At 60.1% G+C, this 56,303-nt stretch carries 53 protein-coding genes and 3 pseudogenes (1 of these 56 running past the window's edge); 31 read left to right on the top strand and 25 right to left on the bottom strand.

The annotated features are described in order from the left end of the window. Together Q8M85_RS13225 and Q8M85_RS13220 are read right to left on the bottom strand one after the other, a co-directional pair. Window positions 1-472, bottom strand: partial view of an aldehyde dehydrogenase family protein gene (locus Q8M85_RS13225; protein ID WP_305545341.1) — the 5' end (the start) only. The gene continues 938 nt to the left of window position 1, outside the view; only the first 472 of its 1,410 coding nucleotides appear in the window; it begins with the start codon at window positions 470-472; its stop codon lies beyond the left edge, outside the window. Between the two features lie 136 nt (window positions 473-608). Continuing rightward, entirely contained in the window at window positions 609-2,012 is a 1,404-nt protein-coding gene (locus Q8M85_RS13220) for an aspartate aminotransferase family protein (protein ID WP_305545339.1), read from the bottom strand. Between the two features lie 125 nt (window positions 2,013-2,137). On the opposite strand from Q8M85_RS13220, the gene Q8M85_RS13215 reads away from it, so the two are divergent. Continuing rightward, entirely contained in the window at window positions 2,138-2,599 is a 462-nt protein-coding gene (locus Q8M85_RS13215; RefSeq protein ID WP_305545336.1) for an Lrp/AsnC family transcriptional regulator, read from the top strand. Here Q8M85_RS13215 and Q8M85_RS13210 read toward each other — a convergent pair. The 6 genes from Q8M85_RS13210 to ehuB form a co-directional block, all read right to left on the bottom strand. After that, window positions 2,596-3,582 carry a cyclodeaminase gene (locus Q8M85_RS13210; RefSeq protein WP_267635534.1) on the bottom strand — a complete coding sequence of 329 codons (987 nt, stop codon included), beginning with the start codon at window positions 3,580-3,582 and terminating at the stop codon, window positions 2,596-2,598. The two genes, Q8M85_RS13215 and Q8M85_RS13210, sit on opposite strands and share 4 nt — an antisense overlap. Further along, a complete protein-coding gene (gene eutB, locus Q8M85_RS13205; protein ID WP_267635535.1) occupies window positions 3,572-4,579 on the bottom strand; it encodes a hydroxyectoine utilization dehydratase EutB in 1,008 nt (335 codons plus the stop codon). Before eutB ends, Q8M85_RS13210 begins: the two co-directional genes overlap by 11 nt. Continuing rightward, window positions 4,569-5,381 (bottom strand): ectoine/hydroxyectoine ABC transporter ATP-binding protein EhuA, encoded by an 813-nt coding sequence (ehuA, locus tag Q8M85_RS13200; protein ID WP_305545331.1) that lies wholly within the window; start codon window positions 5,379-5,381, stop codon window positions 4,569-4,571. The genes eutB and ehuA overlap by 11 nt, the downstream gene beginning before the upstream one ends. Before the next feature lie 3 nt (window positions 5,382-5,384). After that, on the bottom strand, window positions 5,385-6,053 hold the full coding sequence (ehuD, locus tag Q8M85_RS13195; RefSeq protein WP_305545328.1) for an ectoine/hydroxyectoine ABC transporter permease subunit EhuD: 669 nt from the start codon (window positions 6,051-6,053) through the stop codon (window positions 5,385-5,387). Further along, window positions 6,050-6,709, bottom strand: a complete 660-nt coding sequence (gene ehuC, locus Q8M85_RS13190) for an ectoine/hydroxyectoine ABC transporter permease subunit EhuC (RefSeq protein WP_305545325.1) — start codon at window positions 6,707-6,709, stop codon at window positions 6,050-6,052. The genes ehuD and ehuC overlap by 4 nt, the downstream gene beginning before the upstream one ends. Before the next feature lie 66 nt (window positions 6,710-6,775). Next, window positions 6,776-7,621, bottom strand: coding sequence for an ectoine/hydroxyectoine ABC transporter substrate-binding protein EhuB (gene ehuB / locus Q8M85_RS13185; RefSeq protein WP_305545322.1), 846 nt, complete (start codon window positions 7,619-7,621; stop codon window positions 6,776-6,778). Window positions 7,622-7,806: 185 nt separating this feature from the next. Between ehuB and Q8M85_RS13180 the strand changes: the two genes are divergently transcribed. Genes Q8M85_RS13180 through Q8M85_RS13165 form a run of 4 tightly spaced genes read left to right on the top strand, consistent with a single transcriptional unit; the run spans window position 7,807 to window position 11,715 of the window. Continuing rightward, entirely contained in the window at window positions 7,807-8,991 is a 1,185-nt protein-coding gene (locus Q8M85_RS13180; protein ID WP_305545320.1) for a M24 family metallopeptidase, read from the top strand. 12 nt (window positions 8,992-9,003) lie between these two features. Continuing rightward, on the top strand, window positions 9,004-10,161 hold the full coding sequence (argE, locus tag Q8M85_RS13175) for an acetylornithine deacetylase (RefSeq protein WP_267635547.1): 1,158 nt from the start codon (window positions 9,004-9,006) through the stop codon (window positions 10,159-10,161). Beyond that, window positions 10,158-11,024, top strand: coding sequence for a DMT family transporter (locus tag Q8M85_RS13170; RefSeq protein WP_267635544.1), 867 nt, complete (start codon window positions 10,158-10,160; stop codon window positions 11,022-11,024). The genes argE and Q8M85_RS13170 overlap by 4 nt, the downstream gene beginning before the upstream one ends. 7 nt (window positions 11,025-11,031) lie before the next feature. Beyond that, window positions 11,032-11,715, top strand: a complete 684-nt coding sequence (locus Q8M85_RS13165) for a GntR family transcriptional regulator (protein ID WP_305545316.1) — start codon at window positions 11,032-11,034, stop codon at window positions 11,713-11,715. Window positions 11,716-11,798: 83 nt separating this feature from the next. Here Q8M85_RS13165 and Q8M85_RS13160 read toward each other — a convergent pair whose 3' ends face one another. Then, on the bottom strand, window positions 11,799-12,743 hold the full coding sequence (locus Q8M85_RS13160) for a helix-turn-helix domain-containing protein (RefSeq protein WP_305545313.1): 945 nt from the start codon (window positions 12,741-12,743) through the stop codon (window positions 11,799-11,801). 68 nt (window positions 12,744-12,811) lie between these two features. Here Q8M85_RS13160 and Q8M85_RS13155 point away from each other — a divergent pair, with 68 nt between their 5' ends. From Q8M85_RS13155 to Q8M85_RS13145, 3 genes are read left to right on the top strand one after another with little or no spacing between them, the layout of a single operon-like run. Beyond that, the gene (locus Q8M85_RS13155) at window positions 12,812-14,533 is read left to right on the top strand and encodes a transposase (RefSeq protein ID WP_305545311.1); all 1,722 of its coding nucleotides are present in this window, start codon (window positions 12,812-12,814) and stop codon (window positions 14,531-14,533) included. A gap of 1 nt (window position 14,534) precedes the next feature. Then, window positions 14,535-15,416: a TniB family NTP-binding protein gene (locus Q8M85_RS13150; RefSeq protein ID WP_305545309.1), complete on the top strand. Its 882-nt coding sequence runs from the start codon at window positions 14,535-14,537 to the stop codon at window positions 15,414-15,416. After that, window positions 15,413-16,456 (top strand): TniQ family protein, encoded by a 1,044-nt coding sequence (locus tag Q8M85_RS13145; protein WP_168775688.1) that lies wholly within the window; start codon window positions 15,413-15,415, stop codon window positions 16,454-16,456. Before Q8M85_RS13150 ends, Q8M85_RS13145 begins: the two co-directional genes overlap by 4 nt. On the opposite strand, the gene Q8M85_RS13140 is transcribed toward Q8M85_RS13145, so the two are convergent. Continuing rightward, window positions 16,453-17,061 (bottom strand): SMC-Scp complex subunit ScpB, encoded by a 609-nt coding sequence (locus Q8M85_RS13140; RefSeq protein WP_168775689.1) that lies wholly within the window; start codon window positions 17,059-17,061, stop codon window positions 16,453-16,455. The two genes, Q8M85_RS13145 and Q8M85_RS13140, sit on opposite strands and share 4 nt — an antisense overlap. A 2-nt stretch (window positions 17,062-17,063) precedes the next feature. Beyond that, window positions 17,064-17,951, bottom strand: coding sequence for a DUF1403 family protein (locus Q8M85_RS13135; RefSeq protein WP_168775690.1), 888 nt, complete (start codon window positions 17,949-17,951; stop codon window positions 17,064-17,066). Window positions 17,952-18,077: 126 nt separating this feature from the next. Here Q8M85_RS13135 and Q8M85_RS13130 point away from each other — a divergent pair, with 126 nt between their 5' ends. Then, window positions 18,078-19,175, top strand: coding sequence for a tyrosine-type recombinase/integrase (locus Q8M85_RS13130; protein WP_371135248.1), 1,098 nt, complete (start codon window positions 18,078-18,080; stop codon window positions 19,173-19,175). 47 nt (window positions 19,176-19,222) lie between these two features. Here the strand turns inward: Q8M85_RS13130 and Q8M85_RS13125 are convergent, their stop codons facing one another. After that, the gene (locus Q8M85_RS13125; protein ID WP_305545297.1) at window positions 19,223-20,311 is read right to left on the bottom strand and encodes a ParB/RepB/Spo0J family partition protein; all 1,089 of its coding nucleotides are present in this window, start codon (window positions 20,309-20,311) and stop codon (window positions 19,223-19,225) included. 2 nt (window positions 20,312-20,313) lie between these two features. After that, window positions 20,314-21,687: an AAA family ATPase gene (locus Q8M85_RS13120; RefSeq protein ID WP_305545294.1), complete on the bottom strand. Its 1,374-nt coding sequence runs from the start codon at window positions 21,685-21,687 to the stop codon at window positions 20,314-20,316. Between the two features lie 495 nt (window positions 21,688-22,182). Between Q8M85_RS13120 and Q8M85_RS13115 the strand changes: the two genes are divergently transcribed. Then, the gene (locus Q8M85_RS13115) at window positions 22,183-23,367 is read left to right on the top strand and encodes a replication initiation protein (protein WP_305545291.1); all 1,185 of its coding nucleotides are present in this window, start codon (window positions 22,183-22,185) and stop codon (window positions 23,365-23,367) included. 272 nt (window positions 23,368-23,639) lie between these two features. Here Q8M85_RS13115 and Q8M85_RS13110 read toward each other — a convergent pair whose 3' ends face one another. Next, the gene (locus Q8M85_RS13110; protein ID WP_305545289.1) at window positions 23,640-23,957 is read right to left on the bottom strand and encodes an H-NS histone family protein; all 318 of its coding nucleotides are present in this window, start codon (window positions 23,955-23,957) and stop codon (window positions 23,640-23,642) included. Window positions 23,958-24,554: 597 nt separating this feature from the next. Between Q8M85_RS13110 and Q8M85_RS13105 the strand changes: the two genes are divergently transcribed. The 5 genes from Q8M85_RS13105 to Q8M85_RS13085 all read left to right on the top strand — a co-directional run bounded on the left by Q8M85_RS13105 (window position 24,555) and on the right by Q8M85_RS13085 (window position 29,787). Then, on the top strand, window positions 24,555-25,568 hold the full coding sequence (locus Q8M85_RS13105; protein ID WP_305545286.1) for a polysaccharide biosynthesis/export family protein: 1,014 nt from the start codon (window positions 24,555-24,557) through the stop codon (window positions 25,566-25,568). Window positions 25,569-25,576: 8 nt separating this feature from the next. Further along, window positions 25,577-26,011, top strand: a complete 435-nt coding sequence (locus Q8M85_RS13100) for a hypothetical protein (RefSeq protein WP_305545283.1) — start codon at window positions 25,577-25,579, stop codon at window positions 26,009-26,011. Window positions 26,012-26,013: 2 nt separating this feature from the next. Further along, a complete protein-coding gene (locus Q8M85_RS13095) occupies window positions 26,014-28,212 on the top strand; it encodes a polysaccharide biosynthesis tyrosine autokinase (RefSeq protein ID WP_305545281.1) in 2,199 nt (732 codons plus the stop codon). A 310-nt stretch (window positions 28,213-28,522) separates the two neighbouring features. Further along, window positions 28,523-29,329, top strand: a complete 807-nt coding sequence (locus Q8M85_RS13090; protein ID WP_305545278.1) for a hypothetical protein — start codon at window positions 28,523-28,525, stop codon at window positions 29,327-29,329. A 14-nt stretch (window positions 29,330-29,343) separates the two neighbouring features. Beyond that, on the top strand, window positions 29,344-29,787 hold the full coding sequence (locus tag Q8M85_RS13085) for a hypothetical protein (protein WP_305545275.1): 444 nt from the start codon (window positions 29,344-29,346) through the stop codon (window positions 29,785-29,787). 258 nt (window positions 29,788-30,045) lie between these two features. On the opposite strand, the pseudogene tnpB reads toward Q8M85_RS13085, so the two are convergent. Both tnpB and Q8M85_RS13075 read right to left on the bottom strand, forming a co-directional pair. Continuing rightward, window positions 30,046-30,369: pseudogene (gene tnpB / locus Q8M85_RS13080) on the bottom strand (IS66 family insertion sequence element accessory protein TnpB). A gap of 115 nt (window positions 30,370-30,484) precedes the next feature. After that, window positions 30,485-30,691 carry a transposase gene (locus Q8M85_RS13075; protein ID WP_305545272.1) on the bottom strand — a complete coding sequence of 69 codons (207 nt, stop codon included), beginning with the start codon at window positions 30,689-30,691 and terminating at the stop codon, window positions 30,485-30,487. 1,017 nt (window positions 30,692-31,708) lie between these two features. On the opposite strand from Q8M85_RS13075, the gene Q8M85_RS13065 reads away from it, so the two are divergent. Then, window positions 31,709-32,860, top strand: a complete 1,152-nt coding sequence (locus Q8M85_RS13065) for an MraY family glycosyltransferase (protein ID WP_305545270.1) — start codon at window positions 31,709-31,711, stop codon at window positions 32,858-32,860. Between the two features lie 105 nt (window positions 32,861-32,965). Here Q8M85_RS13065 and Q8M85_RS13060 read toward each other — a convergent pair whose 3' ends face one another. Then, the gene (locus tag Q8M85_RS13060; RefSeq protein WP_305545423.1) at window positions 32,966-33,469 is read right to left on the bottom strand and encodes a transposase; all 504 of its coding nucleotides are present in this window, start codon (window positions 33,467-33,469) and stop codon (window positions 32,966-32,968) included. Between Q8M85_RS13060 and Q8M85_RS13055 the strand changes: the two are divergent. The 3 genes and pseudogenes from Q8M85_RS13055 to Q8M85_RS13045 all read left to right on the top strand — a co-directional run. Then, a pseudogene (locus Q8M85_RS13055) lies at window positions 33,432-33,822 on the top strand (IS66 family transposase); the annotation flags it as partial. The gene Q8M85_RS13060 and the pseudogene Q8M85_RS13055 sit on opposite strands and share 38 nt — an antisense overlap. A gap of 333 nt (window positions 33,823-34,155) precedes the next feature. After that, the gene (locus Q8M85_RS13050; RefSeq protein ID WP_305545267.1) at window positions 34,156-34,860 is read left to right on the top strand and encodes a response regulator transcription factor; all 705 of its coding nucleotides are present in this window, start codon (window positions 34,156-34,158) and stop codon (window positions 34,858-34,860) included. Between the two features lie 230 nt (window positions 34,861-35,090). Continuing rightward, window positions 35,091-35,764: pseudogene (locus tag Q8M85_RS13045) on the top strand (integrase core domain-containing protein); the annotation flags it as partial. A gap of 339 nt (window positions 35,765-36,103) precedes the next feature. Here Q8M85_RS13045 and Q8M85_RS13040 read toward each other — a convergent pair. The 4 genes from Q8M85_RS13040 to Q8M85_RS13025 all read right to left on the bottom strand — a co-directional run bounded on the left by Q8M85_RS13040 (window position 36,104) and on the right by Q8M85_RS13025 (window position 40,427). Next, window positions 36,104-36,610, bottom strand: coding sequence for a hypothetical protein (locus Q8M85_RS13040; RefSeq protein ID WP_305545264.1), 507 nt, complete (start codon window positions 36,608-36,610; stop codon window positions 36,104-36,106). A gap of 21 nt (window positions 36,611-36,631) precedes the next feature. Next, window positions 36,632-37,069, bottom strand: coding sequence for a hypothetical protein (locus Q8M85_RS13035; RefSeq protein WP_305545262.1), 438 nt, complete (start codon window positions 37,067-37,069; stop codon window positions 36,632-36,634). A gap of 244 nt (window positions 37,070-37,313) precedes the next feature. Then, a complete protein-coding gene (locus Q8M85_RS13030; RefSeq protein ID WP_305545259.1) occupies window positions 37,314-39,911 on the bottom strand; it encodes an ATP-binding protein in 2,598 nt (865 codons plus the stop codon). A gap of 9 nt (window positions 39,912-39,920) precedes the next feature. Then, the gene (locus Q8M85_RS13025) at window positions 39,921-40,427 is read right to left on the bottom strand and encodes an oxidoreductase (RefSeq protein WP_305545257.1); all 507 of its coding nucleotides are present in this window, start codon (window positions 40,425-40,427) and stop codon (window positions 39,921-39,923) included. A 240-nt stretch (window positions 40,428-40,667) separates the two neighbouring features. Between Q8M85_RS13025 and Q8M85_RS13020 the strand changes: the two genes are divergently transcribed. Both Q8M85_RS13020 and Q8M85_RS13015 read left to right on the top strand, forming a co-directional pair. Then, on the top strand, window positions 40,668-41,282 hold the full coding sequence (locus Q8M85_RS13020) for a response regulator transcription factor (protein ID WP_305545254.1): 615 nt from the start codon (window positions 40,668-40,670) through the stop codon (window positions 41,280-41,282). Window positions 41,283-41,725: 443 nt separating this feature from the next. Then, a complete protein-coding gene (locus tag Q8M85_RS13015; protein ID WP_371135250.1) occupies window positions 41,726-42,133 on the top strand; it encodes a transposase in 408 nt (135 codons plus the stop codon). Window positions 42,134-42,679: 546 nt separating this feature from the next. Here the strand turns inward: Q8M85_RS13015 and Q8M85_RS13010 are convergent. Further along, complete coding sequence (locus Q8M85_RS13010) at window positions 42,680-44,845, bottom strand: ATP-binding protein (protein WP_305545251.1); 2,166 nt, start codon at window positions 44,843-44,845, stop codon at window positions 42,680-42,682. Between the two features lie 131 nt (window positions 44,846-44,976). Here Q8M85_RS13010 and Q8M85_RS13005 point away from each other — a divergent pair, with 131 nt between their 5' ends. The 6 genes from Q8M85_RS13005 to Q8M85_RS12980 all read left to right on the top strand — a co-directional run bounded on the left by Q8M85_RS13005 (window position 44,977) and on the right by Q8M85_RS12980 (window position 51,185). Then, window positions 44,977-45,909 (top strand): IS5-like element ISPam2 family transposase, encoded by a 933-nt coding sequence (locus Q8M85_RS13005; protein ID WP_305545248.1) that lies wholly within the window; start codon window positions 44,977-44,979, stop codon window positions 45,907-45,909. 62 nt (window positions 45,910-45,971) lie between these two features. Then, window positions 45,972-47,048 (top strand): response regulator, encoded by a 1,077-nt coding sequence (locus Q8M85_RS13000; protein ID WP_305545245.1) that lies wholly within the window; start codon window positions 45,972-45,974, stop codon window positions 47,046-47,048. A 1,149-nt stretch (window positions 47,049-48,197) separates the two neighbouring features. After that, the gene (locus Q8M85_RS12995; protein WP_305545242.1) at window positions 48,198-48,530 is read left to right on the top strand and encodes a hypothetical protein; all 333 of its coding nucleotides are present in this window, start codon (window positions 48,198-48,200) and stop codon (window positions 48,528-48,530) included. A gap of 487 nt (window positions 48,531-49,017) precedes the next feature. Next, window positions 49,018-49,215 (top strand): hypothetical protein, encoded by a 198-nt coding sequence (locus Q8M85_RS12990; protein ID WP_305545240.1) that lies wholly within the window; start codon window positions 49,018-49,020, stop codon window positions 49,213-49,215. Between the two features lie 78 nt (window positions 49,216-49,293). Further along, window positions 49,294-50,444, top strand: a protein-coding gene (locus Q8M85_RS12985; RefSeq protein WP_371135247.1) for an IS3 family transposase whose coding sequence is annotated in 2 segments (ribosomal slippage) — window positions 49,294-49,561 and window positions 49,561-50,444 — 1,152 coding nt in all. Because the reading frame shifts where the segments join, the coding sequence is not laid out codon by codon here. A 42-nt stretch (window positions 50,445-50,486) separates the two neighbouring features. Then, window positions 50,487-51,185 carry a hypothetical protein gene (locus Q8M85_RS12980; RefSeq protein WP_305545234.1) on the top strand — a complete coding sequence of 233 codons (699 nt, stop codon included), beginning with the start codon at window positions 50,487-50,489 and terminating at the stop codon, window positions 51,183-51,185. Window positions 51,186-52,188: 1,003 nt separating this feature from the next. Here the strand turns inward: Q8M85_RS12980 and Q8M85_RS12975 are convergent. The 3 genes from Q8M85_RS12975 to Q8M85_RS12965 all read right to left on the bottom strand — a co-directional run bounded on the left by Q8M85_RS12975 (window position 52,189) and on the right by Q8M85_RS12965 (window position 54,385). After that, complete coding sequence (locus tag Q8M85_RS12975; RefSeq protein ID WP_305545232.1) at window positions 52,189-53,034, bottom strand: hypothetical protein; 846 nt, start codon at window positions 53,032-53,034, stop codon at window positions 52,189-52,191. 240 nt (window positions 53,035-53,274) lie between these two features. Continuing rightward, on the bottom strand, window positions 53,275-53,928 hold the full coding sequence (locus Q8M85_RS12970) for a hypothetical protein (RefSeq protein WP_305545229.1): 654 nt from the start codon (window positions 53,926-53,928) through the stop codon (window positions 53,275-53,277). Between the two features lie 178 nt (window positions 53,929-54,106). Beyond that, window positions 54,107-54,385, bottom strand: coding sequence for a hypothetical protein (locus Q8M85_RS12965; RefSeq protein WP_371135246.1), 279 nt, complete (start codon window positions 54,383-54,385; stop codon window positions 54,107-54,109). Between the two features lie 195 nt (window positions 54,386-54,580). Between Q8M85_RS12965 and Q8M85_RS12960 the strand changes: the two genes are divergently transcribed. From Q8M85_RS12960 to Q8M85_RS12945, 4 genes are read left to right on the top strand one after another with little or no spacing between them, the layout of a single operon-like run. Next, on the top strand, window positions 54,581-54,940 hold the full coding sequence (locus tag Q8M85_RS12960; RefSeq protein ID WP_305545227.1) for a hypothetical protein: 360 nt from the start codon (window positions 54,581-54,583) through the stop codon (window positions 54,938-54,940). Next, the gene (locus tag Q8M85_RS12955; RefSeq protein ID WP_371135249.1) at window positions 54,897-55,631 is read left to right on the top strand and encodes a lytic transglycosylase domain-containing protein; all 735 of its coding nucleotides are present in this window, start codon (window positions 54,897-54,899) and stop codon (window positions 55,629-55,631) included. The genes Q8M85_RS12960 and Q8M85_RS12955 overlap by 44 nt, the downstream gene beginning before the upstream one ends. 20 nt (window positions 55,632-55,651) lie before the next feature. Then, window positions 55,652-55,942 (top strand): TrbC/VirB2 family protein, encoded by a 291-nt coding sequence (locus Q8M85_RS12950; protein ID WP_305545414.1) that lies wholly within the window; start codon window positions 55,652-55,654, stop codon window positions 55,940-55,942. A 9-nt stretch (window positions 55,943-55,951) separates the two neighbouring features. Further along, window positions 55,952-56,230 (top strand): type IV secretion system protein VirB3, encoded by a 279-nt coding sequence (locus Q8M85_RS12945; RefSeq protein ID WP_305545224.1) that lies wholly within the window; start codon window positions 55,952-55,954, stop codon window positions 56,228-56,230. Window positions 56,231-56,303: the final 73 nt, after the last annotated feature.

The raw sequence follows: 56,303 nt of genomic DNA, 5'->3' as shown, positions 1-56,303 counted from the left end.
GCTTGTGCGCCACCAGATTGAGCGGATCATTGAACGGGGTAATGGCGAGGATGATCCCCAGGGGCTCGCGCGTGAACCAGCCCATCCGGTTTTCCGAACCGGCATAGGCATCGAAGGGAATGACTTCGCCGGCCCCGCGCTTTGCCTCTTCGGCCGAGAGTTTCAGCGTATTGATGCAGCGTGCGACCTCTTTTCGGGCCTGACGAATTGTCTTGCCGGCCTCGGCGGTGATCTGGCACGCGAAGTTTTCAGCCCTTGCCTGAACCAGGGCTGCGGCGGTTTCGAGGATATGAGCGCGACGGTGACGTGGCAGCGCGCGCGCGATAGACTGCCCTTGGGCAGCCCGGGCCATGATCTCCGGCAGGTCTTCCGGACGTGCCACGGTCACCTGTCCAGTGACCGTCCCGTCAAAAGGGTTCATGACTTGGCAGGTGGCGGCTTCGGCCGAATTTGTGCTTAGCAGCGCGATCATCTGAGGCTGTCCTGTCGTCTGTAAGTCTGCGCGGCACAGCGCTCCAGCTGCGGCGAGACCGGCATTATGGCGGAAGTGGGCCGCGACAGGATCGGGTCGCGGCGCCTTTTGGTGATCCAGCGCGTCGGTTGCGTGGTCAGGCCACGGCCTTCTCGCGGGTCAACTGGTCCATCACCTCGCGCACGGCCGCTTCGGCGATGTCGATGATGGCGTCCACATCCTCGCGGGTCGTGACAAGCGGCGGGGCAAAGCCCAGAATGTCACCATGCGGCATGGCGCGGGCAATGAGGCCGCGCGCCCGTGCAGCGGCCGAGACCTTGGCTCCGACTTTCAGGGCCGGATCGAAACGCTGCTTCTTGTCCCGGTCAGCAACGAATTCGAGGGCTGCCATCAACCCGACGCCGCGCACTTCGCCGACGATGGGAAGCTGCGCAAAGACCTGCCGCAGACGGTCCTGGAAATAGGCGCCGGTGGTGCGGGCATTACCGGGCAGATCTTCGCGCTCGACAATATCCAGCACCGCATTGGCGCAGGCGACCCCGATGGGGTGACCAGAGTATGTGTAGCCGTGGCTGAAAGCGCCGACTTTGTCAGCCCCCTCTTCAATTACCTTGTAGACCTTTTCACCGATGATGGCCGCCGACAGCGGTACATAGGCCGAGGTCAGGCCCTTGGCGACGGTAATGAGGTCAGGCTCGATGTCGTATTTGGTGCAACCAAACAGCACGCCGGTGCGGCCAAAGCCCGTCACCACTTCGTCAGCGATCAAAAGCACATCATATTTGCGCAGCACCGCCTGAATGGCCGCCCAGTAGCCTGCGGGCGGCGGGGTGATGCCACCGGTGCCCAGAACCGGCTCGCCGATGAAGGCCCCCACGGTGTCGGGGCCCTCGCGCAGGATCATTGCCTCCAACTCGGCCGCGCGGCGGGCCGAGAACTGCTCTTCGCTTTCGCCGGGTTCCGCGCCCCAGTAATGGTGCGGCGCGCCGGTATGGCGGATCAGGCCCATCGGCAGATCCATATGGTCATGGTAAAAGCTCATCCCGGTCATCGAACCCGATACAACCGAGCAGCCATGATAGCCGCGGTCGCGCGAGATGATCTTCTTCTTGCCAGGCTTGCCGCGCAGGTTGTTGTAATACCACACAAGTTTCGCCTGGGTTTCGTTGGCATCCGACCCCGACATGCCATAGAACACCTTGCTCATCTTGCCCGGCGCCATGCGGACAAGCCGGTCGGAGAGAATGGCAAGCTGGTCCGTCGTATGCGCGGCGTAAGAGTGGTAATAGGCCAGTTGATGCGCCTGCTTGGAGATGGCATCGGCCACCTCGTCACGGCCGTAGCCGATGTTGACGCAGTAAAGCCCGGCGAAAGCGTCGATATAGCTGTTGCCCTTGGCGTCCTGAATGCGGATGCCCTTGCCGCCGGTGACAATGGTCGGATCGCCCGCCTTGCCGCTGGCATAGTCTTTCGCCTGGGTGAAGGGATGCAGCACGCTGGCACGGTCCATCTCGGCGATCTGGGAAAGGCTGTGATCCATCTGCGGCTCCTGAGGCAAGGGGTGAGGCACAGAATACTTGCTTGAGCCTGCGGTTTACGTCGTATTTCTGGTATTCCGCGCAGGAATCCTGCAATATTTCGGCAAATGGTACAGGAAGGCTGTGCATGACCCTTGATGCAATTGATCTGAAGATTCTCCGCGCCCTGCAAGAGAACAACCGCCAATCCAGCGAGGTTCTGGGCGAGATGGTCGGCCTGTCGCCGACCGCCTGTCAGCGTCGGATGAAGCGGCTGCGCGAGGACAAGGTGATCGAGGCGGATCTGTCCATCGTCTCGCCAAAGGCCATCGGGCGCGAGTTGACGACGCTGGTGCATGTCACGCTGGAGCGCGAGCGTGCCGATATCATCGACCGCTTCAAGGCGTCGATCCGCGCCACGCCGGAAATCATGACGGGCTATTACGTCACAGGGGACGCCGATTTCGTGCTGGTCGTGACGGCGCGGGACATGGAAGACTTCGAGCAGTTCACCCGGCGGTTCTTTTATGGCAACCCCGATATCCGGGGGTTCAAGACCATGGTGGTGATCGACCGGGTGAAGGCGGGGTTCGCGCTGCCGATAGGCTAGGCCTGCAGGATCGTGCCGGCCTGCGGGTGGCGGGCGCGGACATGAGTGGCGATGGCGGTATCCTGCACGCCGGTGCCGGTCAGATCGCAGATCGTGACATCCTGCGGGCTGTGGCGGCCAGGCCTTGCGCCGGTGATGACCTCGCCCAGTTCGGCCGGGCGGCCCTTGGTCCACAGACCGGCGGCCAGCGCCGCCTCCATCTCGCCCGAGACTTCGCACTGGCTTACCCGGTCGCAGACATAGGCATCGGCGGCGGCAAGGGCACGCGGGTCGATTTCATTCTTGCCCGACTGGTCCGAGCCCATGGCGGTGATATGCAGCCCCGGATGCAGCCATTCGGCGCGGATCAGCGGCGCGCGGGCGGGCGTCGTTGTGACCACAAGTTGCGAAGCCCGGACAAGGGTTTCCGCGCTGTCGACCGCCTGCGCCTGAACGCCAAGACGGGCGGCCAGATCATCGGCGCAGGCGCGGGCCTTTACCGGATCGCGGCCATGAACCAACAGGCGCTGGAAGGGCCGTACCAGATGGGCCGCCTGCATCTGCAGCCGCGCCTGGACCCCGGTGCCGATGACACCAGCCGTTTCGACCATTTCGGGTGCCAGATGGCGGGCGGCCACCGCGCCGGCTGCGGCGGTGCGGATGTCGGTCAGATAGCCATTGTCCAGAAACAGCGATTGCACCAGCCCGGTCTTGGCCGAGAACAGGATCATCAGCCCGTTCAGGCTGGGCAGGCCCAAGGCTGGGTTGTTGAAAAAGCCGGGGCTGACCTTGATCGCAAAGCCGTCAAAGCCGGGGATATAGGCGGTTTTCACATCCACCTCGCCATGCGCTGCGGGCAGGTCCATCGACAGGATCGGTGGCATCACCACCCCGCCCGATGCCAGCGCGGCAAAGGCGGCCTCGATCACGTCTACCGTGGTCAGGTCAAGCGCGACGATCCGGCGCAGTTCGGCCTCGGTGACGATCTGGATGTCATGCGCCATAGGGTCTGCCCTTCAGGAAAATGTCGCCGATCTGCAGGTCGCGCCCCGCGACGATATCGGCAAAGCTGGTCATGTCGGTGTTGCGCCCGGTCAGGATGGTTGCCGCAGGCCCACCAAGCCGCACGGCCCCCGTCATCACCGCCGCCAGTCCCACGACCGCGCTGCCCTCGGCCACCATGCGGTCATGGAAGAACAGCGCCTGCATGGCGTCGCGGATTGCCACCTCGTCCACAAGCACAACCTCGTCCAGAAGATCGCGGCAGAGCGCCAAGGTCAGCCGGTTCTGCAACCCGATCCCACCGCCCAGACTGTCGGCCAGCGACGGGTATTCCGTCACCGCCACCGGATGACCCGCTGCAATGGACGCCTGCATCGCCGCGCCGCGTTCCATCGAGATGCCGATGACGCGCAGGCCGGGCTTGATCGCCTTGGCGGCCAGCGCCACCCCGGCGGCAAGGCCCCCGCCTGACAGCGGTAGAAGCAGCGTGGACAGGTCAGGCCGGGCGGCCAGAAGTTCCAGCCCGATGGTCCCCTGCCCGGCGATGACACGGGCATCGTCAAAGGGCGGGATTTCCACCAGCCCCTCGGTCGCCACAAGCGCCCGGCTTTCTTTGGCGGCATCGTCCTGTGACCGGCCGATGATCCGCACCTCGGCCCCAAGGGCGCGGATGCCCGCGACCTTGGCGGCAGGCACAAGCGCCGACATGCAGACCACGGCACGCAGGCCCATCTCGCGGGCGGCATAGGCGATGGCGCGACCGTGGTTGCCGGTGGAACAGCACACCACCCCCGGCGCGTCGGGCGGCAGGGCGGCCAGCGCAGTCAGCGCCCCTCGCAGCTTGAACGCGCCCATCGGTTGCGTGGTTTCAAGCTTGAGCAGCATCTCTTGCCCCAGGCCGGGGATTTGCGACGGCACCAGCGGTGTGCCGTCGGCCCGGCCCCGGATCACCTTGGCCGCAGCCAGCACATCGGCCAGCGTCAGCGGCTTAATCGGCATCCTTGACCGCCCGCAGGAATTGCTGCGTCCGTTCCCGCTGCGGGTTGGTGAAGAACTGCTCGGGTGCGGCCTGTTCCTCGATCCGACCCTTGTAGAAGAAACAGATCCGGTCCGAGATGTCGCGGGCAAAGCCCATCTGGTGTGTGACCATCAGCATGGTCAGATCATGTTCGGCCACCAGCTTGCGAATGACCTGCGTCACCTCGCCGATCACCTCGGGGTCAAGCGCCGAGGTCACCTCGTCAAACAGCATGATGCGCGGCCGCATCGCCAGTGCGCGGGCAATCGCCACGCGCTGCTGCTGACCCCCGGACAGGCGCGAGGGGTGCTGGTCCTTCTTGTCGATCATGCCGACCATCGCCAGAAGTTCCTCGGCCCGTGCCCGCGCCTCGGCCTTGGGCAGGCCCAGCACCTGCACCGGACCTTCCATGCAGTTCTGCAGCGCGGTCATGTGCGGAAACAGGTTGAAATGCTGGAAACACATGCCGATCGAGGCCCGCATCCGCCGCAGATGCGCCTCGTCTGCGGGGACCAGACGCCCGTTTCGGACCATGTGGGTCAGGGGCTTGCCATCGACATAGATCACGCCGTCATTGATCGTCTCCAGCGTCATCAGCATGCGCAGGACCGTGGTCTTGCCCGAACCCGACGGACCGATCACCGACACCATCTCGCCTCGCTGGATGTCCAGGTTCAGGCTGTCCAGCACGACCAGCGAGCCATAGCTTTTGGTCACGTTCATGAAGCGCACCATCGGGCGGTCGCTTTCGGGCAGTTCCAAGGGATAGGCGGACAGATCCATGACTCAAAGCCCCAGTTTGCGGCGCAGCCGACGTTCGCCCAGGCGGACAAGACCTGCCGTGGGCAGCGACAGCGCAAGAAAGATCAGACCGACCAGCGTGTAAGGCTCAAGAAAGCGGTAGGTTTCCGAGCCGATGGAATTGGCGGCCTGCATCAGTTCGGTCACCCCGATCACCGACAGCATCGGCGTGTCCTTGAAGATGCCGACCAGATAATTGCCCATGCCCGGCACGGCATGCGGCAAGGCCTGCGGCAGAATGATGCGCACATAGCTGTCGCGGGTGGTCAGGTTCAGGGCGCGGCAGGATTCCCACTGGCCGCGCGGCACGGCTTCGATTCCGGCGCGGTAAACCTCGGCCAGATAGGCCGAATAGTGCAGGCCGATGGCGATCATCCCGGCGACCCAGGGCGACAGCGTGATGCCGACCTGCGGGCCGACGTAGAAGATGAAGAAGATCTGCACGACCAGAGGGGTCGAACGGATGAACTCCAGCACCTCGCGCAACAGGGTGCGCGGCAGGCGACCGGAGCTGCGCAGCGCCAGCGCGAAGACCAGCCCCAGGATCATGGCGATCCCATAGCCCACCCCGGCCGCGATCAGGGTGTTGATCGTGGCCCGCAGCAGGCGCGGCAGGATTTCGATGGCGAATTCCCAGTTCCAGTCAAAGGTCATGCCCGGCCAAGCCTCCGCGCCATGGCCCGTTCCAGCCCGCGCATCGCGGGGGTGATCAGCACCCGGGCCAGAAGGTAGTAGATGACAAGCGCCGCGCCGAACGCCTCGGCCGACCGGAAGGTGGCGCCGTTGATCTGCTTGGCCACGAACATCAGGTCGGGCACGGCGATCAGCGCGACAAGGGCGGTGCCCTTCAAAAGCTCGATCATCAGGTTGCCCCAGGGCGGCAGCATCAGCACCAGCGCCTGCGGCAGGATGATCCGCCGCATCCGCTTGGCGGGCGACATCGACAGGGCATACCCCGCCTCCCACTGTCCGCGCGGGACGGCCTGGATCGCGCCGCGCACGATCTCGGCGCCATAGGCCCCGACGTTCAGGCCGACAGACAGGAACCCGGCCTCGAATTTTGGCAGGCTGATCCCGAACAGGGGCAGGACGAAGAAAATCCAGTACAGCTGGACCAGAAGCGACGTGCCCCGGAAAAGTTCGATGTAGACGACCGAAAGGCTGCGGACCGGCCACAGGGACGACAGGCGGCCAAGTCCTGCCGCAAGTGCCGCTACGCAGGCGACAAGGGCGGCAAGAATGAACTGGGCACAGGTGACCAGCGCGCCGTCAAGCAGCCTTGGGCCATAGGTTTGCAGGAACTCCCACATCGCCGGTCTACCCCTTGGTTATGCGAAAGGGCGGGGCCGGAACGTCCGACCCCGCATGTTGGGTGCCTAGCGGTTCGCGCAGACCCATTCCGTCGTCTTGTCGCCGGGCAGCATGGCTTCCGAGTAGCCGTACTCAGCCACCGCAGCCAGCATTTCGGGCGAGCCGAGATAGTCTTTCTGCGCCGCGTTGAACCGGTCAAGGAAGTCCTGGTCTTCCTTGCGGAAGCCCACGCCGGCCCAGTTGAACGACTCTTCCGGCATGGCGGACGGATCCACGATTTCGACTGCGCCGCCGGAGCTGTCGGCCAGCTGTTTCATCGTCGGATAGGTGCCGGTCCCGGCATCGGCCCGGCCAGCGGTGACGGCCGCAAGAATCTCGGTCGGGCCGGGGACGATCATGATCTGATCTTCGGTCACGCCCGCAGCCTTTGCGGCGTCGATGTTGGAATAGCCCGCCCCCGTCACCAGCATCACGGCCTTGTCCTTGACGTCGGTGTAGGTCTGGATGCCCTTGGGGTTGCCCGGAGCCACGATGAACCCGTCGCCGATCTTGGCCATCGGCTCGGAAAAGGCGATGTTCTCGCAGCGCGCAGCCAGGATGTTCATGCCCCCGGTGATGATGTCGAACTGGCCTGCGTTCAGGCCGGGGATCAGCCCGCCCCACTCGGTCTCGACGGTCTCGATGTTGGTATAGCCCATCTTGGCCAGCACGCCGATCACCGCGGCATTCACAAAGCCCTTGGGGGTGCCATCCTCGCCCGGATAGGCAAACGGGATTTCATTGGCAAAGCCGATGCGGATGGTGTCGCCCGCTGCGATGCGGTCTTCCAGCGGGCCTGCCAGGGCGGCAATGGCCGAAACGCCAAGCCAAAGACCGGCCAGCGCCGTCGTCGTCAGGGTAGACATCTTCATATCGGATCCTCCTGTTTGGCGGTGGGTTGTTCATGGATTTCTCCGCCTGTTGTATACAACACAAGAAATCTTCAAACTGTGTCAAGCGATTTTGCCGTAAAATGACGGGTAAGTGGATTATTGCTTGCAAAATTCCGAACTCTGTCCTTAGTCTTGTATACAACATGCCACCCCAGTGAGAAATCATGACCCCGCAGAATGCCCCTTTCAGCCAAGCTGAATATGACCGCCGAATCGCCCTGACCCGTGCCGCGATGGCCAAGGCGGGCCTGGACGCGATCTTTGTCACCGACCCGTCAAACCAGGCCTGGCTGACGGGCTATGATGGCTGGTCGTTCTACGTCCACCAGGGCGTTATCCTGACGATGGAAGGCGAGCCGCATTGGTGGGGTCGCCACATGGACAGCCTTGGTGCCTTGCGCACCTGCTGGATCGCCCCGCCTTCGATCCACGGCTATGCCGACAGCTATGTGCAGTCGACCGTGCGCCACCCGATGCAGGACCTTGCCCGCATCCTGCGCGACATGGGGCTGGAACAGGCCCGCGTCGGGGTGGAGATGGAGAATTACTACTACTCGGCCAAGGCGCATGCGGTGCTGGGTTCGGAGCTTTCAAAGGCAACGCTTGTCGATGCCACCGCTTTGGTGAACTGGCAGCGCCTGGTGAAATCGGCCGAAGAGATCGTCTTCATCCGCAAGGCCGCCGCGATTTCCGAAAAGATCGTGCGGACGGCCATCGACCTGTCGCGCCCGGGCCTGCGCAAGAACGAACTGGTGGCCGAGATCTCCCGCGCCGGGCTGATCGGCGTGGGCGAGGATTGGGGCGACTATCCCGCCATCGTGCCGCTGACGCCATCGGGCATGGACGCCACCGCCGCGCATCTGACCTGGAACGGCGCGCCGATGAAGGCGGGCGAGGCGACGTTCTTCGAACTGTCGGGCTGCTATCGTCGCTACCATGCTCCGCTCTGCCGGACCGTCTATCTGGGCCAGCCCCCCGCCGAGATGCGCCGCGCCGAAGAGGCGCAGATCGAAGGGATCGAGGCCGGCCTTGCCGCCGCCCGCGCGGGCAACCAGACCCGCGACATCGCCCAGGCCTTCATGGATGTGCTGAAGAAATACGGCATCCACCGCGAGGGCCGGATGGGCTATCCGATCGGCCTGTCCTATCCGCCCGATTGGGGCGAACGCACCGCCTCGATCCGCACCGAGGACGAGACGGTTCTGCAACCCGGCATGGTCTTTCACTTCATGCCCGCGCTCTGGATGGACAGCTGGGGGTTGGAGACCACCGAAACCATCCTGATCGGCGACACCGGCCCGGCCCAGGCGCTGTGCCAGGTCGAACGCAAACTGTTCGTCAAGGAGTAAGCCTTGGACCACATGACCCGCACCCGCGAGATTCTGGGCCAGCTGATTGCCTATCCCACGGTTTCGGCCGACAGCAATCTGGCGCTGATCGAGCATCTGGCAGGCCTGCTGGCCGACGCCGGGGCGCGGGTCGAGGTGTTCCGCGATCCCAGTGGCGGCAAGGCCAATCTCTTTGCCACCATTGGCCCCGACATCGACGGCGGCATCCTTCTGTCCGGCCATTCCGACGTGGTGCCGGTGGCCGATCAGGCCTGGACCTCTGACCCCTGGGCGATGGTGGAACGCGACGGGCGGCTTTACGGGCGCGGCACCTGTGACATGAAGGGCTTTATCGCTGCCGCCGTGGCGTTGGCGCCCGTCTATGCGCAAAAGGCCATCGCCCGGCCGATCCATTTCGCCGTTACCCATGACGAAGAGATCGGCTGTCTGGGTGCGCAAGCGCTGGCCCCGCTTCTGCAGGCGCGCGGGGTGAAGCCGCGCGTCGCCATCATTGGCGAGCCGACGCTGATGCGGGTGATCGAGGGGCACAAGGGCTGCTACGAATATTCGGTGCATTTCACCGGGCTTGAGGGTCACGGTTCGGCCCCCGAACGCGGGGTGAATGCGGTGGAATATGCGGTGCGCTATGTCGCCCGGCTGCTGGAGCTGCGCGAGGTTCTGAAGGCCCTCGCCCCCCCCGACAGCCGGTTCGAGCCGCCCTGGACCACGATCAACACCGGCGCGCTGGTCGGCGGTGTGGCCCATAACGTCATCGCCGGAAAGGCGCGGGTGGACTGGGAAATGCGCCCGGCCCAGCCCGGCGACGCCGATCTGGTCAAGGCCGACCTGCATGAATTCTGCACCCACCACCTGCTGCCGGGGATGCGCGCGGTGGCCCCCATGGCCGATATCATCACCGAAGTGATCGGCGAGGTGGATGGGCTGATTCCGACCAGCGAGAACGAGGCGCGCGAGATCGCGCTGGCGCTGACCGGGGCCAACGGCGCGGGCCTGGTGCCCTTTGGCACCGAGGCGGGGATCTTTCAGGCCATGGGCATGCAGGCGGTGATCTGCGGCCCCGGCTCGATCGAACAGGCCCACAAACCCGACGAATTCATCGCACTGGAGCAACTGGCCGAGGGCATCCGCTTTCTGGAACGCCTGGGAGACCGGCTTCAGGTCGCCCCATGACTGCCTTCTGGCGGGCCGCCCCCTTTGTCTTTCTGATCCTGTGGTCGGGGGGTTATGGCTTTGCCAAGCTGGGCCTGCAACATGCCGAACCGATGACCCTTCTGGCCCTGCGCTATGGGTTGGCGGTGGTGGTGCTGGTCCCCCTTGCCCTGCTGCTGCGACCGCAATGGCCGGTGGGCGCACGGCATTGGGCAGCGGTGGCGGTGACGGGGTTTCTTATTCAGGGCGTCTATTTCGGCCTGGCCTATCTGGCGATGAAGCAGGGGATGAACGCCGGGACCACCGCCATCATCATGGCGCTGCAGCCCGCCCTTGTCGCCGCCGCATCGCCACTGATCGGCGGCAAGCGCGGGGGACTTCTTCTGTGGTCGGGGCTGGGGATCGGCTTTTGTGGCGTCCTGCTGGCGGTCTGGTCCGAGGGGTCGCTGGGTCCAAGCCCGATTGGCGCGGCGCTTCTGGCACTTGGGGCTCTGGCCGGGATCAGCGGGGCCACGCTGTTCGAAAAGGCCCTGGGCCGCAAGACCGACCCGGTGGCCGGAGGGCTGGTTCAATATGCCGTGGGCTTCACGCTGGTTGCCCCGGTGGCCGTGGCCACTGAAAGCCTGTCGATCGACTGGCAGCCGGGCCTGATCGTCGCGCTGGTCTGGCTGGTCCTGGGCAATTCGCTGATCTCGATTTCGCTTTACATCGCCATGATCGCGCGCGGCGATGCCACGCGGATTTCGGCGCTGATGTATCTCGTGCCGCCGCTTGCGATGGCCCTTGCATGGGCGCTGCTGGACGAACCCCTGCGTCCCCTGGCGCTTGCCGGATTGGCCTTGTCAGCCGTTGGGGTCTATATCGTGACACGCCAGACGAGATGAGGGTGCCGTGAACTTTCCAGCCGAAAGCCTGCCCACCGCCCGCGACCGCTTTGACAGGATGCACAAGGTCCTGCGCAATCGCATCTGTGTTCTGGACTATACCCCCGGCACCCGGTTGTCAGAGGAGGATCTGGCAGCAGAGTTCGGGACCAGCCGCACACCCTTGCGTCGGGTTCTGGTCCGGCTGGAAGGCGAAGGCCTGTTGCAGTCGGTGCATGGTGTCGGGACCTTTGTCACCGATGTCGACATCGAGGCGCTGGAACAGACCTATCAGCTGCGAATGGAACTGGCCGAGCTTCTGGGGGTCCTTGGCCCGAACCCGCCCGACCCCGCCCTGTGGGACCGTTTGCAGCTGCTGTCGGCCGAGGTTCGCGCGTTGGCCAATGCGCCCGACGCCCGGCGCTTTGGGGAACTGAACATGGAGTTCTTCCACGAATTCCACGGCATCACCTCGAACCTTCCGCTGCGCGAGATCTGCGAGCGTCTGTTCCTGCAGACCGCCCGGATCTGGCTGAAATCCATGGCAGCCGCGCGCATTGACGTGGCTGCAGAAGTGCGGATCTTTGCAGACGAGATCGACGAAGTCCTGCGCGCCCTGGCGATTGGCGACGTCCGATCCGCCGCGCTGATCCATCGCACGCATATTTCAATGAGTTATACGAGGATGCGCATCGCGTCACGAAACCTCTAATAGGTTGTATTCTGTAGAGTGCCATCCAATTTGTTAAGTCAATCGCGAAGCAGGCCGAATAGGACGCGAGGAAGCGTCTCCGTTCAACTTGCGGCTTTCCACATTCGGTAGCGTCCTTGCCCGGTTACCTCGCGGACTAAGCCATGCGCTTCCATCCACGCAAGATTACGCTGGATCGCGGCGCGGCTAGCCCTCGTCAAGGCTGCCGCCATTGGGGCAGATACCAAAGGCCACTCCGCAAACAATGCGCTCAGTGCAGGTGGAGTTTTGCCCGAGAGCGGGGTCATCTCAGCTCTTGCGCGCTCGGCCCACGCCTCGATGGCGTCCAGGTGCCGCATCGCGGTCAGCGCTGCAGTCTCCATCCCCTCGAGCCATCGCGCTAGGCGTTCCGTTGGCGGGCCGCCGGCGCGCAGACCCCCTGCCCCGCCGATGGCCAGCGGTGCAAAAACTGCACCTTTGCAATCGCTGGCAGCGATTCGTGCGGCCGTAAGCGCGGCCTCCAGCTTGTCGCCATGTTGCGCAAGGCCGGCAAGGCTCCAGAGGTGAAAGCCCATGCAAGCGCGGGTGGTCGGGTGAAGATCAGTTGCCTGCGCCATCAGATCTAGCCAACTGCCAGCACGGTCCGCGAATGGTTCGGCCTCATCATCCAAGCGCTCGGGGTCGCGGCGGTCGAGGAAGGCAGAAAGATCCTGCTCTGGTCCCGGCCCACCCGTCAGCCGCCGCACCGCCCATCCGACACGCGCCAGCGCAGCCGTGTCGTCCTGAACGCTGGACAGGCGCATGGAGGTCCAGAGCGCGAGCCGATCCGGCCCGATGCGGTCACCCGCGAACCAACTCAGGTCGGCCGCTTCAATCATGGCGAGCCTGTGCCGCCAGCCCTCCGGGCCCCGCTTCAGCCGCTCGTCTAGCACACCGAGCCTGCCTGCAACGCGGGCGAGGCGCGCGGCATGGCCCGCCTCAGCCCTCCGCCAGTCAACGAGAACCTCTGTTTCCCGGGGTTCCGCCCCTGGCTCGGGCGGCTGTCGCATTTGCTTCACGATTTCACTGCGTCCTTTTCACATTATTTCCGCATGGTAGGGGGAAAACAGGGGCCAACTTGTGCTTTGCGATTTCAATTTCATCACTGATTTCAATAGCGAGGCGAGGGCACAGAGGGATGACAGCTTCCTTCGACGATCGACCGCTGAACAGCAACAGCCAGGCGGCGTCCGATGAGGCTTGGAACAAGGCCGTCCGGATCGCGCGAGAACTGGATCAGGCCCTCGATGGGGTCGTGCCGATGCGGGAGGCCGTCACACGTGCGGCAACAGAGCTGCGCCTTTCCACCCGTCAGGTCTACAATCATCTTGCCCGGTATCGCGGGGATCGTCGTGTCTCATCGCTATTGCCCAGGACGAACGGATCGCGGCGCACGCGGATCGCCTCCGAGGTCGAAACCATCATTGTTGCAACACTGCGGGAGATGTGGCTCCGGCCGGAACAACCCGATCTCGCGCCGATCGTCGACGAAATCCGCGCGCGCTGTGCCAGTGAAGGTTTAAAGCCCCCGGCCTATGTCACCGTGGCCAAAAGGATCCCGCGCGTGTTCTCCCCCGAAGAGATTGCGCGGCGACGGCTTTCCGGTGGCAAACACTTGCACCGCCTGAAGCCGCGTCCGGGGTACATCCGCGCGACCCATGCCCTTGACGTCGTCCAGATCGATCACACGCCGGCCGATATCCAGTTCGTCGAGGTGATCGACGACCACGGCGTTTTCGTGGGCAGACCCTATCTGACCATCGCCGCCGATGTCGCGACCAGTGCAATCATCGGCTTTTGCCTCACCCTCGAGCGCCCTTCCCGACTATCAGTCGCACTTTGCCTTGCGCACGCGATGTGCCGAAAGGATGACTGGCTGGCCGAACGCGGGATTGCGCACCCATGGACAATGTATGGCCGCCCGAAGCAGATCGTTGTCGACTCAGCCAAGGAATTCCAGAGCAGTACCTTCACGACGGGATGTGCCGACTTCGGCATCGCCGTCCGCACCCGGAACAAGGGGACGGTACATCGGGGTGGCATTGTCGAGCGGCTTCTGGGCAAGGTGAACACGGTGCTTCGCTCTCTTCCCGGCAAGACCGGGCGGTCCATCGCGGACCGCGGAGATTATTCGTCCGACAAGCGGGCAAGCCTGACCTTCGCGGCCCTTGAGCGCTGCATTGCCCTGGCAATCATCGATCACAACCAGACACAGAACGCACGCAAGCTGACCGTGCCTCGCCTCGAATGGGAACGGCGGCTTCCACCGATTGACCGACAGATCGACGATCCCACCGATGTCCTGCTCAACTTCCTGCCTCGCAAGACGCGCCGCATCTCTCCCCAAGGCGTCAGCCTGTTCGCCATCGACTACTTTGAACACTGGCTTGGGCCGCTCGTAGCCCGGCGTGACCGCCTTGCAGCTCTGGATCTGTGCTATGACCCCCGGGACATCAGCCAGATCTACATCGCCGATCCCGACACGCGTGTCTGGCGCCCGGTAAGGCGACGGGACGGGGTCACTATGTCGGTCACCCTCTGGCACCATGAAGCCGACCGAGCGCGCCAGCGCCAGAACCAGCAACGCCCCGTGCAGGACAAGACGCTCCTGCGCCGAGAAATCGCTGCAACGGTCGCGGGGGCCAAATCCGCAAAGGCTCAACTGAGAGAGATGACCCGAGCCCGACACGCCGCAGGCGCGACAAAACCATATCAAGCTGCAGGAGCCGTTTCAGAGGCGACGAATCCTGGACCGGCGCCTGACCGACCCCGTCGCGTCTTTCCTATCGAGACCTGGTGACGTGGCCGACCATCTCCTGCCATCAACCTCAGCGTTGCTGGATGCGGATGCTGCCGCCCGCATGGCGCATATTCGGGCGCCACGCTGGATCGGCCATCCCGGTGCCTCTAGGGCACATGATGCGATGCGGCAGCTGCTGGAACGCCCGCCATCACTCCGCCCTCGCGGATTGCTGCTCGCCGGCCCCTATCACAACGGCAAGACCATGATCGCCGAACGCTTCGCCGTCGAACATCTGCGCCGTGCCGACCGGCAAAGGGTCTGGATGATCCAGACTCGGGAGGGGGCTGGCCTGTCGCATTTCTACGCCAGCATCCTGTCCGGGCTGCGCGCCCCGCAGGCTGTCGGCTGGCGCAGCCTGTCCCGCGCCAGCGAACAGGTCGATCATCTTCTCGACAGCCTGAAGCCGCGCCTGCTCATCTTCGACGAATTCCACAGTGCGCTGCGCGGACGCCGACAGGATGTGAAGGCAATCTTCTCATTTCTGCGGCGGATCGCACGCGTGCATGACATCTCGCCCGTGCTTGTCGGCGAAATCGCCGTCTACGATGCGCTGCACGACACCGAAGAAATGGGCTCGCGGTTCGATACGGTCGCGGTGCCACGGTGGGGTTTCGACGAAGACTTCGCCACACTTCTCGACAGTCTTGAGGCCAGCATGCCACTTGCGGATGCCTCAAACCTCTCACGACCTCCCCTGGCCAAAATGATCCATGATCTGTCGGAAGGGCTGATTGGCGAGGTGGTCGACATCGTCACCCGGGCGGCTGTGGCAGCTGTTGAGAGCGGTGAGGAAAGGATCACGTCCAGCACCGTCATGGCGCTCGGATATGTGCCGCTGTCACGGCGGCGGAACTCAGCCTTGCGCCATTCAATGACATGACCAGCACTGTGCCGAGGATCACCGTCTCCCCGGCCCGCCGCTATAGTGTGGTGGCGGGACGTCGCTGGCCGGTGGAGGTCAGGCCCGCTCCCGGTGAGCTTTTGTCAAGCTGGCTGCATCGGGTTGCGCATGCCAACGGTGTGCCGCCGCGCTATTTCGGAGCGGTGCTCGGAGCTGCTGTCGAGACATGGTCGGCCCAACTCGACCGGCATCTGCCGGAGGCCGTTCGCCGCATCCTGCTCGACCATACGTCGATCTGCCCCGACGATATCGACGGACTTTGTCTGGCCCACAGTCCCTTCTCGAGCGTGCGCTTGCGGCTGCGGAGCCGGCCGCAACATGCAGGGACTTCGACTGCGCAGTCCTGTTGGCTGCAGTTCTGTCCCACCTGCCTGCGGGAAGACGAGGTGCCCTATTTCCGGCAGAGTTGGACTCTGGCAACCCGCGTGTCCTGCTTTCGCCATGGCTGCCGATTGCGCGACCGCTGCCCGTCTTGCGGTCAGGGCCTTGCTCCGTTCAGACAGGATCGCCTTGTTTCACAGCAATACTGCGCCTTCTGCGACGCTCCTCTCGCCAAACCGACGGACCCGGCAAACCCAGGCGCCCGGCGTCTCGAGCGGCTGATCGACGATCTGCTTCGTCTTGACACAGCTGGGCTCGCACTTGGCGTGGGCCGGGGGAAACGGAAAACCCTGCCAGAGAGGATTGCAATATGCCCGGTGCCCGTCGGTACGACGACATCAACGATACCGCAACTGTCGCATCGGCTTCGCCACGATTTCTTCCGGCGGCTGTCGGAAGGGCAGAGCGGAATAGTTGGCCACAAAGGTGGTGGCCCGCTGAACCTTTGGGTCCGGCTTGCCAATGCCGCTGGAAACCACAACGGATTGGTCAAGGAGCTCACGGATCAGCTTGCGGAAACTGCAGGGCTGCGGCGGGCCTCCTCCCCCAGAGCGACTGATCTGGCCGCCCTGCTGCGGGCAGCGACCCAGCTACATGAAGCCCGCCGATCTGCAGCCGAAGCTCAACCCGCTCCTTAAATGTCGTAAGCCTCCGACGGGCCCGCGAGGCCGGCATCTACGAGTTGCTCGGGATCGGGCAGGTCGCGCAAGGACGCCATCCCGAAGGTGGCAAGGAAGGTCTCGGTGGTGACAAAAGTGTAGGGCGCGCCGCGCCGGGGTTCGCGCGGGCCGGTGCCGATCAGGTCGCGCTCGGCCAACCTGCCGATCAGATCACGGCTGATCTCTTTGCCGAAGATGTCCTTCAGCCCGTCGCGGCTTACCGGCTGGTGGAATGCGATCGCCGCCAGCACGGCCAGATCGTATTCTGACAGATTCAGGGCCTGCTCCCCCACATCCGCCGCCGCGCGGATCGCCGGGGCATAGGCGGGCTTGGTCCGCAGCATCCATCCCGCGCCCACCTGCGCCACCTCATAGGGGCGGCCCACCATATCCACTGCCAGATCGTCAATCAGCAGGTCGACCGAGACCCCTGTGCCCACCACGCGCGCCAGATCCTCGCGCGCGACCGGCGAGGCGCTGGCAAACATCACCGCCTCGATCCGGCACATCCATTCCCGCCACCGCAGATCGGCTGGCAGGTCAGCCAGGTCCCGGTCAAGCCCCGCCTCCTCGCGCCGCGCCATGGTCAGACCCCGTAAAGGCGAAACGTGTCCCGCCCAGTCAGCTCACGGATGGCCCCCTGGCTGACCAGCCGGTCGCACAGCCGCCGCGCGGCCCGGTCCGACATGAAGTCAAGGGCCGAGGGTGCCAGCGCATCGCGCGACAGAAACAGATCGACGGCGCGCGTGGCCCCCTTGGCGCGCAGCTTGGGGGCCACCGCGCGCAATCGGACCGCCGCCCGGGAAAGTTCCGCCGCCAACGGCAGGGCCTGTCGCACCCCGACACCAACCGCCCTGTGACAGGCCAGCCGCAAGTCAGCCCCGCGCAGCTGCAGATCACGGGCCTTCAAGGCCAGCGACAATAGCGGCAGCACAAGATCCTGCCCCAGGGATTTCACCAGAACCGCATCGGCAAGGATCAAGGCCACGGTCTCGCCCCGCGGATTACCTTCCAACACGGCCTCGATGACCTGCGCCGCGCGGTCAACCGGGGTTGGTCCGGTGGCATCCAGACAAAGGGCAATCTGCTCTGGCGCAACCCCCTCCAGCGCGCGGCTCAGATTCGAGACTGAAATCGGCCGCGCAACCGCCCTCGACCATTGTCGAAAAACTCGTCCCGCCGGGCCGGGATCATCGCCTGCTTTTGTCAGGTGCAAGGAGTCACGCAACGCTCCGGCCCCTTCGCGCCGACCGGCAATTCCTGCGCAAAACTCCGCTGCCACCAGCGCCAGGCGGTCACGCCATAAGGCCTGGGGCAGGTCTGCGGCGGTTGTAGCAAAGGTCAGATGCGCCAGTGCTGCCCCGGACCGGAACGCCGCAGCCTCGAAGGTTTCCGCCGGCCCGGACATGATCCAGCCCGGGAGGGGAGGGAGCATCGGCAGGGCCACAGTGGTCTGGATGCGCGGTTTTCTCATGGCGAGAGCCTATTTCAACGCGGCGCTTAATACCAGCAATTATGCCTGCAACCGCCGCATCGTTGTCATCGTTGCAATGTCCAATAATGTTGCATTATCGGACGCAAAAAGAGTATGATTAGAAGCATGGCAGAAACGCACCAGAAATCACCCATCGACCCGCCAGAGCGATCCAATCCCAACGAGCAGGACGAGGACTTGGGGTGTGACGGTGATGCCCTCGCACTGCCCTCACACATCGCACGTTCAGGCGCGCTCGACAGACTGGCGGAAACCGCGCGCAACTATGCCCGCGCCGCTGCCTCTGAAAACACCCTCAAAGCCTATGCCAAGGACTGGGCCCACTTCGCACGTTGGTGCCGGATGCGCGGCGCGGACCCCCTGCCCCCGTCGCCCCAGCTGATCGGGCTTTACATCGCCGATCTGGCAGCGCCAGTCGGCCAGGCCCCAGCGCTCTCCGTCACGTCCATCGAGCGCCGCCTCTCGGGTCTGGCTTGGAAATTTGCGCAGCGCGGCCAGCGCATGGACCGCAAGGACCGCCACATCGCGACTGTGCTTGCCGGGATCCGGCGCAAGCATGGGCGGCCCCCCAGGCAGAAGGAGGCGATCCTGTCCGAGGACCTGCGTGACATGCTGGCAACCTTGCCCCACGACCTGCGTGGCCTGCGAGATCGCGCGATCCTACTGATCGGCTTTGCTGGCGGCCTGCGCCGTTCCGAAATCGTCAGCCTCGATCACGGCAAGGATGATACGCCAGACAGCTGCGGCTGGGTTGAGGTGCTGGAGGGCGGTGTCCTGATAACGCTGCGCGGCAAAACCGGCTGGCGCGAGGTGGAAATCTCACGCGGCTCCGCCGACGAGACTTGCCCAGTCCATGCCCTGACGCAGTGGCTCCACTACGCCAGGATTGACTTCGGCCCGATCTTCGTCGCCGTCAGCCGCAACGGGCTCAAGGCCACGAGCGAACGGCTGTCCGACAAGCACGTTGCCCGGCTCATCAAGATTTGTGCCTGCGAGGCGGGCCTGCGGCCCGACCTGCCGGAAGCCGAGCGGCTGCGCCTTTTCTCCGGGCACTCCTTGCGCGCCGGACTGGCCAGCAGTGCCGAGGCCGAAGAACGCTATGTCCAGAAACAGCTTGGCCACGCCTCGGCCGAGATGACGCGCCGCTACCAGCGGCGCAGGGACAGGTTCCGGGTCAACCTGACCAAGGCGGCGGGGCTGTGACCCTCGCTCTACCGTAAAGCCTGGAGCGATAGCGGGGACGGCAATAGTCAAGCTGGCCCGAGCCAGGCTTCCAACTGACGGAGAAGATCCTCTACCATCCTTGCGTCCACCCTGTTGCCCTCGATTCGAATGTACCATGCTTCGCCGTCCTGACCCGAGATCAGACGCACCCCGGTCGCCAGCTCAGATCTGCGGCCCTGCACCGGCTTAGTGGAAGGCCTGCCACCTCGGTCGGGACGCGGGACAGATGGCTCCAGTCGCGCAAGGACAGCCTCGATGCGATCCAGCTCTTCCGCATAAGTTTCCGGCGCGATGTCAGCAAGACCCTCACGTATGACCGACTGGTGACCGTCGCGCAGAGCAGCAGCCAAACGAAGGCCATCTTTTTCGCGGAGTGCTTGCGGGAAGATCAGCATGTCACCCAGGTCCTCGAAGATCGCGGCGAAGGACCGGATCTTGGATCGCTTGGCCTTGGACGCCTGTGCAAACAATGCGTCGACCGCCGCCTCGACATTGGTGAAGACCCCCTGCTGCGCGGCGATCACGGCGATCCTGCCGCGCTCGAAATGCGAGAGGTTGGACCGGATTTCGTTTTCCTCGACCATCGCGGCAAATGGGCCGCCGAGTGTGGAAGGGTCCCGTATAACGGCCTTGATTGTGGTATACTTCTCCTGCCCTGAAAGCTGACGCAGATTCTGCACAGCCCTCAGGCGGCGATAGCCCGACAGAAGACCGTAGCGGCACCCCCCCTGCCCCGGCTCGGCCAAGGCGAAGACTTCGACTGGCAGCCGCAATCCGTGCGACGCGATCGAGCTTTGAAGCTCTATCAACTCGTCGCTGGCCAGTGACATGCGGTCCCGGACCAGCGCATCGGCGTCGATCTGGTCCAGCGGAATTTCGTGGATCACCAGACCAGCGGCCTCGGCCTGGCGCAGACGTGCGGCATCGGCCCGGTCACGCGCCTCGGCAGCCCGGTCAGCCAGAGGTCGGGGATCGATCTGGCCCGCGGCCTCGGCAGCAACATGAGCGATGGGGGCCGCAAGCGGGGGGCGTGCGGAGGTTTCGCGGCGAAACTCATCCTCAAGCCGGGACAGATCCTCGGAAGAGGGAGCGACGAGTGTCTTGCGCTTGGCCATTGTCAGCCTTTCTCAGCCATTTTCTGGTCGCGCCACCAGGCGCCAAGAATGACCTGTTTTACCTCAGCCCAGGTCCGGTCAAAAGTTTCGCGGCCCCGGACGTAGGTGTCACGGTTGAAGTCGCGGTAATCCGTCTCGTAGATGCCGGACACCTGCTCACCGGCCTGACCGACCATTGCTGTCAGTTCCTGCCGATACGTGGTCATGAAGTCGCCGAAATAGGCCTGGATTACGTTGGCAAGGTCTGTCTGCTGGGCGGCATCGAAACGGGTAATCAGGGCACGCACCGCATCCCATTCGAAGCGCATCTCGGGCAGCCCCTGCGCACGCCGTGTTCGATTTTCACCCTCCTCAATCGAGGCGAAGGTGGAGTAGATCATGTCGAAGAACCGCCCCGTGGAGTCGAATTCGAGGAATGATGCTCCGAGCGGGACGAGCAGGATGTCGGCTGCCGAGAGCGCATTGATCGTGAGGTAGCCAAGCGCCGGCGGCGTATCCAGCAGGATGATGTCATAGTCGTTCACGATGCCGGTTTCGGTCAACGCACTGCCCAAGGCATCCCACAGTGCCCAGTTGCGCATCTGCATTCGCCAGACCGGTACCTGAAATTCTGCCCAGTACAGATTCAACTGCGCTCCGATCAGGTCGATGTTCGGCCAGTGCGTCGACTGTATAAGGTTTCGCGGCGAAACCTCCAATGCTTCGGTCAGTGTTTCGTCAAGCGGGAGCTCTGCCTGTCCAGCAGCGGTACGCACTGCGTTTTCTGACTGAACGTGGCGGGCGTAGTCGCAGGCGAGGAGGGGGAAAACTGTCTGCCATTCATCGGTCACCTTGCCGCCCATGATCGATGTCATCGACCCTTGACTGTCCAGGTCGATCACCAGAACGCGATAACCGTCAAGCGCGGCCGACATTGCAAGATGCGCGGCGGTCGAGGTCTTGCCAACTCCGCCCTTGAAGTTCGCCACAGCGACGATCTTCGCTGGAAGGCCCTCTGGCCGCCAAGCCTTGTACTCCCGCCAGCCGGCTCCCTCCACAGCGAAGTGTTCGCGAAGGGCCAAAACCTCTTCCAAAGTGAACCACTTTGCGCCGCTTTCACCAGTGCCTTGCGGCAGATCAGGATTCTGCTTCAGCACCCGACGGAGATGTGCGGAGTTGACGGGGATCAGGTACCGGCAAACCTCCCAAGTGGAAAACTTACGCAAGCGTTTTTTGCCATCCGGCGCGTAGCCACGTCGCGCCAGGTCGTCGCGTCCACGGGATGCGAAGGCAGCGGCTTTGGCGAATCGCGTGGTATCAATAGGCTCAGCCAGTCGGCTGGCGGCAACCTCGGGATCGATACCGAAGTATGGAGGCAGATCGGAGGAGCTTGTCATGCGGTGTCCTGGATGTGCGGGATTAAGCGTGATGTAAGTCAAACACTCGCACATCCGAAGCGGAAAGGGAATCTGCTTGGAAGATCATGTTTCCGATCAGAAGAATGAGAACACAACGGGCAATGTTTGAGAGTAATTGAGAGTCTTTATAGACTTTAGCTGACAGAAAAGGCCAACTTTATAGAGACTTAGCGCAAGTTAGGTACTGATCTACGGGACCACCGGCACCCGGATCCGGGATATTGGGTACCAGTTTACGGGATCAAGCGTACCGATTCGCAGGAAAGTGGGCCATGATTCGACGAAAACTCCTTGCATCGTGGTACTGGAGGGCTTGGAAGGGCAGGGGGGGTGGCCCAATGTCCTGTAAACGGGTACCTAATCTCTGGGGTACTGCGGATCAAGAAGGATCCCGGACCAACGTTGCTGTCGGGTACCTTTCAGGCTAAAGTGTCGCCAAGAGGTCATGAACGACCCAAGCGGGCAGGACGAGGCATGGACGACATTCCGAGGGATCAGCTGACGGGCGCCTTGCGACGCGGGGCGGTGAAGAAGCATGTGGCGGCGATCCATGTTTCGGGCAAGCTGACCCTCTTGCAGCGGCGTTTGTCGAACGTGCTGTTGCTGAACGCCTACGACACGCTGATGACCCGCGGCGTTCACAGGATCGACGCCCGAACGCTGTGCCTGATGATCGGCTACAACAGCAACGACATGGACACACTGAAAGCGTCGCTGCGGGGGTTGGCCGAGACGGTCGCGGAATGGGACATGCTGGATGAGGAGGGGCGGCAAGAGTGGGGCGTGTCCAGCTTGCTGGCTTATGCGAAGCTGAAGGGCGGGATCTGCGAATACGCGTACTCCCCTGCTCTGGCGCAGAAGCTGCACGACCCCAAAGTCTTTGCACTGATTAACATGAATATACAGCGCCGGTTCTCGAGTGGACATGCGCTGGCGCTGTATGAGAACTGCTACCGCTTCGTGCGCACGGGAAGCACGGGCTGGTGGCCCATTGATCTCTTCCGGCGGCTCATGGGGGTAGGGGACAGCGACTATTACGAGACCTTCAAGCATCTGAATGCCAAGATCATCAAACCGGCGGTCGAGGAAGTGAACCGGACGTCGAACATCGTTGTAACGCCGGAGACGCGGAAGATGGGGCGGTCGGTCACCGAAATCCGCTTTCTGATCCGCGAGAACCCACAGTTGGCAATCCTGGACCTGGACGACGGCGAGGGGGTTCGGAAATCGCCGGTTTACGAGCGTCTGATCCGCTTGGGCGCCTCGGATCGTCTGGCACGGCAATGGATCGTTGAGCATGGCGAGACGGTGCTGACCGGGAAGCTCGACTATGTTGAAGGGCAGGGGGAGGTACGCAACCCGGTGGGTTACCTGACAGCGGCTCTGAAGGGTGACTATAACGCGCCAAAGACGGTAGCGAGCCCTGCAACTTCGCCCGAAATACTTGTCCGAGCGGAGCGCCTTCGGCGGATACAGGACGTGGTCGCAAAGCGAACCCCAACGCAGCGCGATGCCGACCGTCGGTTGTTTCATTCTCGGCTGGAAGGGGCAGAGCGAAACGACTTCGAACGCTTCGGCTGGATGAGTCCGCTGAATGCTGAAGCGATCCGGACGTTCTGGGAAAAAATTCACCCTGGGCTTTTCGAAGAGGAGCAATGAGAGTCTTGCCCCGATGAGACAGGAAGGCGTCCGTTCGTTCCGCCTACAGTCCAGGTGCGAGTTGGGAACTGAAAACGGCATGGGACGAAGCCGCTGCAGAACTCATGTCATCATCAAACCTGGTGCTGCGAAGACTATCGCCAGGAACATCTCAAGACGAAACTGGAAGAGCTTCAGTCATCTTCGGCAAGTCAGGTGGAGGCAAGCCAGCACTCACCGTGGAAGATCAGGCCACTTACTGCAGAGTCCAATGTGCCGCGACAGCTCCAGCGTCACACAGCGAGATCCTTTGGTTCCTTTCCAGCGTTGACATATTCGGCAAACCATTGAGGCTTCCTACCCCTACCTGACCAGGTAATGGCTGGGTTTTCCGGATGACGATACTTCGCTGTCGCAGGCGCCCGAACTTTCTTCCCTCCGGGAGACAGCAGTTCGGAAAGAGAGTATCCCATTTCCTTTGCCATCGCTTCCAGCTTGGCGCGAGCCTCGGCCATGTGCCGGTCTTCGTACGTTGAAATAGCCTTGCCGACGTCCTTCTGCAATTGCTGCAGCTCCTTAAGTGTAAGCACGCCCAGATCAAGGTTTACCATGTGAGCTCCATGTCAAATGATGCTCTTTAGATTAGATTCTCTCTTTCGACAATGCAACTGTTTTGAGAACAGATTACCAGCGGAGGGCAGAGTTTCACTACCAGAGAGCAGCCGATGTTCCCAGTTTAGTCGAGCGAGGTTGGCTAGGGCTCGGTTCCCGGTTTGACCTAGCACAAGCAGCTCTCCGGCCCGGCTCCCTCAACGGTGGATGGTTCGGCGCACTTTAGAGATCTAAGGCTTCACGAAAGATCGTCATCTATCTCCTGCGTACTGTGAAGGGGCGGTGATCGGCTCTAACAGGGAATAGGTACAACCGAGTGGTTGAGAGATGCCGCAGCTAAACCTGCATACCGAGCTTGGATCAAGCGGCGGACAGCTCGCTTTTGTTTGGTCGGTGCCACTTGTACCGGTTCTCATTCGTGATGGCTGCTGGCGCTTAAAGTGTGAACCTCAACGGGAAGGGGCCGAGGTAGCCTCAGATTTCTCAAAACTGCCGCAGGGGCTCCAACGCCTTCACTGCACGTACACCCGATAAGAAAGCAGGCGATGCAGATTCAGTCAGTTTGTCGGCAGGCTTGCCGTGTAATGGGCCTCACGATGGTTGCCCTTCTGCTCGCAGCTTGCGCGGACGGTGAAGTTTGGGTTTCGCCGCAGAAATCAGCTCAGGGAACGGACTTCACGATCGTGGAGGTAACGACCGAGAATGTTCCCTCGCTGATTGATGAAGGCCGGTTGGTTGGGGCTACAACACTGCCCGCAGGGAAATCCGGAGAATACCGGATTGGCTCAGGCGATATCGTATCTGTTTTTGTCTTCGATCACCCGGAACTAACAGTCCCCCTTGCGGAGGGTGAGCGCACCGGCGGGTTCGCTGTTCAAAGCGACGGCACATTCAACTACCCGTTCATCGGTGCAGTGGAAGCGCGTGGACGGACGGTCGATGAAATCCGCAAAGAAATAGCGGCTCGGTTGGACAAGTTCATTCCGGAGCCTCAGGTTGATGTTCGGATTGCATCCTTCAACTCGCAACGAGTCGTGGTTGGTGGTGAGGTTGCATCCCCCACAACCCAGTCGATCACCAGCTGGCCATTGACTATTCTTGAAGCCATCAATGGGGCAGGGGGGTTGACTGAAAATGCGGATGCTTCAAGAATAGTGGTTCGCCGCAAGGGCGAAAGCTACTTAGTGAATCTTGATGGCTTCCTAAAAGCGAAATCTGGAAGCAGCAATCCAATCTTGTTCGGCGGCGATGTTGTGTCGGTGCCTCGCAAGCGCCGCGCGGAAGTCTACGTGTTGGGCGAGGTGGGCCAACCAGCAACGGTAGATGTTTCCGATGAGCAGGTCAGTCTGACTCAAGCACTCGCGCGGCAGGGTGGAATTGACGAAGTGCGCGCTAACGCAAGCGGCGTATTCGTGTTCCGGGGCGAGGGCAGTCAGACTACAATCTACCGCGTCGACCTTAGGTCACCAACTGGATTGGTGCTGGGTACTCGCTTCATCCTCGCGCCGAACGATGTCGTCTATGTTACCCGCTCTCCCATTCAACGCTGGAATGACACTATATCGCGCGTCCTTCCAACGGTGAGTGTTGCTCGGACTGTGACCCAGTAAGGCAGACAATGATCGTCGAAGTCATTTGCCACGCGAATATCTGCCGATCACCGGTTGCAGCGGCCTTACTTGAACAAACATCCGGTCTTCACGTGAAATCCAGTGGGCTCCACGCCGTGCCGAACCAGCCCGCAGACCGGCGCATGATCGAATTTCTCGGTGGCGAACTTTCGTCCTTGCTTGGGCATCGATCCAGCCGGTTCAGCGACCGCAAGCATCCTACCGCTGATTTGGTACTCGTGATGGAGCGGAGCCAGAAACGGCATGTTCTCGAGCTCGTCCCCCATCTAACGGGCAGAACCATGCTTTTTGGCCAATGGTTGGAGGGTGAGCCAGACATAGCTGACCCCTTCGGCAGGAGTGACGCGGACTATGAGTTCACCATCGGGCTGTTGCGCGTGGCAGCATCCACTTGGCTTGAACGTCTTTCTGGGATGGAATGATCTTGAGTACCGCAGACCGATCTGCCGGCCCCATCGCCACATCAACTGACGCTGAGATTGACCTGGTTGCTGTTGTTAGGGCCATTTGGGCGGCGCGGGCGCTTCTTGTCGTAAGCACACTGGGTGCGCTGGTTATTGGTGCACTTTATGCCAAGACGCGCCCGCCCACGTGGCGGGCGGATGGTCTGATTCAGATCGAGAGCAATTCAAGCCGGCTGGTCGTTCCCGAAGCGCTTTCCCAACTGGCGGTGGATTCCGCGCCATCCAGTCTGACCGAGATCGAAATACTCCGATCGCGTTCGGTTCTGAGCGATGCGGCTGCTGCGGTACACCTTGATTGGGATGTTTCCCCCAAGTTTGCACCGATCATCGGGCAAGCTCTCTACTATGGTAAGTTCCTGAATTATCTGGGCGGGTCCTTCGATCCCTATCCACGTCCTGGTGAGGGTTTGTCGATTGAGTATCTGCAGGTACCCTCGGAATGGATCAACCAGACCATTGAAGTGACCATCCAGACAGGTGGGGAATACGAGATCCTACTGCCCGATCAAGCCGTCCTAAAGGGCCAGGAGGGGGAGCTACTGACCGATAACGTGCGGGGGCTGGCGCTTGAACTCGGGCAGATCGAAGCACCGCCCGGCCGCCAGTTTGAAATACGGCAGATTCCTGAACATGCTTCAGTCGCGCGTTTAGCCGGTTCCCTCAGCGTGGCAGAGTTGGGACGCCAGACGGGCATACTCAAGGTTTCGGTCACAGCCGCAGACCCCGTGGCAGCGACCCGTTGGCTTGACGCGGTTCTTTCAGCCTACCAGAACAAGAGCATTACCAACAACGCAGCCGAAGCCTCACAAAGCCTAAGTTTTGTTGAGGAGCAAATCCCGATCGCCAAGGCCCAGGTCACCGATGCGGAAAGGGCACTCAACGACTACAGGACGAAGCAGCAGTCGATAGATATTCCTTTCGAAACGGGAAGGTTGCTGGATGAATCCGCGCAACTGGAAACGCAAATTCGAGAGGCCCTAGTCCAAGAGCGGGATCTGAGCCAAAGGTTCACTCCCAATCACCCGATCTTTCGCCAGGCGGTTGCCCGCCGCGAGAGCCTTGAGCGACGGCTTGTTGAAGTTCGAGCCAGTATCGACGAATTGCCAGAGACCCAGCGCGAAGTGGTAAATCTTACCCGAACTCTGGAAGTTGCACAGGCGGCCTATCTGCAGCTTCTGAATAGGGCTCAGGAGCTTCGCGTGTTGCAGGCGAGCGAGATCGGAAACGTACGTGTGATCGACAGTGCGCAAGCTGGACAGCGGCCTGTTGCACCGCGGACATCGCGAATTCTTGGTCTTGCGCTTTTGGTAGGGTTGTTTGCGGGTATCGGTGTTGCACTCTTGCGGAACTTCTTGCGCAAAGGCGTCGACTCCGCCCAAGAGATCGAGGCCATCGGCATTCCTGTACTGGGCGTGTCTGTCCTTGCCGCTAAGGTTTCCGGGGACGCCAAGAATAGCGTGCCCCTGGTTGTTCGAGACGAAACAGAGGGCGCGACTGCTGAAGCATTCAGGTCAATCCGTACAGCGCTGCGCTTCATGCAACCGGGAGCGAAGAGTGCCGCGCTTGTCTTGACAAGCCCGTTCCCCGGCGCAGGAAAGTCCTTCTGTTCGGCCAACCTTGGCGTCATCGCCGCCAATGGCGGACAGAGGGTGTGTATCGTCGACGCAGACCTGAGGCGAGGTGTGCTGGCGCGCAGCTTTAACCTTTCTCCGAAACTGCCGGGTCTCTCGGATTATCTGATCGGGCAGGCGACACTCGACGATGTCATCGCGTCAACCATGGTCGATCGGCTTGACGTCGTCACGACCGGGCGGCGCCCACCGAACCCATCGGAACTGTTGATGAGCGAGAGTTTCGACACATTCTTCAGGGACATGGCGGGTCGGTATGACCTGGTGATCTTCGATACGCCTCCGACGCTGCTGGTTACCGATGCCGCGCTTATTTCCCGCATGGCTGCAGTGACAATCGTGGTTGCGCGCCACGCCGAAACCGAACTGCAGGATATCATCGCTGTCCGGAGAGCGTTGGAACTGGGCGGCGGGAAGATTGATGGCGCGATCCTCAATGCCTTTGATCCGAAACGGGCCAAGCCTTCGTCTTATCAGTACGGGAGCTATGGGTATGGGTATAAGTATCGTTATTCCCGGCACGATTGAGGCAGCTCTTTGGTAGGTGGAGTGCGGTCGAGCTGTCAGTGTCAGACCGTTGATCATCAGATGAACCGAGTTGACGGTCGCTCCACTACCTTCAGATACGTGGCTGACCAACGCGAAAACCTATAACGAATACAAGCGAAAATATTTCAGATGCCCGGCGCAGCATGATGGAGCGGGCATGCGGTTGCGTGCGAATGTACAGGGTTCAACCGAAGACCTGAACGTGACTCGTGTACTGAATTTAAAACACTCCAGTGCACGGTACTTCGCAGCCTTCGCAGACACAACGGGAGACCTCAGGAGAATGCCCATGCATCACCAGATAACTAAATACTCAGCACCCATTCTGGTCGGTGCCGCATTGGTCTCTCTACCAACATCGACACAGGCCCAGGATGTGAGGGGCACAACACCTGAGGCGTTTCTGGAGATGCTGGAGGCTTTCTCTGACGCCACCCAGAAACCCCGCTTTGCCGTGATCCAGGGAGTTGCATCGGCGGCAACTTTACCAAACGGCACAGCCTTCGCATCGGTATCGGGGACGGATCGCCGGGACGGAACTGGAGGTATCGACGGCAGCCTCGCGTTTGGGGTCGGTTTTGGTGACGCCAGAAAAACAATCGGTGTGCAGATCGTTACAAGCATCACGTCTGCTGACCCCAATGACTTTGGTGACTCCGGCTCGTTCAGCGTGAAGTTTTCACGCGTCCTGCCCGATGCGCTTGGCTCAGGTACAGTTGGTATTACAATCGATAACCTTTCGCCTTGGGGAGATGTGGTTGGAGAGAAAGTGAAGACCAGTATCGCCTGGACAAGCGCGAGGCAGTTCACGCTTGCCAATGGAGGGCGACTGCCGGTGCTCTTCAATCTTGGCGTGGCGTCTGAAACCGACCGTCGCGACAGCTGGACCCCATTCGCGGCTGTGGGGCTTGGCGTCTCGGAAAACCTTTCCATTACCGTGGCCCACAACGGTGACTACGCCATAATCGGCGCAAGTGCGCGACTGCCTTGGGTGGAGAACTTGAGTGTCAGTGCAAGCTTGCTGGATGCTTTCGATCAGCGCGACGAACAGCGAATGACGCTCACCGTTTCGTACGCCTTCAATGACTTGTTCTGAGGATCGGCACAAACATGAATTCGAAACTTTTCAGTGCAGTAACCTTCACCTGTGCGGTACTGGCGGTTCCCGCGCTGGCAGGAACCGATCCAGTGGTTGCTCCACCATCGGCGCCGATCACGATCAGTCCTACCGTCGTCGACACAACGGCCATCATAGCGGTGATTTCGACAGTGACGGTTACCACGCCCGAAGCACAGCAGGCCGTGGCAGCACTTGAGGCGGCTCCACCTGGATCGGTTGAGGCGCTGACCGCGGTGAATTCACTGGCGGGAGTGGTCGCGGCCACCTTTGCGACGAGTGGAGCGTCGATCCCGGTGCTCACTCCATCAGAAGCGGCGCAGGCTATCACTTTAATTGATGGAATGATCGCCGCGCTAACGGAGGCCGGTCTGTCGACCTCAGGCTTGGCGGCGCTGAAGGCTGCGGTCCAAAACAGGACGGGTTCGGCGGGCTGAATGGGCCGCACGTCAAGGCGAAGTCGCTAAAAGCGTCGCTTTGACGTATTCTACGTCATCGGTTTGCTGCAAGTTACTAAAGCACTTGTCCAGATTGGACGAGTGCAGTACGCGGTGTCCCGGTCACATGGCGACGGTATCGTTCCAGGGGAGCAGGCCGTCGATCTGGCTTTGCCTATGGCTTTGGACGACGGCGGATCCACCATCGGCTATGCCTCTATTAGCTGACTGAGTCATCCTGCCGCAGCCTTGCAGGGATCATGCCACGGCTTCCGGGGCCTTCACCGCGATGACCCGAAGCCGCTGCCAGTCCAGACCTGAAAACAGCGCCTCGAACTGCGCATGGTTCATCAGCATCAGCTGATCGTTCACTGCGGACCAGGTGAAGCTGTGCTCGTCCAGCCGCTTGTAGGCCATCACCAGACCGGTCCCGTCCTAGTAAAGCAGCTTCAGACAGTCCGCCTTTCTCGCTCGCAACACAAAGATCGTCCCGGTGAACGGGTCCATGCGCAACTCGTTCTTCACCATCGCGGCCAGGCCGTCGTGACCCTTGCGGCGGTCGATGGGCTTCGTGGCAACCATGATCCGAACCCGGTTCGACGGGAAGATCATGAGAAGGCCCGAACTGCCAGGGCCAGTTGAGCAACCCGGGCTGCTGGTGTGGCACCGTCCAGCCGCACCAGCACAGGGCCGATGATCAGATCAATAGAAAAAGTTGCAACAGGAATGTCCTCCGACTGCGCCGCCACCACCGGCGCGGAGAACTCTGCTCCCGAACTTCCGGCACAACCAGCTTGCCCTGCCGCGCCAGCGTCCGCCACCAAGACAAGTGGTTGCCCTTCAATCCATGCCGACGCGCCACCTCGTTCACCGTGACCCCGCGCACCAGCGTCTCCGCCACCATCCGGCCCTTCGCCTCGTGAGATCACCGCCGCTTGGCTGCCGGAGCCGCCAAAAGCTCCACAAACCCAGCGGCCTCCAAACTGCGCTCCCGACTGTCTCCCACTGACACCGCGCAAAGCTCAACACGGCTCGCATCGCAGTTTACCGATTCACGGGGAAGGCGGGGTTAGAAAAGCGCTTACCGAGTGCATCGCGACCAGGTGCCAATCAACGAACCGGTCTCCTATGTCGACGATCTGGTCCGCGCCATCCGCCTTCTGATCGACGACGCTTCCGAATGACCCGCCGATGGTATCGTGCAGGAAGGTGATAGCCTATCGCCCGCGTTACCGTTCCGCATCATCAACATTGGCAATTCGAACAAGGTCCGTTTGCTGGACTTTATCGATACGATCAAGGTCTGCCTCCGGAAGAAGGCAAACCTTGGGGCCACTGTCCGGGCTAGCGGCACATTGTTGCAACCTCGACTCTCCGCTCGGCCAACCGCCGAATGCATCCACAACGCCTATCCGATCTGAAAGTCTGAAATAATGAAATTGCGCTTTAGTGCCATATTTGGAAAAAAGCAGCACAAAGGCCAAACGGATGAATCTTTAGAGCGGAATGTTGTATCCACGGAACAGACAAGTATATCGGAAGCCACCGTTGCCAGCGCCCGCTTACAAGCGATACTCCGTGTTGGGGTTTTTGCAACAATAAGCAACCCACACATGAAAGCTAACAGAAGTGCGCGGATCTTATGATCGGTGCCCAGTTTTGCAATTTTTCTTATTGCACTCATTCTATCCGTAAAGTTGGAGACCGCTTGAGTAACACTGGAATGAGTATCGTCGTTTTGGAGATATCGTGCTGAGAGAGCAGGAAGCGGGTGAGGAAGCAATGGTCAAAGCCTCAATACACATACACCTAGAGCAATCCTCTGTAATGTGTTTACTCGAGTTTAGACCGAAGTTTCAGTCACACGCTGCAAGTTCAGCGAAGCACGTAACACCTCCCAAAGACGTGGATGTGCGCAATCATGCCTCTTAGTATATCGATTTCCGGTGATTGGAGGCTAATTGCTATTGCAATACTATCTGCCGCATTTACCGTTATGGTGGTGGCGATCTCTCCTCGAATGCCTAGGTTCTACGGCCACACCGCAATCAAATCCTCGATCCAGGCGATACATTTGCGACCAACACCACGCGTAGGCGGTGTGGCGATCTTTGGGGCGGTCGGAGTCAGTGCGACGCTACTGCAACAGGATCTCTGGGGAAGCTACTCAGGCATTATTATCGGCGGGGTCCTCCTGTTTGTAGTTGGTCTTCTTGAGGATCTCGGGTTCGGAGTATCGCCGACAAAACGATTGTTAGCAGCTATTGGATCGAGCCTGATCGTAATTCTACTAACGGGCCTTTGGCTACCCAGGCTCGGAATTCCTGGGGCCGACCATCTAGCGTCGTATGCCATGATAGGCGTACCTCTCACTCTAATCGTAACTGCGGGGGTGACCAATGGCTTCAACCTCATCGATGGCGTGAATGGAATGGCAGGCCTGACTGCTATTGGGGCGGCATTCTCACTGAGTGCAATCTCAGCAACTGGGGGAAACTCAGAACTTTGGGAGCTGAACCTGATATTTGTCGCGGCTGTCGCGGGCTTCTGCCTTCTTAACTTTCCATTTGGCTTGGTGTTTCTTGGTGATGCCGGCGCTTATACCTTGGGTTTCATGCTGGCATGGTTCGGTATCGCTATTCTAGCCGATGTCCCTGATGTTTCGCCTTGGGCGGTCCTTTTGTGTGTGTTTTGGCCGGTCGCCGATATGATGCTTGCTATCTTTCGCCGAAGGCTAAGGAAGGCGGAGGTCACTGTTCCCGACAGGCTGCACGTTCACCAGCTTGTAATGCGCAGTCTTGAAATCTGCTTACTTGGTCGATCGCATAGGAAATTTGCCAACCCACTGACGACCGTGGTGCTGGCGCCTTTTGTGCTTACCCCTCCTGCGGTTGGGGTGCTTCTGTGGAATGATAATGCCGAGGCGTTCATTGCTGTTGTCTTCTTTGCCTCGATATTTGTGATCAGCTACAACCGAATTCCCAATTTGGTTCGGAAGCTTCGTACAAGACCCTCAGGAATCAGAGCTTTCAAGGTGGAGCCTTCCGCAACTCGAGCCACACCAACATCCTAATCGCTTTGGCGCCCGGGCTACTGAGGGTAGGGCAAATATGTTTTGCGCTGGAATCCAAACTCTGGCAAAGTGTCAGCACTTTTAAGGTGTTTTGTACTAGAGATTTCAGTCGCAGGGGAGCAGTCGGAATTGCCTGAGATTGCCACGCGGGACAAACCCCAATGTAGTGGGCGTGCGATGCCATCGGCATCCCGACGATCTGTCTTGATGTGTATGGGCTTGTGGCCAGCTTCGCGGATCCACCACGGCAAGGCGCGCCGCAAGATGCGCTGGGTCCAGCGAAACAAGGAATGGCATGCGAAGCCCGTTCGCCAGCGTGATGTCGATCATCTCCATCGCCGCTGGCATTAAAGGCACTTTCGGCCGCGTCCGCGTGACGTTTTCCACCACGAGCGGCACGAAGTCCGCATCCGTCCCGTGCTCGTCAAAAGCACTAATCCGATACTCACGCCGCCAGATCGCGAGAAGCGAGCACGAAATCCCATACCGCCGAGCCGTCGCCGACCCCTGCTGATGCACTCGCAGGTTCTCCTCGACGATCCGCACCTTGTCCGCGTCAGGCAAATGCCGACGACGGCCCAAGCGCCCCACCACACCGCGTGCTGCCAATCTAGGATCTCTGCCCAAACACCTGCCATGTATCGAAGCGCCGACAGGCCTGATCTGTGCTTGAGGCGGCTGTCTGCATTGCAATGTTGAGGACGTCTCGGAACGGCTGGCCATCGTGTCAGCCCGTTCTGGTCATTGTCACCCGCCGAACCAAAGATATGCCTGGCGGTCGTGAACCGACGGCGTTGCTCAGGCCCCCGCACCTGCGCTGCCGATCCCGGCCGCCATGCGCACCGAGGCCAAAGTCGGCCATGTGCTGGTCAGCAAGTATGCCGACCATCTGCCGCTGACCCCGACATGCCCAGATCTATTGCCGTCAGGATGTCGACCATGACTGCTCCACCCTCGCCGATGTCAGCCACGCTGACCCCAATCGTTCAGGGTGACGAGCAGAGGCGGGGCGACGATCTTCCCTGGAATCGCGCCGTCACGGTGTGATCCGGACACCGCTTACTCGTACACAGGTCTGCCATGTCTTATAGGTTTGGATGCGAAATGTGCGCGAAAGATAGTGAAGATATCCTTGAGACTGTTGGTGCAGCCCGGTGGTCTGAACTACCTATCGACCGTGAATCGGTGGCATCCTGGTAGAGTCGACTCAAAATAGTCCGGTATCTTCAGTCGACTGAGCTTGGAAACCGCTGCGCGCAAGATAGATTTTTCCTAAGAGACCTGCAGGGACATCGATGACAGGATTGGGTGGTAAGGAGCGATCGGATACCGAGGCAAAGCCCTCAGGGGGGATAGGGGCTGTCGGCAAGCTCAAAATTCTCATCGCAGACGATCACTCGCTTGTTCGTGACGCCATTGCTGAAACTATCAGGAATAGTTCAAACCACGAAGTCCTCGTTGCTGGCTCGCTGAATGCGGCCTTGTCTGTTGTTCGCGATGATGGTCCGATCGATATTCTGATGCTCGACCTTAACATGCCAGACATGGAGGGCATCAAATCTATCGAGAAAGTGGTCACAACGCAGGGTGTGATGGCTGTCATTTTGTTTTCGGGCAACGCCCCACGGGATATTGTCCTGCAGGCGCTGGCAAAGGGAGCGAAGGGTTATATCCCGAAGAGCATGCGTTTGTCGGCCTTGCTAAGTGCTCTGAATTTCGTTGCAATGGGTGAGACCTATCTGCCGGCGTCTCTACTAAGTGGTGACGGATTAATCGTGCAAGAAGGCAATCGGGCGACCTCGCCCGCGTCCTCATTGAGTTCTGCCGAAGCGGAAGTACTGCGTCTCGTTGTTGATGGCCTGCCCAACAAGGAGATTGCGCGGAGGTGCGGCTCCACAGAGATCCGAGTTAAGATGCACATGCGGTCAATTTGTAAGAAACTCGGCGTCCCGAACCGCACAAGCGCCGCGCTTAGGGCGCGTGATCTCCATCTGATTTGACAGCAGGTTGCTAAGCTCACCAGGACTGGAACGCGTTCTCGATCCATAGCCAATTACCAGCTCGCCGGTGCCTCTTCTTTCAGACGAGTTGATCCCTGGACATCCGAAAATCTTAAATTGCAGTTCTTCGGTGCACTTTCCTGGCTGGGAGAGGAGCGGAGGTGGATGAAGGTGAGCATTTTTTCGGACCGGCTGAAGTGGCGAAGCAGATCCAGGAGATCCGTGAAACACGCATAAGGTATGGCTACCGCCGCCTGTACATCCTGCTCGAGCGGAAGGGCCGGTAAGTGAACTGGAAGAAGCTCTACCGCATCTACCGGGAAGAACGGCTGACAGTACGCAAGCGTGGTGGTCGCAAGCGGGCACTCGGGACCCGCAAACCATGCCGATCCTGCAGGGATCGAACCAGCGTTGGTCGCTGGACTTCGTCTCTGACAGCCTGACCCGGGGTCGGCGGTTCCGGGTCCTGTGCATCATCGACGACTTCAGCCGGGAGTGCCTGGCTGGCGTCGTCGACACATCGATCTCGGGTCGTGTGGCGCGGGAACTGGACCGGGTTGCCGAATTGCTGGGCTGGCCCTGCATGGTGGTCAGTGACAATGGCACGTAGCTGACCCCGAATGCGATCCTGAAGTGGCAGCAGGACCGGAAGGTCGCATGGCACTAAGTCCAGCCCGGCAAACCCATGTAGAACGGCTTCGTCGAGAGCTTCAACGGCCGCCTGCGGGACGAGTGCCTAAACGAGCACCTATTCTCCAGTCTGCGCCGTAACCGCCACTTGATCGCGGCATGGCGTCACGACTACAACCTTCCCGGCCCGCACACGAGCCTCCTCCGCCTCATGCGGCGGGAGTTCCTCAACCGGTCAGAAAAGGACCAAACCCTGTACAGAACTAACTTCTGAACGAGGACAAACCGGTGAGCAGATCAAAGGCCACACCGCGCGATCGGCAATATAGTCTCGATGATGCTGACGAAAATATGGGCGCTACCAGCTGGCGCCCAGAGCGATCCGGAAAACTCTGGCTGCGGACGGCCCAGAGTTCGGGGGCGAATGAGGTTTTGCCAGAGGCTGGCTCAAACTGGATAAGATGCATGGGCAAGGCGTGGGCAGGTCACTGCCGCCGCATATAGTTTGTCCTGGTCGTTCGGAATAGTCGCAAAAGAACCGCACTTGATCATTCGAATCCAGAGCAGTGATCACTGTCGTGTAGAGACCGCAAGCTGTATGCCAAGCAGGTGCTCAACCCTTGTTGTTTTGGTGGTTCAGTAAAGCAGCTTCAAGCGCTTCGGTCAGGCGCACAGCGGTCAGTGGAAGCCTCAAGGTGCTGTCACAAATCGCCCGACGATGGTGGTCGAAGTCATCCGACGCCACGTCCGCGGTTGCCAACACGACGAAGCAGGATGGGCACGCTCGGCGGAAGCGCATCATTCGGTCTACACCCATCTCCACATCTGCATAGCGGTCAATGTTTACGACAATGCCGTCGTATCGTAGGGCCCCGGGTTTGCCGAGGCCGAGGGGATAGACGTGCTCCGACCGAGCAACATTCCGAGCACCGAGATTGTGCATCGTTTCGCTTAGAAGGACACCGTCGTCCCGAGAAAACCCTAAGTGAAGTACCGCCAGACCTCTGAGCGAGCATGCTTCGCCTGTATGGCCATTCGGCATATTCGCCGCGGAACGAAATTCGGATCGGCGAAACAACGCCACCTCAGGTACTGGAGCTATGGAACGGGTGAGGGTCAACTTGGCTTTGCTCCTGCCGAATCAAGAAAGAAGTGGGATCAACTTCCCCGCAGCGTCGGCGGGATTGGAAATCGATATGACGGGAGCGGATGGCCAGGGCAGGCTCATCCTCTGTAGCTGCAGGCGGTTCTCTTTCTGGTCAAGGAAGTCGCCCAGCACAATGAACACTGGCATATCGTCGACACCAAGATGGCTAGCTCCGGCCAGCACGTCGAAACCCAGCGACTGCAGCACTGCGCGCATTTCCCTTGCTGAATCTGCGTCGCCTCCCAACACGATCGCAGGGCAGTCGTATGCATCGAACGTTGGGAATACTGCGTCACTGACGCACAAAAGCGTGCCCCCAAAGCAGTTGCGGCCGGCAATGTTGCTCTCTTGTCCACTCACCATAGTAGCCCCAAGGCGTAGAAGATTCCAATCCATCCAGCGAGGCCAAAGATAGCCGAAGGAATAATCCACCAGCCTCCTGGAAGCTCGTCGGTTTTCTTGGGTCTTTCCTTATCGGCCGGCTTGGAAAGTTGGTGCGGAGCGTGAAGAGGCAACATATCTTTCACCGAAAGCTAGTGAGAAAATCTACACTCTCTTTCTAAATGCGCCCGCAGGGTCGTGCGATCTATCTAATGGACAAAGCGAATGGTCAACACGTGTCGAGAGTTAAACAGGTGCTCCTAGGAGGCTAATGGGGCGCGGAGGCGCATCGCAATTATCTTTCGACATAAAAAGGCATAGCTTTCGAGTCCCTCTTCAGCAGCAACGCCCAGTCATGAGAGGTCTCGGAGATCGCCTGTAGAAAGGCCGTACGGAAGGTGGGCTTGAGTCTGTAATCTCTCTTCTTTGCAGCCGCCTCCCCTTCCAGGGAGAGGTCGCGGAGGCGTGCCGCTCCTAGCATGCTCGCCGAGCTAGCAACCTTATGAAACTTGCCCGACAAATCCGCATCCCTGCTGTAGGAGTCCAGACTTGCTACGAGGTCCTCGAGCTCGTCGAGAAAGGCCTTCAGAAGCGTCTCTAGGGTCGATAAAGGGAGCGTGTCCAGAAGGTCCTGAGCGACCGCTCGATCAATGCTAGTCGGTACACCACCTTGAGGCAAAGGTTGCTGGTGAAGGCCACCTGCAAGCCAGGTGCGCAGTTCATCAAACCGCAGAGGCTTGAGCAAAAAGCCATCAAAGCTCCCTTGTTTTTCGACCTCTTGCCGCGCAAGCACGTTCGCTGTCAGAGCGACGATCATTGCGCAGTTTGACGCGCCTTCGCGCCTGATCTTGGCAGCTGCTGTGTAACCATCCATGTGCGGCATGGACAGGTCCATGAGAATCAGGTCATAGCCAAACTCCCCAGCGCGACTCACCGCCTCGGTGCCGGATTCAGCCAGATCGGCATGTAGTCCAAGCATGGAGAACATTTGATGGATCAGGGAACGGTTCACATGCGAGTCATCTACCACCAGAACCCTAAGGTCCGATCGCAGGTGACCTAAACCAGTAAGATCATGGTGTTCGGCTGATTTTGGTAGTGTGGCGGACCGCGCCGGAAAGGTGAACCAGAAGGTGCTGCCCTTGCCTACAACGCTTTCTACTCCATACCGCCCGTCCATCGCCCGGACCGCCTTGACGAACAGACCCAGGCCAAGTCCGGCCCCCTTCCCTGTTGTTACGGTCACTGGATTGTGGGTGTAGTGGTCACGAAAGATTACGTCCAGCAGGTCTGGGGCGATGCCGGGACCGGTATCTGCGACCTCGACCCGAAGTGCATCTGCCCCGCGGGAAAGGCGCACGGTGATTTTGCCGTTCATGGTGAACTTGACAGCATTGCTAAGCAAATTTGCAGCTGCGTGCCAGTAGCAGGCACGCAGCCCGTGGATGGGCACGTCCGCTTCTGGTTCGATCTCAACGGCAAGTTTGGTGCCGGCGCTATGTGCGGCCGGACCGTTCATCTCGACAAGATTGGTAAGGATCTCGCTGGCCGAAAACACGCCCCGTTCGGCTACGTTCATTTCATGCTCGGCTCGACCGTTCTCCAACACCGCGTCGGCTTCACGGAGTACGATCCGCGCCGCATCCATTGCGATATCATGGAGATCCGCCAGCGCCGTAGCTCCTGGCCTTTGTCGCGCAAGGTCGAGAGAGGCCATGATCGCGTGAAGGGGAGAGCGTATTTCGTGGCTCATAGTAGCGAGAAAACGCTGGTAGCGCTCTGCCTCGCCTTCGGCAAGGCGTCGTTCCCGGCGGAGCGCCCGCAAGGCGCGCTGGGTTTCCGATATGTTCCGCACGAAGAGAGCGTTTGTATTCTTTCCGTTTTCTTCCATTAGCTGGACCCGGGTCACTTCGACCGCAACGAGTGCTCCGCCGGTCTGGCGCACGATGTCACGAAACGTGCTGGACTGATCACTGCGATCCAGGGGATGTGTTTTGCCTTGGTGGATCAGCCGCTGGATCCCTGGAAAAAAGAAGTCTAAGGGATGAGCTTGCGCCTCCTCGGTGAGGTCAACGTCCAGAAGTTCCGCTGCCGCCTTGTTCATCCAAAGGATGCGTCGGTTCGCGTCGGTGAGCAGGATCGCATCGGGTTTGGAATCGAAAACGCGGGATAGATTTTCGCTAACTCTGCGTTCCGCTGCAGCTCTGACACCAACCTGACGGAAAAGGATCAGAGCCAACATACAGATTACGGCCATCACGACGACCAATGTAACGCTTTGGATTAGAAGCGTTCTTTGCTTGCTGATGTAGAGCAACCGCCGTTCGGTTGCCTGGTCCGACAAGTTCGCCAAAGTTGTAACACTCAGTTCACGCACGTCCTCGGCGAAATCGGCCATATTCATCTCAAGTGCGTCCAGCCACAGCTTTCCACCCGGAGTTGCCGACCTGTCGAGGATTATGGCGAGCTGGTTCCTCCGGTAAATGACCCGATCCAGAATCCGAAGGCTCTTATTCCATTGGTGCGAAGACTCTGACCACGACCGGATCTTGCTGGCGACCGTTCCGACCCGCGAATAGAAGATATCGAAGCGATTCAGGATATTCGGCATCCGCTCCTGCAGATCGGCTTCCGAAATGGACCCTGCTCTCATGGACCGAAGTTCACCAATAGCCACGGCCAACTTGAGATACTCTACCTCAAGCTGCGCCACGGCCCACGTCTGGTCATCTGTTACCTCCAGGCGGGCTTCTTGCAACTCGTCGCTCAACTGGACCGCACGAATCAAGACCACGGGCAGCAAGATCAAGACAATGACGACTACTGCTGCCAGCAAAATGCGAGTGTGCGCCTCGTAGCGGTTCAACCCAGCCTGGCTGGAAAGTTCGTACATCTTGAAAGTTCAGTTGTTGACGTGTGCGAGGCTGACGAGTTGCCAGATGCTAGCCGCAAAAACTCTCTCTGATCGATATTCAGGCAACAGGTCATACGGGTAGATGACCCACAGGGGGCCGAGTTCGCGCTTGCCAAAGGGCTTGCCGTTGATTCTGAGGGCGATGATCGGATAAATGGGGCCGATGAGGTCGCGATCCATGATCACGCTGTAGTCATTCGCGGCAGTGGCCTCAACAGCTTGCTCTGAAAGGCCCGCAAGGGCCAGCACCTCGCTTAACCGTGGCCCGCTGTATCGTGCCGATCCTTCGGTCCATCCCGTCGTGGTCTCGAACTGGACCTGTGGCAGAGCCTCCAACTCCGCTCGTGTCAGTTCGAGATTGGCGCCTTCCTTCGGCACAAGCTCAAGAAGGACTTCCGAGGGGTCCTGCGCCCCGGCGATGGAAGGCGGAGTGGCGAAACAGACGACAGCGGCAAGGCCTAGCGCAAGACGCGGCAAAACAATCAATAGATGCATGAGGTTATCCTAAAGTTGCGTCCGCCCGGAAAGATACATCGACCATCTGGACTGAGCATGCTATCTTTAGATAATACCCGTAATGCATGGCGGGCTTAGTCATGCCCATCTTGGCTGGCGCACCTCTAAAAGTGCTCCGACCGCATGCAAAGTAGACTTACAGGGTTACCCCGTGTGGCGGAGCGTGCCTCATTGATCTCAAATGACAGGCTAGACGGCTAAGTGTATACTGAACCTGCGGTGATCACGGTTCTGCTGATCGACGATCACAGTCTGATAGTGGAACTGGTGAAGACTTTCCTCTCGGCGGATGGCGGTTTCGCCGTTACTGTGTCCAGCGATCTTGCGAGCGGAATCGCAAGGATCGAAGAGGCTCGTGGCTTCGACGTCGTTCTTCTTGATGTTGTCCTACCTGGACTCAACGGGATCGGCGACGTGGCAAAGGTAGTTCAGGCCAACAGTGACGGCGGAGTTGTGCTTTTCTCGGGATCTGTGTCGGCAGGCTTCGTCGAAAAGGCGGTTGAATTAGGCGCTCGTGGTTTCATTCCGAAGACGCTGCCTCTGCGTGCTTTGACAAGTGCGATTCGGCTTGTGGCTGCGGGCCAAACATTCATTCCCGGCATCCCCGCATTTGGGCAGGCCGACGCCACGCAAGCCCAGGAGCCAAGCTTGACTCAGATGGAATCGTCGGTCTTGCGCCATCTTGGCGAGGGCTTGGCCAACAAAGAGATTGCCTTCCGGCTGCAGCTGAGCGAGTCAACCGTGAAGATGCATGTCCGCGCCATCTGCCGGAAGTTGGGGGCGCGCAACCGGACGCATGCGGTCATCATGAGTAGGGCACGCGGACTGCTTTAGGTCGTTTGCAACGTACGCATTAATGTCGCTCCCGAACTTCCGAAAGGACTATGCGTTGCTTGGGATTTTGCGCGTATCTGCGCTGAGGTGTTCGACCTCGCGTAGTGGGGTGACCCTTGAATAACCACTTCTGACGGAAGAGCCGATTGGCTCGATGTCGCCGCGGCAGCGGGGCATGGTGTGAGCCCGAATCGGGCTGAAAAGTGGTGAGGAGATGCGAAGCCGACTGAGTCGGCGATGATGGCCTTGTCGAGCAGGGCAATGATCCTGCCCTTGTTGCCGTTCTCGGGCAGCTCGTCACCCGCATCATCGACCTGACCGCGCGCATCCGCCATGAGACAGCGTTCAGCGAGGATGGTCAGATCCTCACGAGCTTCCCGAGGGCAGGTCAACTCTTTGCCGGTCAGATCCTGGCTGAGTTGGGCGAGGATCGCGCCCGCTAGCTGACCCCCGATCAGCTTTCCGCCGATGCTGGCCTCGGGCCGGTCACTCGCCAGTCCGGCAAGTCCCGCGGGGTCTCTTTCCGATGGGCCTGCAACCGACGCTTGCGCACCGCACTGACCTGCTTCGCGGACAACTCGCGCCACGCCTGCGCATGGGCCGCGCGAATTTACTCCAGCGCGCGTGGCCGAGGATGTCGGCATCCCCACGCAATCCGCATCATCGGCCGCGCCTGGCTGCGGATTCTCTGGCGCTCCTGGCAGGACCGAAGGCCATACGATCCGGTCCTGCACGGCGCTGCCAGCCATAGGTTGACACAGGCTATCTCATGCCTCCGCAAAGTGACTGTTGCGCGAAGCCCTTGCAGATATCGCCAAATTACACGAGGCCCTTGGTCGCTTTGTGACTGATGCACCCGTCGCGATCGACGACAGCATCCGGCTGGCGGCGTCTCGAGCAAAAGACCGGCTGAGAAGTTTGGTTCTGCGACCGGCAGGCGCCTCGGCAAAAAGGGCCTGTCGAGAATTTCAGAAAGCGGGCGCGCTGGTATCTGCCGTGGGAAACCGCCGTGGCGGAGGTCTCAGATCCGTCGATGGTGGCCATCGGCGCGCTTCAGCAGTCCAGTCCTCATAGATGTCTCGAATGGCAGAAGCCTACCGAGGCCTTCCGGGCAGTGGACCGTGTCGCAACAACCCTTGCATTCACACGGACCTCTCATATGGCGAAGACGAGAGATGGTTCTGCGGAAAGGAGTCGACCCTTCAGGCCCGGCGAGGAAACACGCCGGGTTAGGTGGATATCGACCCATTGACGCCGGCCATGCAGAGCCGCGTCCGATCCTTCTCGATCATTGATATTCTTACCATTTACTCCGTGAGGGCAAAGCTAAATGGAAGGAAGCGTGCAACCTGCTATGCCCCTTAGCTAGCAGAGAGGCTAGGCAACCACATAGAGGATTAGGAAACAGCGCCTTGATGCGGGTCTTTGCCCCCGCTCTCCTGCTCTGCGATCAGGTGGTCGAGCTGAACCCCCGTCTTGGCCATAATGGCATCGATCCATTCCAGCGCCCCTTCCAGCGCCGCGATGTCGTCATCATGGATCAGGTCTTCAAACTTGCGCAGCTCGGCGGAGAGCGTCCGGGCGCCGACGACATCCCCTAAACCGACCAGCTTGTGAATCAGACGGCCGGCTTCGAGGGTGTCGCGCTTGGAGATCAATTCTGCCAGATCGGTCCGGGTCGTTTCGATCTCGGCCGCGAAGCCCTTGAGCGTCCGCGTCAGCAAGGCACCGCCGTCGGTCTTACGCAGCTGTTTCAGGTTGTCAGCATCAAAGTCCTCAAGGGACATTGCTGCGGTGGACGATGTCGCTATGTCCTGCATCAGGTTCGCCAGCTGGGCGAGGTCCAGCGGTTTACGCACACAAGCGTCAAACGCCAGATTCCTCAGCATCAAGGCAATTTCGGGGGATTGGTGCGCGGTCACGCAAAAGATTCGGGCACGTGCCGATGGCCCGTCGCCACCGCGAATGCGTGCCGCCGCCTGATCTCCGTCGAGGCGGGGCATTTGCAGGTCCATCAGGATCAGGTCGAATTTCTTGGCCTCGGCGAGTTCAACAGCGACAATACCATCTGCGGCCTCTGTAGGGAGCATGCCGGCGCGCGCCAGATTAGCACAGGTCAGCTGTCGGATTAGGTCATGATCTTCGGCCACCAATACCTTGAGGCCCGCCAGAACGGCCAAGGAGTTTTTCGTCCCATTGCGTGGGTCCAAAACCGCTTCCACCGCCTCGGGCAGTGTCACTCTCATCCAGAAACGGGACCCTTCCCCAAGGGTGCTCTCTACACCCACCTCGCCCCCCATCGCGGCGGCCAGTCTCCGGCAGATTGCAAGGCCCAGGCCGGTCCCGTCGGCACTTGGATCATCGCGTTCCAGCGTGCCGAAATCGCGAAAAAGCCGCGGTATATCGTTGGGGGCGATACCACAACCCGTGTCAGTGACTGCAAAAGTCACCGTATGACCATCCAAGCCGACGGCACCAAGAGTGGCAGAGAGGCGGACGCTGCCGCCGTGTGTTGCCTTCACCGCGTTCGTCGCGAAATTCAACAGAACACGCCGCAGGGACGCCACATCGCCCCGCAATATGGGAGAATCGTCGATCTGAACTACCACCTCGGTTCCATGGCGCGCCGCCGACGGCCGGATTAGGTCACCAACCTCTGTCAGCAGCGAGGTCAGCGCAAATGGCTCTGGTCGGAGACGCGCCTCCCCGGCGCCCAGCCGTGCCAGTTCCAGTACATCATCAATCAGGTTCAGCATTCTTTGGCCGTCAGCCTTCACCCGGCGCCAGGATATTCGTTCCTTCGCCGTGTGGTCCACAGTATCCCAAAACAGATCAAGGCTCCCCAGGATCGCTACCAGAGGTGTGCGCAGATCATGCGCAAGCACTGCCATCAATCGTGACTTGCGTGCATCCGCCGCGCGCACCTCTGTCAGTAGGGCCTCCCGCGCGGCAGCCTGAGCGTGCGACCGTCTGCGGTCCAGATACAGCCCCGCAAGGGCACTGCCCACCAGCAGGACCAATACCCCGGAAATAATCGGCCAAGGTGAGAGATAGGCCGCCGAGATCAGGCTTGGCTTTGGACGGGATATAGCCAAGGTCCAGGTTGGTGCAACGTCGAGGCGTTGCATCGCGAAGAGCCGCGGCGTGCCACCGTAAGCTGGCGGCCCAACAGCAATGCCGCTGTCACGCCCCTGCGAGAAGTCGATGTACCATTCTGGCAGTGCGAGAAGCTGGGAGCCCTCGTTGCTTTCTGAACGCGCGATAACACGCCGAGTTCCATCGGCGATGGCGGCGAATTCGCCTTCGTCCAGCACGGTTTCCTCCATCCACGCCGTGATGTCGCGCAGTGTCACCGAGAAGTACATGAACCCCGGCGCTAGGTTCGCTATCTCGACCGGTTTTACGATGGTGATAACCAGCTCACCAACGATCCGGCCTTTAAAAACGTCTGAAACAGCCGCCCTCCCTGTTCTCAAGCTTTCCGCTTCGGCACGGGCCACTTCAGGATAGGCCGTCCGCGACACAGGCGGAGGGATGCTACCGTCCGCGTTGGCGGTTGACATGAGGATTTCCATGACATCACCGGCGCGTGACAGAACGAACCACCCGCCAAACAAGGCGCCGACCGGCTTTGTTGCAGAAGTCCCCAGGGAGCAGGATTCACACGGGGAATCCATGGGGTTAATGGTCTGAGATGACGAGACCTGATCCTGCCCGCTATCGGACGAATAACTGGAAGAGTTACAACGAGGCCCTGAAGCGGCGCGGTTCCCTGCTGATCTGGTTGGACAAAGACATGACGTGGCTTGCGCCGAAGGCCGGTGGCAATGGCCGACCGCCGGTGTTCAGCGATGCATCTGTCCAGTTTTGTTTGATGGTGAAGGTTCTGTTCGGGCTCCCACTTCGCCAGACGACCGGGATGGTGGCAAGCATTCTGTCGATGGCCGGTCTGGACTGGCCGGTGCCTGACTTTTCGACCCTGAGCCGTCGGCAGAAGCGCATCACGGTGCAAATATCGACCCGCCGTGCGTCCGGTCCGCTCAACCTGCTTGTTGACAGCACCGGAATAAAGTTCCTCGGGGATGGGGAGTGGCTTGCGCGTAAGCACGGCACGCAGCGTCGGCGCCAATATCGCAAGGTTCATTTGGCGATGGATACGGCCACCGGCGACATCCGTGCAGTAGAGTTCACCTCGAGCGACAAGGGCGACAGCCCCGTTCTGCCCCACCTGCTGGACCAGATCCCTGCCGATGAACAGATCGGCACCGTGACCGGCGATGGCGCTTTTGACACAAGGCGATGCCATAGCGCGATCCTCGAGCGCGGTGGAACGGCGATCATACCCATCCGCAAGAACGGGCGGCGATGGCGGGAGAACTGTCCCGCCGCCAGGGCCCGCAACGAGATCCTCAAGGCGACACAACGCCTGGGGCGGGCAGTCTGGAAACGCTGGTCAGGATATCACGCCCGAAGCCGGATCGAGGCCAAGATGAGGTGTCTCAAGTCGTTCGGGGAACGCATTGCATCACGCGACCCGGATCGCCAAACCGCCGAGGTCCAGATCCGCGTAGCACTCATGAACCGCTTCAATGCACTCGGCACTGCCGAGATTGAACGCGTGGCCTGAACCCAACGGGGAAAGGGGCGCGTCTGGCCGCAGCCGGACTTCTGCAACAATGCCAAGGCAGTGTGTCCGTACGAATCCGGGCGATAGACATTCAGGACGGAATCCTTTTCCTTAACTTCATTGTCGAGGACACCGGGGTCGGCATCGCTGAAGAGGACGCCCAAAAAGTCTTCCGCGAGTTTGGCCGCCTTGATCGGATCAACGAACGTCGGGAATTTGGCTCTGGTCTTGGTCTTGCGATCAGTAAAAGGATCCTGAAAGCAATGGGGTCCGAACTGCTGGTGGAGAGCAATCTTGGAAACGGCACGAGCTTCTCGTTCGTCATTCGCTCTCCAGTGACCCAAGCTGAGCAGCCGGTCTTCGAAGCCAGACCGCTTTCCGGCATGACGATCTTGTATGCCGAGGATGAAGCCATCATCCGACACTTGACGGCTCGGCAATTGCGAGATGCCGGCGCAACCGTAATCGAAGCTGAGGACGGGGAGGTAGCGCTTGGCGAACTGAGGAAGAAGGCACCGGATCTTCTGCTAATCGACATAGAAATGCCGCGCCTGGATGGGGTGGAAACGTTACGCAGGTTGCGAACAAGCGACCCAGGCCATCGATATCCGATTTTTGCCCTGACGTCCCACATATCCGGGCTGAAGTGCGCCACAGCACGTTCTTTGGGTGCTGACGAGGTCTTCACTAAGCCCGTACAAATTCTTCCATTGGCAGCGGCATTTATGGCCCGACGTGGGCATAGTGGTGTTCACACTCCAAGTATAGGCGGCGAACTATGGCAGGCGGATCAAGGCACCCTGGTAAGCGAAAACTTCTTTGTGCTGCTTCGCTCAGACGCGACTGCTTTGGCTAAAAAGCATATCCCAGCATTTGAAGATCAAATGCGCAATGATTTGGAGCAGTTAGCTGTAGAAATGGCAGTGGAGAATTACGAAAATATTAAACAAATTGCGCACCGGTGTCTCGGAGTATGCCTTGTTTTAGGGGCGCAGGCAATTTCGAAGCGCTTGGAGGTTATCGAGAATGCGGCAGATTCGAAACAGAAAGACCAGATCGAAAATCGCGTTGCAGGTTTGATCGAACTTTTAGAACTCACCGTTCAAGAAATGCGAAAAGCTGTCCCTGCTCCGATCTAATCGCGAAGAAGGCAAGTTCTTTGGCAGTACAACTGGGCAAACCTCAGTAGCCGGGAGATTGTTTAATCGAGACGACCAACCGTGAGGCAGCACGTCTCGACCGGGCGTGATCTTCACCTACACCACTCATCGCGCCGTTCAGCATCAAGCGTGGGTATAGAAGGGCTTCGGCGGCAGTTTGCAGTTAAGCGGCCACGTCTGATACAACCGCTTGATTGCAGCGGACAGGATCGCTCCGGGCATCCGGTTGGAACATTGCGGGGCGCAAGGGCGCCGCAAGCTAATCGCGATCAATAGGACCAGGCCTGCGCCGATTGCCAAGGAGAAGGTGGTCCTCATCCGCGATCTAACTAATGCCCGGCAGACGGGTCCTGCTGGAGCATCGCTTCGGCCCGCCGCGCGAGCAGCGCAAGGTCCCCGCGCGTACCTGTGGCTCAGGCCGCGCGTCACACTGACGTGTCTGCGTGAGCCGGGATCAGTTCGTCAGCGGCAAATTAGGCGTGCCAGGGCTTCCGGATCAAACCTGCCGAGAAACCCGGCTATATAGAAGTGTGGTACGGACCGCGCAGCAGTGTGGAGGCAGATCGACCGCTTTTCCACATCCGTTTTGAGCCAAATCACCGGAGCGTGCACTATCAATGGGCGCCAGTATCCAGCTTAGCCAGTAGGAGGACGTTCAAAAGTCGTGGCTTAGCTCTGCCTGGGAATCCCGCATTTCTTTAGCCACTCAAGACCAAGACCGACGTAGACCCCATGCGACAAAGACAGAGAGAACCCGTTTCTGAAAAAAAGCCCCGCATGTGCGGGGCTTTGAGAGTCAGGCGGGCGGCCGAAGATCGGGCCGCCACGAGCATTTACACGCAACTGACGGATCTCCAATGACGCATCAGTGCTTATCTTGCAATCTTTGGTGCTAAGATGCTCGATAGATTGTTCTTCACGTATCTGAATTCGTGTAATTCGCAGTACGACCTTCCGATGCTTAATACACACGAAAGATAACTTGTCGGCTTCTTGGTTCAGCGGAAATATAGCTTTGGTTATTCCTTGACCATGCGGATCAGGCGGTTGTCCATGGGTGCTCTATGCAAAGATAGCACACGCCGCAGGAGGTACTCTATCTCACGTCTCGGAGCTTGGCAGGTCAAAATGGTAACCCGGAAATCTGCAGACCTCGTGGATTTTCACGCGCCAGATACTAATGCACATTCATTTGAAGTATTCTTGGATGCCTGGGAGGAAGCACTGAAAGCCTATGAGCGTCTTTTGCCATGTGGTGTGCAAATGGATGACGTTTCTCTTGCTCGGGACCCAAACTATGCTCGTCTGCTGCGGGCTGGGAGAGCTATTCGCTGGGTTGGTGGAGAGGCAGCGGCTCTTAGAGTTGCTCGCGTTCTCGCTCAGCAGACGCCGGACGGTGAGTTTCACCATTTTAAACGCCTTTGGCGTGGTCTTATCCCCGACGCTTTGCCGGTCAATTGACCTGGATCGAAGATGTTTGTTCCCTACTAGCGGGTTAAGGTGCGGCGGTCGTCTCACAGGCAGTTTTGGCTGTTCGTGGTGGGGTCGGAGGGCAGAAGATTTACAGCCCCCTGAATGGGATCGGATTTACTTCGACATTTTTGCGGTTGCCAGAGAAGAATTTCTATTCCCTTGCAAGTTGTAACTGCTGAGCTGCATACAGCCATGGCAGAATAGGCATACTGATTACCAAGTGAGTTGCCGGCGTTGTGAAACATGACCAGCGTGAACAAATATCTCTTTTTTTCAACGGCATAGTTCGGTCGTGAATGTCTGCAAGTACTCTCGGTTACGCCGGCAATCGATATATCCCGAACCGGAACAGGATCTAAGTCGAAGCCCAGGACCTTATATCGACAAAAATCGTAAGAGAGAAGTGCATCTATGGATAAATTGACTAAAATGGTCCCCATTGCGAAGGCTTCTCGCTGCAGCGCTAGGCCACAAAATGACGATTGGTCTTGTGCTGACTTTGTTCAAACTGAGGATAACATCACTGAAAACCAAAAACATCGCTCTTGCAGCACTGATTGCCACCATGCCGACGTTCGCTATGGCGGACCCGATTGCCGCATCGCTGGGTGCCAGCTTTGGTGGCGGCCTTGACGTCGCGCTGATCGACGTTGGTGGCGGCCTTGTGGCGTGAGCTAGTCCCCGAAAATCGGACAGTGACGGAAGCTACGATCTGAAGTCTGCTGATCTCCAAGCACGAGGAGATCAGGACATGTCGAAACGCAGGAACCACGATGCGGCGTTCAAGGCGCGTGTGGCGCTTGAGGCCGTGAAGGGAGAGCGCACGGTGTCGGAACTGGCGGCCGAATATGGCGTGCATCCAACGATGATCCATCAATGGAAGCGGTCGCTGCTGGAGGGGGCCTCAGGCATCTTCGAACGCGGTGGCAAGGCCGCTGTGGCGGCAGAGGTTGCCGAAGAAACAGTTCGTGACCTGCATGCCAAGATCGGAGAGCTGGCTGTCGCCAACGATTTTTTGTCACGAAAGCTCAAGCCCTGGACCGGGAAGTGAGGCGTGGCATGATCGAACGGGCCCATCCCAAGCTGTCGGTCGGGGCGCAGTGCCGCCTGCTGTCGATCTCGCGATCGTCGTTCTATTACGCGCCGCAGGGTGAGACGGCGATGAACCTCGACCTGATGCTCTTGATCGACAAGCAGTTTCTGGACACGCCATTCTACGGCGTGCGGCAGATGACGTGGCACTTGCAAAATGAGGGCCATGCCGTGAACCAGAAGCGCATCCGGCGGCTGATGCGCCTCATGCGTCTGATGCCGATCTACCAGAAGCCCGACACCAGCAAGCCCGCCAGGGGCCACAAGACCTACCCCTATCTGCTGGGCGGCATGCGGGTGGAGCGGCCCAATCATGTCTGGTGCGCCGACATCACCTACATCCCGATGAGAAAGGGCTTCCTGTATCTGGTCGCCATCATGGACTGGTCCACCCGGAAGGTGCTGGCTTGGCGCATCTCCAACACGCTGGAGACCGACTTCTGCATCGAGGCGCTGAACGAGGCGATCCACAAGTTCGGCCCGCCCGAGATCATGAACACGGATCAGGGCAGCCAGTTCACGTCCTTCGCCTGGACCGACCGGCTGAAGCGGGTCGGCACCCGGATCTCGATGGACGGCAAAGGGCGCTGCATCGACAACATCTTCATCGAGCGCCTCTGGCGGTCCCTGAAGTATGAATGCGTCTACCTGCACGCATGGGAAACCGGATCGCAGGCTAAAGCTGGCATCGGACGCTGGATCACATTCTACAACCACCAACGCCCACACACTGCCCATGGCGGTCAATCGCCCGCTGTGGTCTACTTCAACGCAACCCAAACCGATCAGCAGGTGCAGGCAGTAGCTTAAGTCAGCCGGAAAACTGTCCAAGAGTTGGGGAGTAGCTCAGCTGTGCGCCGGATCACGTCGACCGAGACTTCTAGCTACAGCTACGTCCCGCATCTGACTTTTAACGGGAACATCACGACGGGGCAGTCTGTCTTCCGCTACTATCTGGGCGCCATCATTGAAGACAAGGCGAATGCATACGTTGGGGCCGACTACACCTTTAACACCGAAAGCGGGTGGAGTGCATATGCGCGCGGTGAGGTGTTCTCGCGGCCCGACCTTGACCATCGCAACGAAATTGAAGCAAGCGTCAGCCGGACATGGCGGCTGGACCGTTCACAGTCGCTGACGCTCGGCCTTGGTGGTGTTGCCGTACTCAAGGGCGACAATTCCGATCCAAAAAATCCGGAACTGGGTGATGTGTCGGACCGCCTTGATCTTGTTGCCCGCTGGGTTGATGGTCCAATTAATCTGAACATGCGTCACCGAATCAGTGAGGGTGGCGCAGCTAGCACGACCTTTGGGCTTGGCTACACGGACGGGCGATTTTCCTACACTGCACAGTACACACCCAGGTCGTCCGAAAGCGCCTATATCGAGGCGTTGGCGGGTGTGTCATGGCGGACCGCGGAGGAGTTGACCGCACCAACGTTGCGCGTCCAGGTGGCAAGGGCAAACTACAATCTCGGAACAGATGGTCTCGGCTCACCGGTACTGGCTGAGGAGAATCTGTTCGTCCTATCCCTGCAGGCAAAGTTCTGATGTGCCGCGTCAAAAGATCGGAGAGGCTATGATTGCGAGAAGTTTTCTGTTCGCCGGACTATGTTGCGCGGTCGCAACGGGTGCTCTGTCGCAAGATCTGCAAGAGCCTCCGTCGGTCGCGATGGTGGTAGTAACGGCCGGGGGAGCTCTGCTTGGGTTGAGTGTGTCAGTGGGTGTAGGCGATACATTCGACCGGCAGGTGGTGGGTAGGATAGGCGAAGACGGTTTCGCAATGGGAACAAGAGTGACGAGCACCCCGGACAACGAAGATGCAAGCTGCGAAAGCGACTTGAGCGCCGGATTTGAGTCTTATGTCGTCTGCAAGCCTCTACCTCCGGTATGGTGAAGGCGGCTTTCCACTCCGGCTGACCTTGTGGGAAAAATCGTGTGGGGGGTGTCCACTTCCCTGATGTGTTTGTCGAGTGCGAAGCATCCGTTCGATACGGCGATATGGACCTGGAACTCGACCTGGCGCTCTATTGCTTTCAGGGCTTGGTATTTTGTGCGGCGATGACGTCTTGCACTTGCGAGTGTTTAAGGCGCCGACGGCGGTGACGGAAGGTCAATCGGGATCTGATCGAACAGCCGGGGCAGTCTGGGCGCGTCGCTGGTGGTGAACCCGGCCCCCCCCGACCTCAAGCGACTTCTCGTCGCTCTTGTTGGGAACCTCGAGCCAAACCCGCAATTTCGAAGAGCCATGCTTTCGGGCGTTCCACCCGCCTTCGCCATCAACCTCGATCCCATTGCTGCCGACCAGCAAGTTTACTCGGGCTGTCTGGCCACTCGTACGAAATGCTGTCCGTCGTTGTGTTCTGAAGGCGGCTCAGCGCGCCGAAGTCCGGCACAATCCCATGCAGTCCGGTCAGGCACACGGCGCTTGGTGACATGCCAGCCGCTTTTCCTGAGGCATTGTTCGCTTCTGTGAAGCAAGACTTTGAACACGAGATGCCGCGTGTTCGGGCGCAACCGACTAGCTGATTTGCCTAACCGCAGATACAAACGCTCACCGCGAAATCTCCCCCGCCAATACTGCCTTTCCATGCACCGCGAGAATTGCTGCGAACCTTGGGCATCCAAACCGCCGGACGACATCAAGGACCCGAGCATCGTAGGCAGCCTGACCGATCAATCTGCACAGATCCGATGCGTGAAACTGCCGGTTGGCGCTCGGTGCCGCCCGGATGTGATCATGGAGCTTCTGCATTTTGGGATCTTCTTTGGCCAGTGGCGCCGGCTGCGATGAAGCTTTTGGAGCCGTGCTTGACGAACCGGTCCGCCAACGGCGCATAAAGCCGAGCAAGTATCCAGCCGGAACGCGGGCATTGCCGCGAGCACGGTTGAAGGCGAGAAACCGCTCCCAGATGGCCTGTGTGTCAACGTTCCAGCAGGGCAGTGCCGTCTTTGCGGCCTTGATCAGTTCGGCCCAACATGTTCGGAACACGTTGGGCGCTTCATCGATGTTGATATGCCCTGAGAATATAGTTTTGTGAGATTCTTCTCTAGATAGTGATGTGTCGTCTCCCTTTGACACGACATCGTGGGGGCCGTCGCTCTGATCAAAGGCTGCAAAGCGAAAGAGCCAGGGTGCGAACTTGCCGTTCGGCTTCTCACGCTCGAGCTTCAGGCTCGACGCTTCGAGTTCTCCCAGCAAGACGCTCAGATACTGACGCGACACGTCCATCTTCTCTGCCAACGTGGTGAGCGTGAACGCGGCCGTACCGCGGGAAAGGCCGTTGTAGCCGTCCTTCCAGGCGATCCCATCCAGGATGAGCGTTGCCAGCTTGTGCGCGGATACGGAAAGGTCTGTTTGGGTGATCCGTCGCAGGATCAGGCCGGTCGTTGGTTCCATGGTCGGGTCTCCAAAGGGATCCGACGCCATACCGAGAGCAAACAACATTTTTGCCAGCAAGAATACTTTGCTGGTTGAAGACGTTCAGACACTGCGCTAGAAGAACCGTGTTCAGGGGTTTTATCTAGCGCGGCGTCAGGCTTTTCGGTCTGGCGTCGTTTCCCTTTTTGGGTTCGGTGCACAGCCTCCGGTGCAGGTGGCTAAAGGAACAGGCCAACACGACGCTGGCCCGGGGAGGGTTCAGTATCGGACTTCTTCGAAGCCGTAGTTGCCGGCATGGTCCCGCCAATCGACGAAGACCGATCGGTAGCTGACGGATCCGCAGCCCCCAGGGCGAGGAAGGTCAGATGCCGTAGGAACCTGGGCCACACTCGAACGTGCCCAGTGATAGTCTCCTTGGGTGCCGTAGGAACCAAGGCGCGTGTTGTCAGAGCGGATGCAATCGCCATCACGATTTTGGCGCTGGCTGAACTGGATGTGATAGACCCGGATGCTCCGGACGAAGTCGAATTCGTCACCCGAGATATCGACGTCTGCACGCTCGTCAGCTTGAACCGGGACGAGAGGACCTGTGGGATCCGGCACGCTGATCGTCGGCTCGGCCTTGAAGGTGATGTCGTAGAGCCGTTCCATGTTAGAAAGCGGGGCAGAGCCGTCGAACGCCACTCCCATCGGACACCGCCAGATCTGGAGCGGTGGCTCGATTGGCCAGGGCGTGATCCGCTGGATGAAGACAGCACGTGCGTGAGCGCATGGCGCTGAAGCCGGCCAGCCACCCGCGAGGCAGAGGAGGATGGCGCAATCAACCTGGTAGCTCTGGGCGGAAGCCGTGCCCGGCAGGATTGCCGCAAGCGCTACCCCCAGGGCTGTGAGTGATCGTATTGGCACCTTCATGTATCGACTCCCCGCAAAGTTACACGTCCGATACAATACAACATTTACGACAGCAATCGGATTTAATCAGCTGATGTTTTGCTCTTGGTCGTGCAAGCCATCCGGCGTGGAACCTCGCTCGCAGGGTGGTTCATGCACCAAACTGGTGCCTTTCCCCCGGGGAAGTCATACAGGTCACTTATTCGACGGCTTCAAGAAACCGCCCGTACTCGGCGCTGACTTCCTGCGCCTCGGCAAACGCGCGCGCACGCTCTGCATCGAGACAGCGGAAGTAGTCCTGAACCCCCGCGATGTAGCCTTCGAAATCCGCCCTCAGGAGGTCGGCATAGGCACGCATGTCTTCCGGTGTTGAGGGCAGGTAGGGGCGCTCTGGGGGCACACAGGGGGAGGCCAGAGCGTCCTGAGGCCATGCCACCATGGCGAGCAGCACGAAGGCTGCTTTGCGCGCACAGAACATGTGCAGGGCAAAACTCCTTTCGCGCCTTTAATGTTGTATTGTCGTCCTGTAGCACTGCTATCAGAGCAAGGCGATCTGCGTCAACTCAATATTATTGCCTTGCTATCATTCATGTTGTCTTGTATCGCCCACGGTGTTGCGACCCCGTGGGACTGATGCTGCACCTCAGGCAGGAAAAGGACCCAAGGGAAGGCCATGATAGAAGAAGCCCCGAATGTGGTTACAGAAGACGGTCTGCGCGGCCTCCTGGCCGACGGCTACCTCCTCGAGGTGGTCTGCAAGGAGGAAGGCGAGAAGCGCCATAACAGCTGGTACGGTACTTGGGTTGTGCGCGCCGTCGCGGAAGACGGGCGTGCAGACAAGATGCTTGTCACCAGCCGCAGCTATCTCAAGGTGCGCGAGTTCAAGACTATCGTCGGCCTCGTCAGCTTCCTCGCCGAGATGGGCTGCAAGAGCGTCAGCATTCCGCTCGAAGAAGGTGGACGCGAGCGCCACGCTGCGCCTGGGCGCGTTGACGCACACCGGACTGGTCCGGTTCTGGTCTCGGATAACTGACAGCGCTTTCGCCGTCGTCTTGGCTTTGGGTACAGGCGTCTGTTCCGCGCCAGAGGCCTGGGCAGACGGCTTCATCTTCTCGGTCGGCCCGGATGGCCGACTGATCAACACCGCAGAGGATGCGAGCACGCTTCGCTCCTTCTCGGGTGATGGCTCCGCGCAAACCGACCGCCTCTTTCTCTTTGCCGCGCCGCAATCGGACGAGGATGATGTCGCCTCCAGCGGGATTGCTGCGCGGGTCACCCCGAAGGCGGTCCGCGCCTCCCCAGAAATCCTCCACGCCATTGAAACAACCGCGCTGCGCTACGGCAGCCATGACGCGTTGCGGCAAGCGGGTCTGTCGGTCACCGATTGGGCGCTCTTCTACCGCGCCAATATCGAGGTCGAGAGCGCCTATAACCCTGGCGCATTGAGCCCTGTAGGTGCGATTGGGCTCGGTCAGTTGATGCCGGGCACGGCCAATGATCTTGGTGTCGATCCCCACGACATTTCGCAAAACCTCGACGGCTCGGCCCGTTACCTACTGATGATGCTCGAGCAATTCGGCGATCCTGCGCTGGCGCTCGCCGCTTACAATGCCGGACCCGATGCGGTCGCCCGCCACGGCGGCATCCCCCCTTACCCAGAAACCCAAGGCCATGTGGCCCGTGTGACAGCCGTGTTCCAACGGCTCAGAGGAGACCTGTCGTGACGTCCAAAAACCTTCAAACTGTGTTTCACACGCGGGCCGTTGCAGCACTCGGTGCGGCTGCCCTAATCGTGCTGGCGGGACCGGCACTCGCCCAGAGTATTGACCTCTCGCCGGTGCAGACACTGCTGCAGGGCATCGTCGATGCGATCACCGGCCCGTTGGGCATCGTGATCGGCACGCTCGCACTGATCGGCGTGTTCCTTTCCTGGCTCTTCGGCATCCTCGATTTCCGTCAGGCGCTCTGGGTCGTGGTCGCGATCGCGGGCATCGCCGCGGCGCCCACCATCGTCGCCGCCATCTGGACGACCTGAGCAAGACCCATGTCGGAGCAGTCCCGCGTGTTCATCGGCCTTCTCAGGCCGCCCAAGCTGATGGGCCTGCCGATCATGTACGCCATGGTCTGGCTCTTCGGCTCAACGCTCCTGTTTCTCTGGGTACAGAGCGGGGTGGTGGCCGTTTTCGCGGCGCTGGCCTGGCCCGCCCTCTGGAAAGCCGCGGACTGGGATCCGAACTTCCTTGATGTCCTAGTGATCACCTTGCAGGAAACCCCGCCCACGACGAACCGCAAGCTTCACGGGGGCGACAGCTATGCCCCGTGATGGAATTGCCGATGACGTGGCCGACACACTCGATCCGCTGACCGCGCTACCCGCATGGGTCAAGGGCGAGAAG

The sequence above is a fragment of the Tabrizicola sp. genome (genome assembly GCF_030694085.1).
Taxonomy (GTDB): Bacteria; Pseudomonadota; Alphaproteobacteria; order Rhodobacterales; family Rhodobacteraceae; genus Tabrizicola.
Note: the sequence above shows the minus strand (reverse complement) of the source record. Positions and strands in the feature narration are given on the sequence as shown.

What these genes read in the sequence shown, in the direction of transcription:
- Q8M85_RS13100 (WP_305545283.1), top strand. Translation starts at nt 25,577, where the DNA reads ATGATCGTCGAAGTCATTTGCCACGCGAATATCTGCCGATCACCGGTT.
- argE (WP_267635547.1), top strand. Translation starts at nt 9,004, where the DNA reads ATGACCCGCACCCGCGAGATTCTGGGCCAGCTGATTGCCTATCCCACG.
- Q8M85_RS13125 (WP_305545297.1), bottom strand. Translation starts at nt 20,311, where the DNA reads ATGGCCAAGCGCAAGACACTCGTCGCTCCCTCTTCCGAGGATCTGTCC.
- Q8M85_RS12975 (WP_305545232.1), bottom strand. Translation starts at nt 53,034, where the DNA reads ATGGAACCAACGACCGGCCTGATCCTGCGACGGATCACCCAAACAGAC.
- Q8M85_RS13220 (WP_305545339.1), bottom strand. Translation starts at nt 2,012, where the DNA reads ATGGATCACAGCCTTTCCCAGATCGCCGAGATGGACCGTGCCAGCGTG.
- Q8M85_RS13105 (WP_305545286.1), top strand. Translation starts at nt 24,555, where the DNA reads ATGGTTGCCCTTCTGCTCGCAGCTTGCGCGGACGGTGAAGTTTGGGTT.
- ehuD (WP_305545328.1), bottom strand. Translation starts at nt 6,053, where the DNA reads ATGACCTTTGACTGGAACTGGGAATTCGCCATCGAAATCCTGCCGCGC.
- Q8M85_RS13145 (WP_168775688.1), top strand. Translation starts at nt 15,413, where the DNA reads ATGACCAGCACTGTGCCGAGGATCACCGTCTCCCCGGCCCGCCGCTAT.
- Q8M85_RS13085 (WP_305545275.1), top strand. Translation starts at nt 29,344, where the DNA reads ATGAATTCGAAACTTTTCAGTGCAGTAACCTTCACCTGTGCGGTACTG.
- Q8M85_RS13005 (WP_305545248.1), top strand. Translation starts at nt 44,977, where the DNA reads ATGACGAGACCTGATCCTGCCCGCTATCGGACGAATAACTGGAAGAGT.
- ehuB (WP_305545322.1), bottom strand. Translation starts at nt 7,621, where the DNA reads ATGAAGATGTCTACCCTGACGACGACGGCGCTGGCCGGTCTTTGGCTT.
- Q8M85_RS12945 (WP_305545224.1), top strand. Translation starts at nt 55,952, where the DNA reads ATGTCGGAGCAGTCCCGCGTGTTCATCGGCCTTCTCAGGCCGCCCAAG.
- Q8M85_RS12965 (WP_371135246.1), bottom strand. Translation starts at nt 54,385, where the DNA reads ATGTTCTGTGCGCGCAAAGCAGCCTTCGTGCTGCTCGCCATGGTGGCA.
- Q8M85_RS12990 (WP_305545240.1), top strand. Translation starts at nt 49,018, where the DNA reads ATGACGATTGGTCTTGTGCTGACTTTGTTCAAACTGAGGATAACATCA.
- Q8M85_RS12970 (WP_305545229.1), bottom strand. Translation starts at nt 53,928, where the DNA reads ATGAAGGTGCCAATACGATCACTCACAGCCCTGGGGGTAGCGCTTGCG.
- Q8M85_RS13120 (WP_305545294.1), bottom strand. Translation starts at nt 21,687, where the DNA reads ATGACAAGCTCCTCCGATCTGCCTCCATACTTCGGTATCGATCCCGAG.
- Q8M85_RS13215 (WP_305545336.1), top strand. Translation starts at nt 2,138, where the DNA reads ATGACCCTTGATGCAATTGATCTGAAGATTCTCCGCGCCCTGCAAGAG.
- Q8M85_RS13075 (WP_305545272.1), bottom strand. Translation starts at nt 30,691, where the DNA reads ATGGTGGCGGAGACGCTGGTGCGCGGGGTCACGGTGAACGAGGTGGCG.
- Q8M85_RS13065 (WP_305545270.1), top strand. Translation starts at nt 31,709, where the DNA reads ATGCCTCTTAGTATATCGATTTCCGGTGATTGGAGGCTAATTGCTATT.
- Q8M85_RS13135 (WP_168775690.1), bottom strand. Translation starts at nt 17,951, where the DNA reads ATGAGAAAACCGCGCATCCAGACCACTGTGGCCCTGCCGATGCTCCCT.
- Q8M85_RS13030 (WP_305545259.1), bottom strand. Translation starts at nt 39,911, where the DNA reads ATGTACGAACTTTCCAGCCAGGCTGGGTTGAACCGCTACGAGGCGCAC.
- Q8M85_RS13025 (WP_305545257.1), bottom strand. Translation starts at nt 40,427, where the DNA reads ATGCATCTATTGATTGTTTTGCCGCGTCTTGCGCTAGGCCTTGCCGCT.
- ehuA (WP_305545331.1), bottom strand. Translation starts at nt 5,381, where the DNA reads ATGGATCTGTCCGCCTATCCCTTGGAACTGCCCGAAAGCGACCGCCCG.
- Q8M85_RS12995 (WP_305545242.1), top strand. Translation starts at nt 48,198, where the DNA reads ATGGTAACCCGGAAATCTGCAGACCTCGTGGATTTTCACGCGCCAGAT.
- Q8M85_RS13110 (WP_305545289.1), bottom strand. Translation starts at nt 23,957, where the DNA reads ATGGTAAACCTTGATCTGGGCGTGCTTACACTTAAGGAGCTGCAGCAA.
- Q8M85_RS13010 (WP_305545251.1), bottom strand. Translation starts at nt 44,845, where the DNA reads ATGTCAACCGCCAACGCGGACGGTAGCATCCCTCCGCCTGTGTCGCGG.
- ehuC (WP_305545325.1), bottom strand. Translation starts at nt 6,709, where the DNA reads ATGTGGGAGTTCCTGCAAACCTATGGCCCAAGGCTGCTTGACGGCGCG.
- Q8M85_RS13115 (WP_305545291.1), top strand. Translation starts at nt 22,183, where the DNA reads ATGGACGACATTCCGAGGGATCAGCTGACGGGCGCCTTGCGACGCGGG.
- eutB (WP_267635535.1), bottom strand. Translation starts at nt 4,579, where the DNA reads ATGCCGATTAAGCCGCTGACGCTGGCCGATGTGCTGGCTGCGGCCAAG.
- Q8M85_RS13160 (WP_305545313.1), bottom strand. Translation starts at nt 12,743, where the DNA reads ATGCGACAGCCGCCCGAGCCAGGGGCGGAACCCCGGGAAACAGAGGTT.
- Q8M85_RS13210 (WP_267635534.1), bottom strand. Translation starts at nt 3,582, where the DNA reads ATGGCGCATGACATCCAGATCGTCACCGAGGCCGAACTGCGCCGGATC.
- Q8M85_RS13130 (WP_371135248.1), top strand. Translation starts at nt 18,078, where the DNA reads ATGGCAGAAACGCACCAGAAATCACCCATCGACCCGCCAGAGCGATCC.
- Q8M85_RS13140 (WP_168775689.1), bottom strand. Translation starts at nt 17,061, where the DNA reads ATGGCGCGGCGCGAGGAGGCGGGGCTTGACCGGGACCTGGCTGACCTG.
- Q8M85_RS13170 (WP_267635544.1), top strand. Translation starts at nt 10,158, where the DNA reads ATGACTGCCTTCTGGCGGGCCGCCCCCTTTGTCTTTCTGATCCTGTGG.
- Q8M85_RS13050 (WP_305545267.1), top strand. Translation starts at nt 34,156, where the DNA reads ATGACAGGATTGGGTGGTAAGGAGCGATCGGATACCGAGGCAAAGCCC.
- Q8M85_RS13090 (WP_305545278.1), top strand. Translation starts at nt 28,523, where the DNA reads ATGCATCACCAGATAACTAAATACTCAGCACCCATTCTGGTCGGTGCC.
- Q8M85_RS12960 (WP_305545227.1), top strand. Translation starts at nt 54,581, where the DNA reads ATGATAGAAGAAGCCCCGAATGTGGTTACAGAAGACGGTCTGCGCGGC.
- Q8M85_RS13180 (WP_305545320.1), top strand. Translation starts at nt 7,807, where the DNA reads ATGACCCCGCAGAATGCCCCTTTCAGCCAAGCTGAATATGACCGCCGA.